Genomic DNA, 43,748 nt, shown 5'->3' on the forward strand with positions numbered 1-43,748 from the left:
GGTCGCCGCACCGAGCAGACCGCCGAGGAGGCCGATCACGGCCGACTCGACGATGAACTGCTGCGCGATCCTGCGTCGTGTGGCGCCGAGGGCACGGCGCAGGCCGATCTCGCCGACGCGCTCCATCACCGACAGCGTGGTGACGTTGGCGATGCCGACGCCGCCCGCGAGGAGCACCACCACCGAGAGGATCAGGAACACCAGGTCCACGTCGGCGCGGACGTCGCCGGCCAGCTCGGACCGGCCGCCTGGCGCGGAGACGGAGACGGAGTCGGGTGCGTCCGGGGCGAGGGTCAGCGGAGCCTGCGCCGCGACCTGCGGGCCGGCGCCGATGTCGATGCGCGCCTGGAGGTCTCCCGGCGTCGCGAGCGCGAAGTCGGCCCGCGCGGTGCCGGTGGGGAGGACGACCGCGTCGAGCAGCTCGGCGCGGGCGTGGACGTCGGCGAAGATCCCGAGGACCGAGTAGGCGACTCCTTCGATCAGGATCGACGGCCGGGAGTCGACGCGCTCGACACCGAGCCGCTCCGCCGCGCGGCTGCCGAGGACGACGACGCGGTCGGCGCGCGCGTCGTGTCCGGAGTCGAACATCCGCCCGGTGGTCACGTCGCCCTCGAGGGTGCCGAGGAGATCGGCGGAGGCGGCGAACACCCGCGGCGGGGCGGCGGCGGGCGCCGAGGGATCGTTGACCGGGACGGCGGTGACGCTCGCGCCCTCGCGGAGGGACACCTCGCCGACGAGAGCCGCCTGCTCGACACCGGCGAGCCGGAGCACCCGGTCGACGGCGTCCCAGGGCAGGCGCCCGGTGGCGACGCTGTCGCCGGAGGAGTCCTTCGCCTCGGCCGGCTGCACGACGACCTGGGTGGCGGCGAACGCGTCGAACCGGCGGGCGAGCTGATCGGCGGTCGTCTGGGCGAAGCCGATCGTGGCGACGAGGGCGCCGATGCCGAGCACCGTGCCGAGCAGGGTCATCACCAGCCGGGCCGGCCGCGTGCCGATGTCGGAGGTGGCCTCGGCGAGCAGGTCGGCGGCGGTGAAGCGGTCCGCGCGACGGACGGGCCGCAGCAGCGCGGACGCGGCGGCCGAGCGCGGTCGCCGGCGCCCGAGCCGCCGGCGCAGCGCCGCGAGTGCCGGGCTCATGCGGTCACCTCCTGCATCCGTCCGTCGGCGATGCGGAGGCACCGGCGCGCCCGCCGGGCGACGGCGAGGTCGTGGGTGATGACGACCAGGGTGAGTCCGGTGTCCGTCAGCTCCTCGAAGAGCCGCATGACGTCCGCCGTCGTCGAGCCGTCCAGATTGCCGGTGGGCTCATCGGCGAGGAGGAGGCTCGGGCGGGCGACCACGGCGCGCGCCACGGCGACGCGCTGGCGCTCGCCTCCCGAGAGCGTGGTCGGCAGGAAGCCGAGCCGGTGCCCGAGGCCGACCCGGAGCAGGGCGTCGCGGGCGCGCGCCTCGCGGTCGGCGCGCGGCGTCCCGCTGTAGAGCATCGGCAGCATCACGTTCTCGAGCACCGTGCGCCGCGGCAGCAGGTGGAAGGACTGGAACACGAAGCCGATGCGCTGCGCCCGCACGGCGGCCCGGGTGTCCTCGTCGAGCGCCCCGGTGAGCGCGCCGTCGAGCCGGTACTCGCCGACGCTCGGCCGGTCGAGCAGCCCGAGGATGTTCAGCATCGTCGACTTGCCCGAGCCGCTGGGGCCGACGATCGAGACGTAGTCCCCCTCGTCGATCCGGAGGCTGACGCCCTTGAGCGCCTGCACCTCGGGCGGACCCGGGAACGAGCGGGTGACGTCCCGCAGCTCGACCAGCGGAGCGGTCACCGGCCGACCACGACCAGGTCGCCCTCGTCGAGCGTCCCGTCCACCGGCGACACCTCGACCGCGCCCTTCGCGGCGAGACCGGTGGTCACGACGACGAGCCGGGTGGCGGCGCCCGGATCGCGCGGATCGCCGTCGACGACCTCGACCCGGCTCTCACCGCCGGAGCCGGCGGACAGCGCGGCGACCGGGACCGAGAGCACGGCGCCCTCCGTCGCTCCGACCGCGACCGTGACCTTGACGTTGGTGTCGCGCAGCTGCTCGATCTGCTCGGGCGAGAGCGGGTCGGGGGTGAGCGTCACCGTCCAGCGCCCCTTGCCGTCCTTCGCGGGATCGACGCCCGACACCGTGGCGCCGTGCGACGACCGGTCGGGAAGTTCGAACGAGGCCTTCTGCCCGACCGAGAGCAGCCGCGCGTCGCCCTCGGCCGCGGAGCCGGAGAGCTCGACCTGCGCGCCGGAGACCGTCATCGCCGCCCCGGACAGGACGCCGCCGCGCTTGGCGGTGACGGCGTCCACCCGCCGCGGGAGCGAGGTTAGGAACAGCACCTCGCCTGCGGGGAGCGCCGGGAGGACGGACTGGCGGGCCCGAGTGAGGTCCTCCTGGGCCTGCGTCACCTGGGACTGCGCCGACTCGACGGCGCCGCGCTGGGCACCGGTGTCGGTGCTCGCGCCCAGCTGGGCCCGCCGGAGCTCGGCGAGGCCGAGCGCGTCGTCGAGGTCCGCGATGCGGAGGCCGTCCGGCGGCTCGGCCGCGCGGGCGGCCTCCAGCTCGCGTCGTGCGCTCGCGACCGCGTTGTCCGCCTCGCGGACCTCGACGGGCGAGGAGCCCGCCCGAGCGGCGTCGAGCTCCTTCTGCGCGGCGACGAGTCCCTGCTCGGCCGAGCGCAGCGTCTCCTGGGCGGCGCGGACGACGTCCTCGCCGTCCTCCTGCGTCGCGGGCGGCGCGTAGCCGGCCTGGGCGTACAGCTCGGTGACCGCGTTCGCGGCCGTCTCGTCGAAGACGTCGTCGGCCGGGTCGCCGGCGTCGATGCCGAGGCCGCGCAGCGCCGTCTTGAACTGCACCACGTCCGGCCCGGACACCCCGAACCGCAGGGTCCGGTAGGCCGGCAGATCGCCGGGGAGGACGATGACGGGGCGGCCGGCGATCTCCAGGGCGATCGACAGCGGCGACAGCTCGGTGCCGGCCGCCGGGACCTGACCGGTCACCACTGCCGCGCCCTGGATCCCGGTCGTGTCGACGGTCACCTCGACGGCGTCCGCGTAGCGCACCTCGCCGCGGAGGGTCACGTCGTTGCTCAGCTCGCCGGACTCGACCGGCGCGGTGATCAGGCCGGGGGCGGGCGGCTCCGCGTTCGCGGCGGCCTCGGCGGGCGACACCACGAACCTCCCGACGAGCAGGCCCGCGACGAGGCTCAGCAGCGCGGCGGCGGCCACGATCCAGAGGACGCGGTTGCGCGAGGCGACGGCGGCGAGCGCGGCGAAGCGGCCGCGGCGTCGCGGAGCCTGGGAGCCGTCGTCGGGACCGTCGGCGGGCTCGGTGACCGCGAGGAGGTCGAGCGGATCGGTCGGCGTCGAATCGGAGGTCGGTCGACCGGTCGGCTCCGAGTCGGACGGCGTCGGATCGCCGGAGCCCGGGCGGCGGGGAACGCGCATCTACTCGCCCTGCTCGGCGTCGGCCTTCAGCGCGTCGAGCTCAGCGCGGTGGTCGTCGATGAACTGCTGCTCCAGCGCGTCCTGGACCTTCTTGTGCACCGCGGTGTAGTCGGTCTTCTCCCGGCAGTCCAGATCAGCGAGGGCGAGCTCGATCTCCTCGTCCTTCAGCGCGACGAGCTTCGGGTCGGTCGGCTCGACCACCTGGTCGCCGGCCGCGTCGTAGACCGCCGTCAGCTTGTCGCTGATCGAGTTCACGGCGTCGTAGGGAGTGGCGAAGCCCGGGTAGCCCGCGTCGCTCAGGCAGGAGGACCACGCCGCATCCAGATCCGCCAGCTCGGGGACCGACTGCAGATCGGCGTAGAAGTCGTTCAGCGCGTCCATCACGGGCTTGTGCGTCTCCGCCGACGCCGGGTCCTCCCCCTCGAGCTCGTGCTGGGCGGCACCGAAGCAGCCCGCCGTCGTCCAGTCGTACTCGTACGACCCGTCCTCGGAGGCCGCGGCGTCCTCCGGCTCCGCCGGGCCGTGGAGCGCCTCGGAGTAGGCCGCCTTCTCGGACTCCGAGAGGCTGTCGTAGTACTCGGAGTTGGCGTCGACGTACTCGTCCTCCGGCTCGGCCGAGTCGTAGCGACCGGGAGAGTCGACGACGCCGTAGCCGTACTGCGCGACCCATTCGCGATCGTCCGGCTTGTAGGCGTCGGCGTCGGACGACGAGAACGACGCCGACTGCACGCTCGGGGTGTAGTCGAAGCCGGACTCCTGCATGCACGTCGCGACGAGCTCCTCGCGCTTGCGGTCCTGCTCCCTGTACTTCTCCTCCTGCTCCTCCGGCGAGAGGTCCCCGCCGGAGAGCGCACCGAGGTAGTCGATCAGCGGAGAGGTCGGCTCGGCGGTCTTCGCGTCCTCGGCAGGGGCGGAGCAGCCGGAGAGCGCCAGCACGCCGGACAGCGCCAGAGCGGACAGTGCCAGTGCGGAGCGTGCGGTGGTCAGATGGGCGCGGCGTCGATGCTTCACGGAGGTCCCTCTCGTTCGGGGGCGCGCGGCGCGGGCGGGGGTCCCGCGCTCGCGCGCCGCCGACGACGATACCGACGGATCCTCACCACCGTGTGGTCGGGGCGGTCTCTGGCGTCGCACGTCGGTCGACCCGCCGCGGGACGCCCACATCGAGCGGTTCCGGCGGCGCGAGACGTCGGTCCGCGGACGCGGCTACGGCGTCAGCAGCACCCGCGCGGCTCCGCCCGGTTCGAGCACGAACGGCTCGCCGACCGCTTCCCCGGCCGCCTCCCAGCGCTCGATCCCCGTCGGATCGACCGCCACCGCGACGCCGCCCGGGTTGCCGAGCAGCACCACCCGGCCGTCCGCGGCGACGGCTCCGAGCGCGACGAGTCCCGGCGCGTCCACGTCCAGACGAGGTGTCCCGGTCAGGGCCGCCGCCCACTGCAGCACCGCGCCGGCGGCCGTGACGCCGGCCGCCGCGGCGACACCGCGCGGTCCCCACTGCTCGAAGTAGGCGAGGGAGGCGACGCCCGGGGCCGCGAGCGCGTCGAGGCTGCCGACGACCCAGGCCGCGAGCTCGGGCGCGTGCTGGCGCACGTCGTCCGCACCCGGGACGATCTGCGGACCGTAGCCGGACCGGTCGACGTCGACGGCGCCGGGGTCGAACGGCGAGGTCGACACCGCGTTCATCCGCGCACCGAGCGTGACCGGACCGATGTGCAGGCGGCGGCCCTGCGCGAGCGCCGTCGCGTCGCGCACCACCGTGCGCTGCACGGCGAGGGACTCGACGAGCTGGTGCCCCGAGCGGTCGTGCATGAAGGGGGTGATGCTGAAGGCGAGCGCCGCGTCCACGTGCGCGAGCGCGTCAGCGTTGCGGTTGAGCTCGGTGAAGTGCGAGCGGACGCCGCCGACGACCTCGGCGCCGCGCTCGGCCGCCGTCCGTCGCGCCGCCTCGAACAGCTCTGCCGTGCTGCGGTGGCCCCGGGCGGCGAAGACGCCGAGGCGGGCGAGCGGCGCGTCGCCGAGCTCGTCGAGGACCGCGCGGACGTCCTCCGGGCCTGACGCGACGATGCGCAGATCGACAGGGCGTCCGTCGGCGTCCTCGAGCGCGCGCCGCAACGCGCGACGCCAGCCCGCCCAGCGCACGTCACACTCGACCAGCAGATCGAGCGCCGGTCGCACGTCCGGTCGGAGGTCCGTCGGCGCGCTCCCGGCGGAGGTGCGGATCTCGGGGAGCGGGTGCCCGGCGCTCCCGGTCCGCAGGACGGAGGGGGACGCGGGCGATTCCCGCGTGGCGGTCGGCGGCGCGCCGCCGCAGTCGATCCGCAGGCTCTGCCGGACGATCTCCCCCGCGGCGACCGGCACCGGGAACGGCAGGCTCAGCGGCGTCGAGTAGGTCTTGAACGATGCGTCTGTCCAGTTGCGCTGATCCTCCGTCTCGAACACGTCGCCCTCCAGGGTCAGCTCGACCGGGACGCCGTCAGCGGTCCAGGCGAGACCGGCGAGGTCCTGCGCGGGCTGATGGGGCGCGATCCGCTCGGGGAAGGCGAGGCGGTCGGCGGTGCCGTCCGGGTGGCGCGCCTCGACGGCCGCTCCGGCGCTCTCCGTGCCGTGCAGCACGATCAGCCCCATCCGGTTGCGGAGGAAGGGCGTGCTCGCGCGTGCCTCGAGTGCGATCGTGAGCGAGTCGCCGGAGAAGTCGGCACGGAGGGTCCAGGTGACGCGTGCTTCTCCCTGAGCGCTCTCGCCCTCGACCACGAGGGTGCCGTTCTCGACCTCGAGGGCCGCGCGGACGGTCGCGAAGGTCCCCCAGTCCTCGTCGCGGACGACGAAGCGGACCCCGCGGAGGATCCGCACCGTGCCGAACCGGAGGTCGTCGAGCCGGCCGTCCGAGGACAGGAGCGACCACGGGCCGCAGCGGACCGTCCGCTCGTCGCGCTCGGCGGTCTGCAGGAGCCCGGCCGGGACCGTCGGCGCGGCCGGCCGGATCTCGATCGCGGGCACGATCAGAGGGTGGTCATGCCGCCGTCGACGCGGAAGAGCGCGCCGGTGGCGTAGCTCGACTCGTCGCTGGCGAGGTAGACCATGATGCCCTCGACGTCCGCCGCGGAGCCGGGTCGACCGAGCGGGATGCGCGAGGTGATCGCGGCGCGGGCCTCGGCGTCGCGCGAGATCGCGGTGACCAGCGGGGTCTCGGTGTAGCCGGGGACGACCGTGTTCACGCGGATCCCCTCTCCCGCGTAGGCGGCGGCGACGGTGCGGGCGAGGCCGTGCATGCCGGCCTTCGAGCTGCTGTAGGCGGTGAAGTCCTGGCCCTCGCCGTTGAGCCCGGTCGGGCTGCCGGTGAGGACGATCGAGCCGCCGCGGCCTCGCAGTGCACGGACGGCGTGCTTGACGGTGAGGAAGGTGCCGGTGAGGTTGATGTCGATCGTGCGGCGCCAGACGTCGAGGTCGAGGTCGGCGATCCTCGCGTCCTGGCCGAAGAGCTGGACGCCGGCGTTCGCGACGACCACGTCGACCGCGAAGCCGTCGGCCGCGAGACGGGCGAAGGCCTGCTCGACGCTGCTCTCGTCCGAGATGTCGAGCCGGACGGCGGCGGAGTCCGGGAAGGCGGCCGCTGCGTCCTCCGCCGCGACGAGGTCGCGGTCGGTGAAGGCGACCCGGGCGCCCTCGCGTGCGAAGCGCTCCGCCACGGCCCGGCCGATGCCGGAGCCGGCTCCGGTGACGAGGGCGGTCTTGCCAGTGAGGCGTCCGGTCATGCGTGCTCTCCTTCGAGTCGATCTGCTCCGATCATAGGAGGCGAACCGGTTGACCGCCTAGGCCGTGTCTGCTCGATTCCAGCGGTCGGCGCGACCCCTTGACCCGGCCCGGTCGAGCCGCGACGCTCGCTCTACACGTCCCGCACCACCCCACCCCTCCCGGAGGTCACCATGAAGGTCGGCTCGCTCGTTCTCCGTCTCGCCGTCGGCGGTCTGTTCGTCGGACACGGACTGCAGAAGCTCCGCGGCTCGTTCGACGGCCCGGGCCTCGACGGCACCGAGCAGATGATGAAGAGCCTGGAGCTGCACCCGGCGCGCCGGAACGCGGTCGCCGCCGCCGTCACCGAGACCGCGGGGGGCGCCGCGCTCGCCCTGGGCCTGGCGACGCCGGTCGCGGCGGCCGGGCTCATCGCGACGATGGTCACGGCCGTCCGCAAGGTGCACTGGTCGAACGGCCTCTGGAACAGCGGCGGGGGCTGGGAGTACAACGGCCTGCTCGCGGCCGCCGCGACCGCGATCGTCGCGGACGGACCGGGCGCTCTCTCCTTCGACGGCCTCGTCGGGAAGCGGAAGTGGGGGGCCGGCTGGGCGCTCTTCGCCCTGGTCGCCGGCGCCGCCGCCTCCACCGCCGTGATCGAGGCCGGACGCCGCGCCGCACCCGCCGAGGTCGAGGACTCCGGCAGCGACACCCTGGCCGCGCCGGACTCCCCCACCGCGTCGGGCGACACCGCCACCGCATGAGCGCACCCCTGCTGATCGAGTAGCCCGCGCAGCGGGCGTATCGAGACCCGGTAGCGTCGGCACGTGACCGCCTCCACTCCTCCCGCCGTCCGCCAGCTCCGCCTCGTCGTCCAGGTGGACGACCTCGACGCGGCGCTCCGCTTCTACCGGGACACCCTCGGTCTGTCCGAGCGCGCCGCCTTCGAGGGTGACGGCGACGCCCGCGTCGCGATCCTCGAGGCCGGCGTCGCCACCCTCGAGCTGGCGAACCCCGCGCAGGTCCGGATGATCGACGGCCTCGAGACGGACGGCGACACGAGCGACCCCCTCCGCGTCGCCTTCGAGGTCGACGACGCCGCCGCAGCGACCGCGGCCCTCGCCGACGCGGGCGCCGCGCTCGTCGCCTCCCCGCGGGAGACGCCGTGGCGCTCGCTCAACTCCCGCCTGCGCTCCCCCGACGGCCTGCAGCTGACGCTGTTCGAGGAGCTCGGAGCGGCGTTCGAGGACGACGCGGACGACGAGCTCCTCCTCTGGCAGCGCGCCGTCGATCGGCTCGACGGCCTCGAGGATCCGGACGGTGTCGTCGAGCGGATGCGAGTGCTCGCCGCGCGCTACCCGGGCACCGACGGCGTCGCGCACTTCGAGCTCGGCGGCGCCCTGGACAGTGCGGGCCACGAGGCGGAGGCGGCCGCGGAGTACGAGCGCGCCGTCGCCGCCGGTCTCGACGACGAGCGGCTCGCCCGGCTGAGCATCCAGTACGCCTCGACCCTGCGGAACCTCGGCCGGACCGAGGAGGCGATCGTCCTCCTCTCCTCCGCCCCGCAGCACCCGTCGATCGGTGCGGCGCGCGAGGTCTTCCTCGCACTCGCCCTTCACAGTGCCGGTCGCACCGACGAGGCGCTGCGGACCGCCCTCGAGGCGCTCGCCCCGACCCTGCCGCGCTACCGCCGATCGGTCGCCGCCTACGCCGCCGATCTCACCGACTCGGCGCCGCAGAGCTGAGACGGCCGGTCGCCGGACGGCGCGCCCACCGCCGCCGGCCGTCGGCCCTGCTCACTCCGCGAGCAGCGCGTCGATCTGCCCCATCGCCTGGTTCATCCCCTCCTCCATGCCCATCTGCACCATCTGCTCGAGCTGCTCGAGGGTCTCGAAGGAGGAGCGGACGGTCATCCGGGTGCGACCGTCCACCTCGGCGAGGGTGACGACCGCGTGGGTGACCCCCATCGAGTCGTCCGGGCTCCCCTCCTCATCGGCGAAGCCGTCGTCGAATTCGAACCGCGTCGGCTCCTCGACCTTCGTCACCACCCAGTAGCCGCGAGCCTTCTCCCCGTCCGGCCCCGTCATGAAGTACCGGCTTCGCGAGCCCTCCACCGCCTCGTGCGTCTCGAAGGTCGCCGGCCAGGTCGGCGGTCCCCACCAGCGCTCGAGCCGCCGCGGGTCCGCCCAGATCCGCCACACCCGCTCGACGGGCGCCTCGAACTCGGCGGTGATGGTCATGGTCAGGTTCTCGATGTCCTTGACGGACTCCACGACGGTCATCCTGCACGTCCCTTCCTTCGTTCCTCCGGTGGTCGCACCTCGTCCTCGGCGAGGACGTCGGCGATGCGGTCGACGCGATCGCGCCAGAGCAGCTCGTAGGCCTCGAGCAGTCGCGCCGCCCTCCTGAGCGAAGCGACCTCTCCGCTCACGAGCTGCTCCCTCCCGCTGCGGCGCTTGCGGACGAGCTCCGCCCGCTCCAGCACCGCGACGTGCTTCTGCACCGCGGCGAAGGACATCTCGTAGCGTGCCGCGAGCACCGTCACGGACTGCTCCGCTTCCAACACCCGAGCGACGATGTCGCGCCGCGTCCTGTCGGCGAGCGCCTGGAACAGCCGGTCGACATCGCTCTCTTCCTCGATTCGTACAACCATGTGGTTGCACGTTACTCGCGCTCGTCCAAGGCGGCAAGGGCCGCGCTCGGAGCCGCGTCACCACGTGCTCTCCGCGCCGGTCACACGTGTGCCGCCGCCCGGTCCAGCGACCGGGTCGCGGAGTCGAGCACCCAGTCGGGCACGGCGCGGATCTCGAGCACCGACCGGTGGAGCTTCGCCAGCGAGTAGTGCGGGTCGATCCGGAGCGCCTCCTCGAGGTGCCGGGTGGCGATCGAGGAGACGCCGAGCGCCCACCAGCACCAGGCGAGGACGGTCAGCACCGGCGGCCGCGCCTCGACGGGCGCGAGCGCTGCCGCACGAGCGAGCCGACCTGTCGCTCGCTCGGTCCGCTCGAGATCCGGGCCGGGCCCCGTCCCCATCATCAGCGACGCGGAGAGCAGGTCGTGCGCGTCCTCGAGTCCTGCGTCGGCGTCGCTCTCGATGAGCTCGTCCATCGAGCGGCCGGTGCGCGCCTGCTCCCCCTCGAGCCGCTTCTGTCGCCGCCGCTCCTCGAACGCCGTCTCGCAGCCGAGCGCGATCTGCAGGGTCGCCTGATCGCGCAACGCCGGGGACTGCAGCACCCGGATGAGCGTGGCCTCCTGACGCGGTGCCGGCGGGCCGTGCAGCCAGCGCTCGACCAGGCCGATCACGTCGTGCGCCCCCGAGGCAGGATGACGCACGATCGCCTCGACCGTCGCACGATCGGAGTCCGAGACCGTCGGCAGTGCGGCGAGCGCCGTCACGTCGAGCGGCTCGGGAGCCGCCGCGCGCGCGAGGACGCCGGTCGGGCTCTCCTCGATCTCGGCGAGCGGGCGCGGCTCGCGCGTCTCCTCGATCGAGGTGTAGCGCCCCCAGCCGTCGGCGGCGACGCAGGCCACGCCGACGATCCCGAGGTCGGTCCGTTCGAGCCGCCGGAGGACGGTGCGGCCGAGGTCGAGCAGCGGGATGCCGCGCGCGGTCTCGTAGCTCTGCCGCGTGTAGACGATGGCCAGCACCGCGGTCGCCCGCGAGATCGACGCCGTGAAGCGCTCGCACCGGCCCGCCAGCTGGTCGATCTCCGCTCGGCGCAGTCGGTGAGGGATCGGGAAGCGGAAACCGCCTCCCGCCCGGTTCCCGAGGAACGGGACGACGACGAGGGCGTCCTCCGGATGGAGGCCGATCATCGAGGGGACGGCGGCGAGCAGGTCGGGCAGCCCGCTCACGCGGAGGAGCTCCGGCTCCCGGGAGGGGCTGTGGCGGGCGGTGGCGAGGCGATCGGTACGAGTCATGCGGCTACGGTCGTCGTCGCCGCATCCGCCGTGGGAGCCGGTCGGCGGATCCGTGGAGAGCCGCCGCAACTCCTCTCCTGTGGAGGGACGGCCTCACCTCGACGCAGCGGCGTGCATCCGCTCGAGAGCCGCGCGCACCGCCGAGAGCGTGTCCGGATCCCCGTCCACCCGATGCTCCACCCCCACCGGGATCCAGACCAGTGCCGCGAGCAGACCGGCCACCGTGTCCGCCTCCACCGGCCAGCGCGTCCACCGAGCGTCGAGCGCGACCGATCCCGCCGACCATCGCCCGAAGACCCGCACCACCTCGTCGATCGGCATCGCCAGATCGACGACCAGCTCGTACCGCGCCGTCCGCCCGGACGACGCCACGAACGCCGCGGCGTCGTCCTCGGGGAGCCGCCGCGGCTCGAAGTGCACGCGGGTCTCGAGGAGCCGGCTCACCCGGTCGAGCCGGAACGTCCGCCAGTCCTCGCGCTGCCGGTCCCAGCCGACCAGCACCCAGGAGCGATGCGTGGACACCACCGCGTGCGGCTCGACGACGCGGTCGCTCTCGGCCCCGTCCGCCGCGACGTAGTGGAAGCGGAGCCGTTCGTGGTCGCGGCAGGCCAGCGCCATCCGGCCGAGGATCTCCGGCGGGATCGACGCGGCGCGCGGCCTGGCGGACCGGAGCACCCCACCGACCGCGCTGACGCGCTCCCGCAGAGCACTCGGCAGCACCTGCTCGAACTTCGCGAGGGCGCTCAGCGTCGTCCGCTCGCCGTCGGCGAGCCCCTCGTCGGCCGCGAGCCGGAGCCCGACCGCCACGGCCACGGCCTCGTCGTCGCTGAGGAGCAGCGGGGGGGGACGCGGCTGCCCGGCTCGAGCCGGTAGCCGCCGAGTGCGCCGCGGGTCGCCGCCACGGCGTAGCCCAGCTCGCGCAGCTGCTCGATGTCACGGCGCAGAGTCCGCTCCGTCACGCCGAGGCGCGCCGCGAGGACCGGCCCCGACCACTGCCGGTGGGTCTGCAGCAGGGCGAGCAGAGCGAGTGCGCGGGAGGTGGTCGCAGCCATGCCGACATCCTGCTCCTCCATCAGGACGTGAACTGACCTGATGCCGCTCTAACGTCGTCCCCGAGAGCCCGGCCGGGCACTCGAAGGACACGGAGCAGGAGAGACACCATGGACATGAAGCTCGAGCTCGTCGCGGTTCCGGTGACCGACGTCGATCGCGCCAAGCGGTTCTACGTCGAGCGGATCGGCTTCGTCGCCGACCACGACCACACGGTGCACGAGGGGCTGCGCTTCGTGCAGCTGACGCCGCCCGGGTCGGCCTGCTCCATCGTCCTCGGCGTCGGCATCACCGAGATGGTGCCCGGCTCGCAGAAGGGCCTGCAGATGGTCGTCGCGGACGCGGCGAAGGCCCGGGAGGAGCTGCTGGCCCGTGGCGCGGAGGTGTCCGAGGTCGACTCGCAGCCCTGGGGCGAGTTCGTGTACTTCGCCGATCCCGACGGCAACACCTGGGCTCTGCAGCAGATCGTGATCCCCGATCTGTCCTAGCGGGGGGCGCTCTTCTCGGCGGCCGGATCGGATTCTGAGACGATCCGCGCCCGCCCGACACTGTCAGAGTGAGAGGGAGAGGAGGTCCGTGGATGACGCCCACTCAGGAGAGCACGCCTCAGGCGCGAACGCCTCGGGAGGAGACGACCGCACCTCGCGGGGCGGGCACCGTTTCGGAGGAGACCGACGCCGAGCTCGTGCGCCGCGCGGCTGCGGGCAGCGAGCTCGCCTTCCGCTCCCTCTATCGCGCCTACGTCCGCCCCGTCTACTGGCTCGCGCACGGAATCCTCCGCGACCCCCGGGACGCCGAGGACGTCGCGCAGGAGACCTTCGTCCTCGCCTGGAGCCGACTCGGCGGGCTCGAGCTGGTGAGCGATTCCCTCCTCCCCTGGCTCGCGACGATCTGCCGCTTCCAAGCGGCCAACCGCCTGCGCTCCCGCCTCCGCGACCGGGAGCGGACCGTCGAGGCCGACGACGAGACGCCCTCTCCCCACGACCTCGAGCAGCAGATCGTCACCGCGGCGCTCGCCGAGGCGATCCTCCGAGAGACGGCCGGGCTCGCCGAGCTCGACCGTGCGATCTTCCGCCTCTGCGCCACCGAGGGGCGCGGCTACGAGGAGGCCGCGGTCACCCTGGGCGTTTCGCACGCCACCGTCCGCAACCGCCTGTCGCGCGTCCGTCGACGCCTCCGACTCGTGGTCGACGACTTCCGAGGAGCCGAGACGTCATGACCGAACCCACCGACGAGCGGGTGAATGCGCTCCAGGCCTCCGAGTTCCAGCCTGCCGAGATCCACGCGTCCGATCGCCCAGCGCCCGAGCTCGACACCCTCGACGAGGACCGCGTCTCGGCACTCGAGGCGCGGGTCTTCCGCTCCATCAGCGCCGCGCGCCGCGAGAGAGGAGCCCGTCGCCGACGCGTCGCCGCGATCGGGAGTGTCGCCGCGGGCCTCCTCGTGGTCGCCGTCGTCGTCGGCCCCCTGATCGGAGGCGGTGTCGGAGTGGGGTCCGCTTCGAGCGCGGCAGGGTCCTCGAGCGAGGCAGGCGGTCCCGACTCCGGGCAGTCGGGCGCGGAGTACGCGCCGCAGTTCACCGACGGCTCGGCACAGGGCTCGGCGGAGGCACCCGGCGACGCGTCCGCGGAGGGGACCGGCAGGGAGGTCGTCTCCACGGCGAACGCGACGCTCGAGGCCGGCTCCGTCGCCGACGCGATCGCCGCGCTCAGCGCGACCGCCGCCGCGCTCGGCGGCTACGTCGAGAGCTCCAGCATCAGCTCCAGCACCTCCGAACCGGCGGCCGGAACCGACCCCGCTCTCGACCCGTCGCAGTACGCGCCCCTGCCCGAGGGCGCTGGGAGCGTCTCGATCCGGGTCCCCGCTGACCGGCTCGCCGACGCTCGAGAGTCGCTGGCGGCCCTCGGCACGGTGACCGGCTCGTCGATCGACCGGCGCGACGTGACCACCCAGGCGATCGACCTCCGCGCGCGGGTCGACGCCGCCCAGGCCTCCGTCGACCGGCTGACCGAGCTGATCGCCCAGGCCGGCAGCCTCGCCGACCTCCTCGCCGCGGAGTCCGCTCTCGCCGATCGCCAGGCCTCGCTCGAGTCCTCCCAGCAGCAGCTCGCCGCCCTCGAGGGCCAGGTATCGCTGGCGACCCTCACGGTGACGGTCCTCCCGGAGTCGTCCCCCGTCACCGCAGAGCCCACCGGCTTCCTCGACGGCCTGCTCGCCGGCTGGAACGGTCTGGTCGTCGCCGCGAACGGCGCCCTCATCGGCCTCGGCTTCCTCCTCCCCTGGCTCGCCGTCGTCGCCGTGATCGCGCTCATCGTGGTGGCGGTCCGCCGTCGTCGCGGGCCACCCACCGGCGCGCCGACATCGGGTCGGCCGGGCCCCGATCGGAGCGAGGGCGCCGACGGAAGCACGGTCGAGAGTGCAGGCAGTGGAAGGAGCCGGGCCGCCGGAGGGTGACCGCGCCGCGAGCAGCGGTGACGTCAGCCGCGCAGCACCTTCGTCATCGCCTTGCCCTTCGCCAGCTCGTCGACCAGCTTGTCCAGCCAGCGGATCCGCTGCATCAGCGGATCCTCGACGCTCTCGACGCGAACGCCGCAGACGACTCCCGTGATCAGGGCCGCGCTCGGGTTCATCGGCGCCGCGGCGAAGAAGTCCTCGAAGGTCGTCCCGGCCTCGAGGTGGCGGTGCAGCTCCTCGTCCGAGAAGCCGGTCAGCCACACGATCACCTCGTCGACCTCGGCCCTCGTCCTCCCTTTCCGCTCGGCCTTCGCCACGTAGTGCGGGTACACGGAGGCGACGCTCGTCGTGAAGATCCGGTGCATGCGTCGAAGGGTAGCCCCGCACCCCCGACCACGGCGAGGCCGCGCCCTGCGGACCCCGCCGATCAGCCCCGAGCCCGCGCCGCGTAGACCGCGGGCGTGGCCGCATCGCCGAGCAGGGCACGCACGCCGAGCTGCTCGCCACCGGCGGGCCGTACGCGCTCCTGTGGGCGTCGTGGAGCGGCCTTCCGCGCCAGTGAAGCGGCAGGGAGCGGACAGGCGGAGCAGGCTCCGCCGCTCACCGACGGGATGTCGGTGCAGTGCACGAGAATGACGGCATGCCCGCCGTCGCTCAGGTTCATCACCTCCGCAAGCTCGCCGATGACGACGTCGCCCTGCGCCTTCTCTCGACCGACAACCTCCCCGTCATCGCGGGACTCCTCGGCACGCACCTCGGCGCCGACGAGCGACGGGTCGACGCGGAGGAGCTGTACGAGCGCCTCGACGGCGACCTCGAGCGGCTGCGCGATCAGGGCCTGCACCTCCCTCTGAGCGCGAAGGGCTACTGCGCCGACTGGCGTTCGGCCGGCTACCTCGTGCGTCGGCCGTCGACCGAGGCTCGCGGCGAGACGTTCGAGCTGTCCCCCGAGGCCATCGTCGCGATCCGCTTTCTGGAAGGGCGAGCCGCGCCGCGCTCGAGCGTGACGGAGTCACGGCTCACCGGTCTCGCGACGCAGGTCCGGCTCCTCGCGATCGAGACCGACCCCGACACGAACACCCGGGTCGCGCTGCTCGAGGAGGAGCTCGATCGCATCGAACGACGCATCAGCGACCTGCAGGCCGGAGACGCCCCCACGCTCGACCCCGATCGCGCGCTCGAGAGGGTGCGCGACCTCCTCGCCCAGGCCGCCGAGGTGCCCGACGACTTCGCCCGCGTCCGCGGCGAGTTCGAGGCACTCAATGCGTCACTGCGAGCCAAGATCGTCGAATCCGGCGCCTCCCAGGCGACCGTCGTCGACGAGGTGTTCCGCGGGATCGACCACATCAGCGACTCGGACGCGGGGCGCAGCTTCGCCGCGTTCTCGCAGCTCGTGCTCGATCCCGCGCTCGGCGCGGCGTTCGAGGCGGATGTCCGGCGGATCCTCGACCGCTCGTTCGCCAGCGCTCTCAGTTCGGCGGAGCGCCGGTCGCTGCGCTCCTTCCTGACGACGCTCAAGGGCCGCAGCGCGGAGATCCACGACGTGATCACCCTCTTCGCGCGGGCGCTCCGCCGCTACGTGCAGTCCCAGGACTACCAGCAGGATCGGGTGATGCGCTCGCTCCTCCGGACCGCGCAGCACGCAGGCATCACTGCCGCACCGCACACTCGGCCGTGGTCGTCCGTCGGTCTGTCTCTCGACCTCTCCGCGGTCTCGATGACGAGCGTCGGCTCGATCGACCTGCACGATCCGGCCGAGCTCGACGCCACCGCGGAGATCCACGAGAACCCCGCGGCGGTCGCCGACCTCACGCACCTCCGGGCTCTGGCCCGGGAGACCGAGATCGACTTCGACGAGCTCATCCGCAACACGAACGATCTGCTCGCCGCGCGAGGGTCCTGCACGGTGGCCGAGGTCCTGCACGTCCATCCCGCAACGCAGGGCGTCGGCAGCGTCGTCGGCCTGCTCGCCCTCGCAGCCGAGCAGGGAACCGTCGACGACGAGCTCGAGGTGCTCTCCTGGCGCGGCACAGACGAGATCCCACGGACCGCCGTCGTCGCGGCGCACCGCTTCATCGGGACCGTCTCGTGACCGGCGAGCAGCAGGCCGTGCCCTCCTCCGACGGAACGGACGACCTCGACGAGGCAGGTCTCTGGCAGGGTGACAGCGGGACCTTGCCCGACCGCACCCGGCGCGTGCAGCTCCGGCTCATCCGGGGCCCCTACCTCTCGGGAGCACGGGAGCCGCAGCTCTGGGCCGTGCTCCTGAGCGACGAGAGAGTGATCCGCTCGCGACTCGCCGATCTCTTCCTCGAGCTGGTCCTCGACCGCGACCGCGAGTTCGCGTTCGTGCGGAACGCGCCCTCCGACGACGCACCGAGCGCGGTGCGCTCAGAAGCCCTGACCTTCCTCGACAGCGCGATGCTGCTCGTGCTTCGGCAGACCCTGCTGAGCGAGGAGGGGCGAGGACGCGTGATCGTGGGCAGGACCGAGGTGCTCGAGCAGCTGACCGTCTACCGCACGAAGGATCGCGACGAGAAGGACTTCGCAAGCCGCCTCAACGCGTCCTGGCACAAGATGCAGAACAAACTGCGTGTCCTGCACCCCCTGAAGGACGACCGCGCTGAGATCTCTCCGGTGCTGCGGCTCATCGTCGATGCCGACCAGGTCCGCGCCATCACTGCCGAGTACGAACGGATCTCTCGGCAGGGTGCGGCCGCTCCCGAGGCCCTCCGCGACGAGAGCGACGACGACGACCTGAAGGACGAGGACGACGAATGACGATGCTCACCTTCGACGACGACGCCTCCGACGTGACGCCCGGGCTTGAGCCCACCCGGCAGTGGCGCCTGGCGGAGGTCGAGCTCTTCAACTGGGGCACCTTCTCCGGTCGGGTGAGAATCGGCATCGCGCGCTCCGGCCACCTCCTCACCGGCGCGTCGGGCTCGGGCAAGTCGTCCGTGCTCGACGGGATCGCCGCGGTCGTGACTCCCGACCGCTGGCTCAGGCTGAACGCCGCGGCACAGGACGGCGCCTCCAGGCAGAGCGATCGCTCCCTGATGAGCTACGTGCGGGGAGCCTGGACGAAGGAGGTCGACGAGAGCTCCGACCGGGCGACCACGACCTTCCTCCGGTCCCGCGCCACGTGGAGCGGGGTCCTGCTGCGCTACGAGAACCTGCACGACGAACCCGTCGTGCTCGCTCGTGTCTTCCATGCGCCGGGCACCCGCACCGAGACGACCGCGCTGAAGGACGCCCGGATCTTCACGCGCGGCGACCTCGACATCGTCGCCCTTGCGCCGCACGTCGCGAGCGGAATCGATGCGCGGCGGATGTCGGCAGAGCTGCCCGACGCGCTCATCACGACCGGAGGCAAGCACGGCAGGTTCCACGAGCGGGTGGTCCGGCACTTCGGCTTCCGCAGCGACACCACGCTGCAGCTGCTCCACAAGACGCAGTCCGCGAAGAATCTCGGGACGCTCGACGCCCTCTTCCGCGGTTTCATGCTCGAGTCCCCAGCGACCTTCGCGCGGGCCGACAATGCGGTGGAGCAGTTCGTCGAACTCGATCAGGCGCACGCGCACGTCGTCGATCTCCGGCGCCAGGCCGACGCCCTGCGGTCGCTCGACGCCTCGATCACGGCGTTCGATCTCGCCTCCGCCGAGTCGTCCTCGGTCGCCCAGCTGCACGACGCTGTCGAGCCGTACACCGATTCGGTCAAGCGGCGGCTGGCGCACGAGGCGCTCGGCCCCGCGCGCGCGACACTCGCCAGAGCCCTGTCGCGGTTGTCTGATACCTCGCGCCAGCAGGCGATCGCGCGGGGTGCCCTCGACACTGCCGTCGCGAGGGTGCGGGAGGAGGGCGGCGCTCGTGTCGAGCTGCTGCAGGAGCGGATCACCGCCGCCGAGCGGGCCGAGCGCGAGGTGACACGGGAGCGAGATCGCCTGTCGAGTGAGCTGAAGCGGATCGGCGTTCCGCTGCCTGCCGATGCGGCGCAGTTCGCCGACCTCCTTGCGACGGCCGCCGCCGAGCTGACGAAGCGCGTGGCTCCTGTGCCCCATTCCATCCGGGATGCGGCGAGCGAGACCCGGAAGCGGTTGGCAGCCGTCGAGGCTCAGATCGTCGCACTGCGCGAGCATCGCAGTAATCTCGACCCTCGGCTTCTCGCCGCGCGCCGTTTCCTCGCCCGCTCGCTCGGCGTTCCGGACGCTGCGGTTCCCTTCGCCGGCGAGCTCGTCGCCGTCCTGCCCGAGCACGCGGCCTGGCGCGGCGCGATCGAGCGGGTGCTCGCACCACTCGCCACGACGCTCCTCGTGCCCGACGACCTCCTCCCTGCAGCTCGTCGGGCGTCCGACGCCCGACATCTCGGTGTCCGTCTGGTGATGGAGGCCGTCCCGGAGGTGAGCGAGCCACCTCGCCGACCACGCGACCCCCGCTCACTCCTCCATCGCGTCACGGTGAGTGAGGGCCCGTTCACCCTGTTCCTCCGGCGGCGACTCGCATCCGACTTCGATTTCGCCTGCGTGGCCGACGCCGACGAGCTCGATGACGTCGACCGCGGAGTGACGATCGGCGGGCTCGTCAAGCGCACCTCGCGCCGATACGAGAAGGACGACCGCTCCGCCGTCGGCGATGCGACCCGGTGGCTTCTCGGCGGTGACACGGAGGCGCGGCTGGACGCGCTCCTCGCTCAGCAGCGGGAGGCCGAACGTGCCAGCGCGACGGCCGCCGCAGCCGACGGGAAGGCGGACGCCGCACGAGAATCAGCGCTCGGTCAGCGAGCGGTCCTCGAGAGGGTCGTGACGGTCTCGTGGGAGCGCATCGACCTCGCCGCGGCTGCGGAGCTCAGTGCGGCGCACCGCGCGGAGCTGAGAACTCTGACGTCGCGGTCGTCATCGCTGCGCGACGCGCAGGAGGCTCGGGAGCAGGCGGCCTCGCAGCTCGAGGACGCCACGCACCGGAACGAGCAGGCGCTCCGCGAGGAGGCGATCGCTCAGGGTGCGCTCGAGCGGATCGAGTCGCAGCTCGCTGCTCTGGAATCCGCACCCCCTTCGAGCCTGGACGACTCCACAGCCGAAGCCCTCGGCGCTCGGTTCCGGGCCGAGAGGCGCTCGCTGACCCTCGAGACCGTGGACGCGATCGCGCGCGCCGTGCAATCGGCACTCTCCCGGGAGAAGGACATCGCCGCGCGACGCAGTGGCGACGCCGCGGCCGCCTTCGCCGCGGGTGCCGCCGCGTTCCGCGCCGCCTGGCCCGCGGCGGGCGCCGATCTGACCGCCGAGATCGCAGACAGGTACGGCTACCGGGCTCTCCTCGAGGGCATCCTCAGCCGGGGGCTCCCGGAGAAGGAGAGCGACTTCCGGCGCCTGCTTCGAGAGCGGTCGCGGGACGTCGTGGCCCACCTCCTCGGCGATCTGCGGGATGCGCCGGGACTCGTCCGGGAGCGCATCCTGCCGGTCAACGCCTCTCTCGGACGGTCTCCGTTCGAAGGACGGGACCGATTCCTCGAGATCGACATCAGGACGACACGCTCCCCCGAGGTCGAGGACTTCCTCGCGAATCTGCGCCGCATCGTCGAGGGCAACTGGGCCGACGAGTCCGCGGCGGGCGCCGAGCAGCGCTTCGCCGTCCTGCGCACGGTGATGGGTCGGCTGGGCTCGCGGGACCGGGTCGATCAGGACTGGCGCGCTCGCGTTCTCGACACCCGCCTGCACGTCAGCTTCCTCGCCCGCGAGAAGGACGCCGCGGGGACCGTCCTCCGGGTGTACGACTCCGCCGAGGGGCTGTCGGGCGGTCAGCGGCAGAAGCTCGTCATCTTCTGCCTCGCGGCCGCGCTCCGCTATCAGCTCACCGAGGAGGAGGCGGAGTTGCCCCGGTTCGGGACGATCATTCTCGACGAGGCGTTCGACAAGGCCGACAGCCGTTACACGCGGAACGCGATGGACGTCTTCCGCTCGTTCGGGTTCCACATGGTCCTCGCCACGCCGCAGAAGCTCCTCCAGACACTCGAGCCCTATGTTGGCGCCATCACCGCGGTGTCCAACCCGGACCGCAACGCCTCGAGGATCGCCGACGTGGTGTTCTCTCCGCAGGAGGCCGGCGGAACGCCTGGAGAGGAACAGCATCGATGACGGCACCTGTCACCGTGGCCGACCTCCGCGACCGCGCCCAGCGGATCTTCCAGCGCGAATCGCGCTCATGGGCTGCGCGCGGCGACCATGAGCCGATGCTCGATCTCCCGCTCCATCCGCCCACCGAGCGCGATGCATTGACCGATCTGGATGCCGCGCGGACCTGGGTGGAGTCCTGGCGCCGCGCGGCGGAGTCCGGCGAGATCGAGGTCTCCTGGACGGTGCGGAGCTGGTCGAGGGTCGGATCACAGGAGATACCGGAGCGCGCCGTCGTCCGGGGGGCCACCTCGATCGCGCGTGCGGCGGGAGCGGAGCCCGAGTGGCTGCGCCTGCGGCACCGCATCGATGCGCTCCGATCCCTCACCGGTGGCGGAGACGCCGCGGTCGCGACACTGCAGACCCACGCGCGCACCATCACGGCACTGACCGAGGACGACTTCGACCGGCTCGTCGCCGTCCTCCTCTGGCTGCGGGACAATCCGGTCTCGAACCGGTTCGTCCGCGAACTCCCCATTCGCGGCATCGACTCGAAGTGGATCGAGCGACGCCTCGGTCTCGTGACGGCACTGCACCGCTCCACGACCGGCGCCATCGATCTCGGACTGAGGAAGCCGTCGACGCTCCTGCGGGTGCGCATCCTGGACTCCGCCCTCGCCCTGTCCGGACTCTCCGACGTGACGGCGCCGATCGACGATCTCGCCCGGTTGTCCTTCCACCCCTCGAGGGTCTTCGTCTTCGAGAACCTCGCCACGGTCCTGGCGATGCCGGACGTACCGGGCGCGGTCGTCCTGCACGGGGGAGGCGACCGGGCGGGACTGGTCTCGCATCTGCCCTGGGCCCGCGAGGTCACCTACTGGGGTGATCTCGACTCCCGTGGCTTCTCGATCCTGCACCGCCTGCGGGCGCTCGGTGTCGCCGCGACATCTGCGCTGATGGACACGGAGACCCTCCTCGCCCACCGCGACCTCTGGGGGACCGACCCGGCACCCGATCTGGGAGCCCTTCCTCTGCTCACCCGCTCCGAGGACGACGCTCTGAGTCTCCTCAGCACCGCGGGCAACATCCGACTCGAGCAGGAGCGGATCGCCTGGTCGTACGCGCTCGATCGCCTCGGGGCGCTCTGACCACGCGGGGCGCTGATCACGACAAACCCCCGTCACCGTCCTCGCTTCGCTCGCGTCGGCCTCGCCCGATCCCGATGAGAGATAGAACCCGCCAGTGCGCCCACTTCGCGTCACTTCTTCGCTGCGCCGCGGGGTGCTGCCGGACACTCTCAGCGGTCCCGCGCCGATCCCCCGACTCCCCGCAGGACGGCTCCGGAACCACCACTCACCGACGAGAGGTCGCAGAATGCCGTTCGACGAGCACACCGGAGATCAGCACGATCACGACTCCGCCCTGAGGCCGGGAGTCGCCCGACGGTCCACTCTCGCCGCCGCGTGGTCGACGCCCGTCATCGCCGCCTGCGCGGCGGCGCCCGGTGCCGCGGCATCCGTCTCCCCTTCCCCGGTCCTCCCCGAGACCTTCCTGGGGGTGCGCGTCATCGATGCCGGACTCGTGACCACCGACCTGGGTGCCCGTCGGCGCTTCGAGATCTCGGTGTTCGTGAACGGAGACGGGATCACAGGAACTCCGATCGTGCTGCGCCAGGAGGGCAGGGTGGACTTCAGGACGGATCACGACTTCACCCTCGGGTCGACGCAGGTCGTCCGCGTCGGTCCCCGCGGCGGCTACATCCTCATCCCCGCGGGCTCCTACGCGGGTTCGATCCCCTACAGCATCGGCGGTGTCATGAAGGTCGCAGCGCTCGTGAGTGGCGCGCCCTACCCCTTCGTCTACTCCGACCCTCCGCAGCGCGCACACGTGGAGGTGATGGTCACCGGCGGCCCCGCCCATCCCGGGACGCCCGCTCCGGGAACGATCAGCACTCGGGAGAAGGACGAGCTCACGACGGACTGACACCGGCCCCGCCGCGGGAGCGCGCGAAGGCCCCCGCCTCCCGCCATCGGCGCGAGGGCTGCCGCACGGGCCCGCCGCGCCGCTATCCTCCCGGAGTGCCGTCGCATCGCGACCCGCCGCACACCGCGTCACCTCACCAGAGAGAACCACCGTGAGCCTCCTCCGCACCAAGTCCGTCGAGCAGTCCATCGCCGACACCGACGAGCCCGAGACCCGCCTCAAGAAGTCGCTGAGCGCCCTCGACCTCACCGTCTTCGGCGTCGGCGTCGTGATCGGCGCCGGCATCTTCACGCTCACCGGCCGCGCCGCGCACGACATCGCCGGCCCCGCGATCGTGCTGAGCTTCGTCGTCGCCGCCTTCGCCTGCGCGCTCGCGGCCATGTGCTACGCGGAGTTCGCCTCCACCGTGCCGGTCTCCGGCTCCGCCTACACGTTCTCCTACGCCTCGCTCGGCGAGCTCTTCGCCTGGATCATCGGCTGGGATCTGATCCTCGAGCTGTTCCTCGGGGCGAGCGTGGTCGCCCAGGGCTGGAGCGCCTATCTCGGCTCGTTCCTCGGGCAGCTCGGCATCGTCCTGCCGGCGGCGATCTCCTACGGCGGCGTGGTCGACGTCCCCGCGATCCTGCTGGTGCTCGTGCTCGGCGCCCTGATGACCTTCGGCATCAAGGAGTCCCTGCGCGTCAACCTGGTGCTGGTCGCCGTGAAGCTCTTCATCGTGCTGTTCGTCATCATCGCCGGGCTGCAGTTCATCAACGCGAGCAACTACTCGCCGTTCATCCCGCCCGCGGAGGCGTCGCAGGCCGCGTCCGGTCTCGCCCAGCCGCTGCTGCAGTTCCTCTCCGGCATCGAGCCGGCGACCTTCGGAGTCGGCGGCATCATCGCCGGCGCCTCGCTGGTCTTCTTCGCCTACATCGGCTTCGACGTCGTCGCGACCACCGCCGAGGAGACCCGCAACCCGCAGCGCGACATGCCCATCGGCATCATCGCCTCGCTGATCATCTGCACCGTGCTCTACTGCGCCGTCGCCCTCGTCGTCACAGGCATGGTCCCCTACCGCGAGCTCGACCCCTCCGCCGCCCTCGCCAACGCCTTCGCGTATCACGGCCAGACCTGGATGGCGACGGTCATCTCCGCCGGCGCCGTCGCCGGCCTCACCACTGTCGTGCTGACCCTGCTCATCGGCGCGACCCGCATCATCTTCGCGATGTCGCGGGACGGCCTGCTCCCCCAGCGCCTGGCGAAGGTCCACCCGCGCCTGCGCACCCCCTGGGTCACCTCGGTCGTCGTCACGATCATCGTCGCCCTGCTGGCCGGCCTCACCCCGATCGGCGTCCTCGAGGAGATGGTGAACATCGGCACCCTCTCCGCCTTCGTCCTGGTCTCCGTCGGCGTCATCGTCCTCCGCCGCAAGCGCCCCGAGCTCAAGCGCGGCTTCCGCGTCCCACTCAACCCCTGGCTGCCCGGCCTCTCCGCCCTGATCTGCACCTACCTGATGCTCAACCTCTCCATCGAGACCTGGCTGCGCTTCCTGATCTGGCTGGCCATCGGCTTCGCGATCTACTTCGCCTACTCCCGCTCCCACGCGAAGCTCGGACAGCTCACGAAGTAGACCGGCGCGAGGCCGGCAGTCGGTCAGATCGTGTGCAACGCGCCACTTCGAGGATTCCTCTTGTCTGATGGTGGGCGCGAACCTACGCTCCTCGATGACGTCGAGGAGGGGGAGCGTGAAACGCACAGCAGAGTTCCGCAGGGTGATGACCATCGCCGGACAGGTGGCCCAGCAGCAGAGTGAGCCTGTGTCGGCGCTGCACGTCGCATTCGCCTACGCCGCGTGCCACGCGCCGGTTGACAGCACCGAACGCGTGATCCAGGCATTCGGCGACGAGCGCCGCTGGGATGCGAGCACCACCGCACGACCCGTCCTTCGACGGCTCATTCGTCATCGACGAGCGGTGCAGTACGACCCCGCAGTCCGTCGGGCAGTCGAGAGGGCCGCCGCGAGCGGATCTCCCGATCTCCGGAAGATGCTCGCAGCGCTTCTCAAAGAGGGCGGTCTCGATCCGCTGCGGGAGGCGATCGAGCGGGCCGGCGGCGATCTCTCCCGCTGGCTGACCACCGATGCCTGACAACGACACTCCTCGCCTGCTCCTCGACGTCCGAAGCCTCGGGAAGCGCATGGGCTCAGTCGATGTGCTCCGCGACGCCTCCTTCACGATCGACGCCGGCGAGGTGGTCGGACTCGTCGGACCCAACGGCGCCGGGAAGACCACCCTCATGCGCACCCTCGCCGGACTGTACGAGCCCACGCATGGCAGTGCCCTCGTCCTCGGTCACGCGATCGGCACGACGGAGGCTCGACGAGCCCTCAGCCTCATGCCGGAGGAACCGGACCTGTACCCGGGTCTGAGCGTTGTGGAGCACGTCCGGCTGATCGAGCGGCTGAGCGGCTCACCCCGGAACGAGTCGCTCGGACCGTCGCTCCTCGAGCGCTACGGACTGAGCGACAAGCACGACCTCCTCCCCCATCAGCTCTCGCAGGGGACGCGCCGTAAGCTCGCTCTCGTTCTTGCGCTGCTGAAGGGCGCCGAGCTCCTCTTGCTGGACGAGCCGTTCAACGGCCTCGATGCCGTCTCGGTGCGCGAGCTCCGGAACGAGGTCCGGCGGCTGGCCGAGGAAGGCTGCGGCGTGCTGCTCTCCATGCACGGGCTGACCGAGCTGGAGCGCATCGCCGATCGAGCGGTGATCCTGCACGCCGGGAGGATCGCGCACATCGCGCGTCTCGGGCGCGACGATCTCGAGGGGCAGCCGCCTCTGGAGGACGTCTATCTCCGTGTCGTGGGAGCTCTTCGCGATGACGACGACTGAACGAACGCGGCGTCTTCCCCTTGCAGGAGCGCTCGCTCTCTCCCGGGCTTACCTGCGGATCCGCATCCGCAGCACCACGGCCCTCGTGACGAATCCCCTCGCGATCGTCGTCCTCGTGATCGCTGCGTCGGGCGGCGTCTGGCTCCTGGTTCAGGGTGGTGCCGGCGGGTCTCCGACGGAGGCGCCCTCCACGCGGATCGCGGGATTCGTCCTCGGTCTCTCTCTGATCCTGGTGTCACTGACAGCGCAGCGGGGTTCGCCGCTGCGGTTGCAGCCCGCGGACGTGTCCTGGGTGCTGCAGAGCCCGAGTGGTCCGCGCATCGTCGTGGTGGTGCATGCGGTCGGGACCGCGGCGATCGCGTTCGTCACCACCTCCACGGCGTCGGCGACGGCGCTGCTTCTCCGCGGAGAGCCGGTCGCGTGGGGCGTGCTCTCGGGGTGCGCGATGACGGCCGTCCTCCTCCTGATCCGGGCGACGTCCTTGACCAGCCATCTCCTCGGAAGAATCGCCCGGCCGGACCGTCGCCGGATCGGGCTGACCTGCGTCCTCGCCGCGGGCGCGGTCTGGATCGCCCTCGGGGTGCAGTCGCTGCTCGTGGGCGAGGACTCCATCGGGTCGGCCGCGATGAGCGCCGCCGGTCTCCTCTTCGAGGTGATCCTCGCGCCCGAGGCGAGCGGACTCGCGCACGCCTCCGCCACCATCGGCGTTCTCCTGCTGTCGAGCATCGCCGTCGGCCTGCTCGTCCGGCGAGCCGGAATCTTCGTCGAACCCGCGGTCGAGGAGAGCATCCTCGCGAACCAGCTCACCCGGGTCCTCTCCGGCGAGTCGAACCGGACTCTTGCCGGCCGGGGCTACGCCGTCGGCCGTCCCTCATGGACGCGATGGCCCGACTCCGCGGTCGGCGCGGTCCTCGCGAGTCACCTGGCGCAGACTCGGCGCCGGCGCTGGCAGGAGCCCCGCACTGCGCTCGCCCTCCTCGCCGTGGCGGTGCTCTCCAGCCTGTTGCGGGGCAGCGTGCCGATGCCGTTGGGCGGACTTCTCCTCGTGCTGATCCTCGCGCTTCCGGGTCCGTCTCAGGCGACCGCGCAGGACCTCGACCACCAGCACCTCCCGCTCGCGGACGTCTCGATCGCCCGAGCCGGATTCGCCGGTGTCGGCCTTCACGCCCTCATCTCGTCGGCCGTGTCGCTGCCCGCCGTCGTTCTCTGGGCCTCGGTGTACTTGCACGGGATCGGCTGGGGTGTGCTCGCAGTCCTTCCTCTCGCACTCTGCTGCGCAACCGCTGCGCTCGCTGGCGTCGGATCACGCGCCTTCTCGGATCTGCTTCTCGGCCGGGTGGTCGCGGCGGTCGCGCTCACCATGCTGCCGGTGGCCGGCGCCGCCTCCAGCCTTGCGCTCCACGGCCAGGGGAACGATGCACTCCGTGTCCTGCTGACCCTCTCCGGCGCCCTGCTGATCTCCTGCCTGCTCTCCTCCGGTCTCGCCTGGGCCGTCCTCGAGTCCGCCAGGCCTGCCCGATCGTGGCGTGCACCCGAGGTCTAGGGTGCAGTCATGCCCCGCGCCATGGCCGACCTCGACTTCCGCCGCCAGCAGTGGGAGCAGCGCTACGCGCCCCACGTCGCCCCGATCAACCGCTGGATCGACGAGCTGCGGAACCCGTACGACCGCGGCTGGCTCCCCTACATCGCTCCCCTGCACGGCGGCACCGAGGCGCGGGTGCTCAGCATCCTGCGCGACCCCGGCCCCGGCACCCGGGACGGCGCGGGCAGCGGGTTCCTCTGCACGGAGAACGACGACGGCTCCGCCGAGCTGATGTCGCGCCTCATCACGGACGTCGGACTCACGCCGTTCGATCTCCTGCCCTGGAACGCCTACCCCTGGTACATCGGCAAGGTACCGACCGCGGAGCAGCTCGACGCGGGGATCCCGACGGTCCTGCACCTGCTCGACCTCGCACCGAGCATCGAGGTCGTCCTGCTGCAGGGCGCCGACGCCGACCACGGCTGGCGCCGCCTGCTCCGCCTGCACCCGGGCATCGAGCGCGAGCGCGGCCTGGCCGTCGTGCGCACGTTCCACCCGTCCCCGCAGGCCCTCTTCACGAAGGACCCGCTCGAGCGGGAGGCGCGAGTGGCTCGGCGGGAGGCGGCCTTCGCGGAGGTCGCGGCACTGCTGCACTGAGCAGCTCGTCTCGCTGAAGAGCTGCCGGAGAAACGACGAAGCCCTGATGAGGACCAGTCCGCGAACGGAGGTCTCATCAGGGCTTTCTGTCGGGCTGACAGGATTTGAACCTGCGACCCCTTGACCCCCAGTCAAGTGCGCTACCAAGCTGCGCCACAGCCCGTGGCAGTCCGGACCGAGGCCCGGGCAACTCGACTACCTTAGCGGATCGCGGGGCCGAGAGTGAAAACGACCGACGCTCGGCGCCCGTAGAATCGCTGAGGCAGTGCGCGCCGGGCGGACCGGAGCGAGCGCCCTACAGGAGGCAGCAGCAGTGGACGCGCGGCAGAAGCGATCGCAGGTGGCCCTGCACCGAGCCATCATCGATCTGGCGACTGCCAGAGACGTCTCCAGCCTCACGGTCTCCGAGATCACCGACCGTGCCGGCGTCAACCGCTCCACCTTCTACGCGCACGCGACCTCGGCCGCCGAGTTGCTCTGTGCGGCACTCGCCGACGAGCTCGACACGATCCGCGACGAGTATCTCGACACCCTCCGAGCCGGAGCGGCGACCGACTCGACCATCCGCCAGGGCACGGCGCGGATCCTCGGTCACCTCGAGTCGCGCCGCGACCTCTACTTGCGCGCGTTCGATGCTCCCGGGGGCGACTCGGGTGTCCGGGCGATGCTCGCGCTGCACTTCCGCGCGGCCGTCCTCGCGACGCTCGAGACCGGGACGCTCCAGCTGCCCGACGGCGACGACATCACCCCGTTCCTCGCGGACGGCACCGCCTCCTTCCTCGCCGCCGGTTCGACGGGTCTGATGGAGGCGTGGCTGCGGCTCCCCGAGCCGCGCACTCCCGAGACCTACCTCGCGGCGTACCGGCGGCTGCTGCCGTCCTGGTGGCCGTTCGCCACGCAGGACTGACGCGCGCGGGCATCGATCCGTCACGAGTGGTCGGGTCGGCGCGCGGACCACGACCGTTCGTGACCGATCGATCGCCGGATGTGCGGGCGGGGGTGGATCTCGATACGCCCGCTGCGCGGGCTACTCGATCAGCATGGTCCGGCACGCAGAAACGCGTCCGGCTCGCAGGATCCGAGGATCCCCGCGAGCCGGACGCAGAACGACGAGCCGAAGCCGCGCGCGTCAGAAGGCGTCAGCGCGCGCGCTTCTCCCGCACGCGCATGTTGACGTTCACCGGCGAGCCCTGGAAGCCGTAGATCTCGCGTAGGCGGCGCGCGATGTAGCGGCGGTAGCCCGGGTCGAGGAAGCCGGTGGTGAAGAGCACGAATGTCGGCGGGCGCGAGGACGCCTGGGTGCCGAACAGCACGCGGGGCTGCTTGCCGCCGCGCAGGGGGTGCGGGTGCGCCGCGGTGAGCTCGGCGAGGAACGCATTGAACTTACCGGTCGGGATGCGGGTGTCCCAGGACTCGAGGGCGAGCTCGAGCGCGGGCACCAGCTTCTCGAGGTGACGCCCGGTCTTCGCGGAGATGTTGACGCGCGGCGCCCACGCCACGTGCGCGAGGTCCTTCTCGATCTCGCGCTCGAGGTAGCGGCGGCGCTCGTCGTCGAGGAGGTCCCACTTGTTGAAGGCGAGCACGAGCGCGCGGCCCGACTCGAGCACCAGGTCGATGATGCGGACGTCCTGCTCCGAGATCGGCTCGGAGACGTCGATCACGACGACCGCGACCTCCGCCTTCTCGAGCGCGGTCGAGGTGCGCAGCGACGCGTAGAAGTCGGCGCCCTGCTGCAGGTGCACGCGGCGGCGGATGCCGGCGGTGTCGACGAAGCGCCAGATCTTGCCGGCGATCTCGACCTGCTCGTCGACCGGGTCGCGAGTGGTGCCGGCCAGCTCGTTGACGACGACCCGCTCCTCTCCCGCGGCCTTGTTCAGCAGGCTGGACTTGCCGACGTTCGGGCGGCCGAGGATCGCGACGCGGCGCGGGCCGCCGACCTCGCGCTTGGCGACGAGCGACTCGAGCGGCAGCTTCTCCAGCACCGTGTCGAGCAGGTCGGCGACGCCGCGGCCGTGCACGGCCGAGACCGGGTACGGCTCACCGAGGCCGAGCGACCACAGCGAGGCGGCGTTCGGCTCCTGGCGCACGTCGTCGACCTTGTTGGCCGCGAGGAAGACCGGCTTCTTGGTCTTGCGGAGCAGCTTCACGACGTGCTCGTCGGTCGCCGTCGCGCCGACGTTCGCGTCGACGACGAAGATGACGGCGTCGGCGAGGTCGATCGCGATCTCGGCCTGCATCGCGACGGAGGCGTCGATGCCGCGGGCATCGGGCTCCCAGCCGCCGGTGTCGACGACGGTGAACTGGCGGTCGAGCCAGTCGGCCTTGTACGAGACGCGGTCGCGGGTGACGCCGGGGGTGTCCTCGACGACGGCCTCGCGGCGGCCGAGGATGCGGTTGACCAGCGCCGACTTGCCGACGTTGGGACGGCCGACGATCGCCACGACCGGCAGCGCCGGGAGGTAGCGGATCTCGTCGGGGTCCTCGCTGGCGTACTCGAGGAGGTCGCGGTCCTCCTCGTCGAGGTCGTAGTCCTCGAGTCCGCTGCGCAGCGCCTGGGCGCGCGAGGAGGCGAGCTGCTCGTCGAGGTCGCCGAGGCGCTCGACGAGGTCGTCGTCTCCGAAGTTCAGCTCGTCGTCACCGACGTGCGTGTCCTGTGCCATGATCGGCCCTTGCTCTCGAAGTTCGGACCTCGGCGATGACCGCATCGACGGTCTGCTCGAAGTCGAGGTGAGTGGAGTCGAGAAGAGTGACTCCGTCTGCGGCGTTCATGAAGTCCACCACCTGGGAGTCGGCGCGGTCCCTGGACCGCAGTGCCTGACCCGTCGCTTCAGCGGATTGCGTGGTGACTTCGCGCGAACGCCTCGCCATCCTAGCCTCTTCGCTCGCCGTCAGGAGGATCCGCACCCCGGCGGTCGGCGCCACGACCGTTGTGATGTCGCGCCCCTCGACGATGATGCCCGCCTTCCGGGTCTCGCCGATGATGCGGCGGAACAGCAGCGTGATCCGCCGGCGCACCTCCGGGACCTTGGCCACGGCCGAGACCTGACCGGTCACCCGGGGCTCGCGGATCGCAGCGGTCACCTCGGTCCGGCCGACCCAGACCGAGTACGACTCGGGGTCGGTGCCGATGGAGTAGTCGAAGCCGTCGAGCGCGTCGACGATCGCGTTCTCGTCGGCGAAGTCGAGCCCGGTGTCGAGGCCGTGCCAGGCGAGCGCGCGGTACGCGGCGCCGGTGTCGAGGAACTCGAAGTCGAGCCGTCGGGCCGCCTCGCGCGAGACGCTCGACTTGCCGCTGCCGGCCGGTCCGTCGATCGCGACGACGACCGCATCGCCGAAGTCGGGCACGTCGTCGGCACGCGAGCCGCTCGCGCGCTCGGGCGCCGCTCCCCCGTCCTCCGGGATGCTCTGCTGGGCGCGGCGGGCGGGCGTCATCCGGTTCAGACCGCCCTCCTGCCTGTTCTGCTCCGTGCTCATCCGGCGATCCTCCAGCCGCGTGCGGTCAGTTCCTCGGTCAGCGGGCCGACGGCCTCCGGCACCACCGAGATCTCGGCGAGGCCCACGCGGCGCCCCTCCGCATGCTCGAGGCGCACGTCCTCCAGGTTGACCCCGGCCTCGCCGATCTCGACGAACAGCCGGGCGAGAGTGCCCGGAGTGTCGTCGACGAGGACGATCAGGGTGGAGAAGCGCTGGTCCTGGCCGTGCTTGCCAGGCAGGCGGGCGACGCCGGCGTTGCCCGCGGCGAGGTGCTCGGCGAGCAGGCGGCGGGCACCCGGGGCGTCGAGGTCGCGCAGGGCGTCGGCGACCGCGGCGACGTCGTCGCGGAAGGCGTCGAGCACAGCGACCACGTGCTCGCGGTTCGCGCCGAGGATCTGCACCCACAGCTCCGGAGCGGAGGCGGCGAGCCGCGAGACGTCGCGCACGCCCTGGCCGGCGAGCCGCAGGGCGTCGTTCGGCGCGTCGACGAGACGCTGCCCGAGCAGGGAGGAGATCACCTGCGGCGCGTGCGAGACGAGGCCGACCGAGCGGTCGTGCTCCTCCGGGCCCATCTCGATGATCGAGCCGCCGAGGTCGAGCGCGAGCGCCTCGACCCGGGCGAGCGCCTCGGGCGGCGTCTCGCCGTCGCGGCAGATCACCCAGGGGCGTCCGACGAAGAGGTCGCCGCGGGCCGCGACCGGGCCGCCGCGCTCCCGACCGGCCATCGGGTGCGAGCCGATGTAGCGGCTGAGGTCGAGGCCGCGGGCGCGCAGCTCGCGCAGCGGCTGCATCTTGACGCTGGCCACGTCGGTGACGACCGCCTCGGGGAACGCGGCCAGCTCGCGCTCGACGACGCCGGCGACGACGTCCGGCGGCACGCAGACCACGATCAGCACGGGCCGGTCGTCGGCGGAGGCGGCGCGGCCGGCCCCGTAGTCGATGGCGAGCGAGAGGCTGGCCGGAGACGCGTCGTCGAGGACGACGTCGACCCCGCGCGAGGCGAGGCCCAGGCCGATCGACGCGCCGAGCAGGCCGGAGCCGACCACCCGCACCGTCCCCGTCGTCCGCATCGCGGGCGGGGCGGGGTGCAGGAGCTCGTTCACCCCGACAGCCTACCGATCAGGCCGACGCCGCTTGTCCTGGCCGCTGCGCCGCACACCGGAGTCGGACCGCTCGGCGCTGTTCGCGGAGGGGCGTCGCCGGTCCTGCGGCGGCGTCGCGCGGTCGTCGGCGCGCAGCGCATCGGAGGGACGCTCGCGCGGCCGCTCGTCACGACGGCGCTCGTCCGAGCGACGGTCACCGCGGTCGTCCGCGCGACGCTCGGGACGCTCCTCGGAGCGACGCACCGGGCGGTCGTCCGAACGGCGCTCGGGCCGGTCCTCGGATCGACGCACGGGGCGATCGTCCGAACGACGCACGGGACGGTCCTCCGAACGGCGCACGGGCCGGTCCTCGGAGCGCCTGACGGGCCGGTCGTCCGATCGACGGACGGGCCGGTCGTCGGAGCGACGCTCAGGCCGTTCCTCCGACCGACGCACCGGACGGTCCTCCGACCGGCGCTCAGGCCGCTCCTCGGAACGCCTGACCGGCCGCTCCTCGGAGCGCCGCACCGAGCGCTCCTCGGTCCGCCGCTCCCCGCGCCCCTCGGTCCCCCGGTCGTCCGCCGTCTGCGCCCGCGGCCGCCGCGCGCCCGCGCTCGCCTGGCGCGTCGGCTCCGGCTTCTCCACCGGCGCCTCGCCGCCCTGGCGCGAGATGGTCAGCAGCGCACCCAGCTCGTCGCGGGTCAGGTCGCGCAGGTCGCCCGAGCGCAGCGAGCCCAGGTGCAGCGGGCCGAACTGCCGGCGCACCAGCTCGAGCACCGGATGCCCGACCGCGGCCATCATCCGCCGGACGACGCGGTTGCGCCCGGAGTGCAGCGTGATCTCGACGAGCGACGCGTTCGAGCGCCCCTCGGGCCGGCCGAGCAGCCGCGCCTTGTCGGCCGCGACAGTGCCGTCCTCCAACTCGACGCCGGCGGTCAGCGCCGCGATCGTCTGCGGCAGCACCTGGCCGTGCACCTTCGCGATGTAGGTCTTGGTCACCCCGAACGACGGGTGCGCGAGCACGTTCGCCAGCTCGCCGTCGTTGGTCAGCACCAGGAGCCCCGAGGTTTCGGAGTCGAGGCGGCCGACGTTGAACAGCCGCTCCTCGAAGTTCTGCGTGTAGGTCCGCAGGTCCGGTCGGCCGTTCTCGTCCGACAGCGAGCTGACGACGCCGACCGGCTTGTTCAGCATCACATAGCGGCGCGAGGTGTCCAGCTGCACGGCGACGCCGTCGACCTCGATCCGGTCGTTCTCCGGGTCGATGCGGCGGCCGAGCTCGCTCGCGACCTCGCCGTTCACGCGGATCCGCCGCGCGACGATCATCTCCTCGACGACGCGGCGGGAGGCGACCCCCGCGGCCGCGAGGACCTTCTGCAGTCGTTCGCCCTCGGGCAATTCAGGCGCGCTCATCGAATCCGTTCCGTCCGTCGCTCAGTAGGGGGGAGATCTTCGGCAGCTCGTCGAGCGAGGCGAGGCCGAGATGGACGAGCAATTGCTCGGTGGTGCCGTAGAGGACCGCGCCGGTCTCGGGGTCGCTGCCGACCTCCGCGATCAGGCCGCGGCCGAGGAGGGTGCGCGCGACGGAGTCGACGTTGACCGCGCGGATCTGCGCGACCTGGCCGCGCGAGATCGGCTGCTTGTAGGCGATCACCGCGAGCGTCTCGAGGGCGGCCTGCGACAGCTTGGTCGGGTTCTGGGTCAGCACGAAGTCCGAGACGACGGAGTCGTACTCGCGCCGGACGTAGACCCGCCAGCCCCCGCCGACCTCGCGCAGCTCGAAGCCGCGGCGGATGCCGCCGTCCGCGCCGTCGAAGTCGGCGGCGAGCCGCTCGACCGACTGCCGGACGACCGGGATCGGCCGGGAGAGCGCCGTGGCGAGCGCGGCGAGCGACTGCGGCTCGTCCGCGATCATCAGGATCGCCTCGACGGCGCGGTCGATCTCGAACGCGACGGTGCCGGGACCGGCGACGGTCGTGGAGTCGGTGCTCGTGGGCTCACTGGTCATAGTCGGCCCCCAGGTGCGCGAGGTTCGCGTCCGACCAGTTCTCCGCCACCCACTGCAGGGTCAGCTCGCCGAGCGGCTCCGGCTGCTCGAACGCGATCGCGGCGTGCCGGTAGAGCTCGAGCACCGCGATGAAGCGCGCCACGATCACGCCCTTCTCGTCCGCATCGGCGACGAGCTCGCGGAAGGTCGCCGTCGTCCGCTCGCGCAGCACGGCCACGATGTACGCGGCCTGCTCGCGGATGCTGATCAGCGGCGCGTGCAGGTGGTCGAGCCCCACGGTCGGGATCTCGCGCGGCGCGAGCGCGAAGGCGGCGAGCGCCGCGAAGTCCTCGGGCGAGAGCGTCCAGACCAGCTCCGGCTTCTTCGCGCGGAACTCCTCCTCGAGCGGCACCTGGCGCGCGTGCCGGCCGGTCTCGGCGTCGATCCGCTCGGCGAACCACGCCGACACCTGCTTGAAGGCGCGGTACTGCAGGAGCCGGGCGAAGAGCAGGTCGCGCGCCTCGAGCATCGCCGCGTCCTCCGCGTCGACCAGCTCGCCCTGCGGCAGGAGCCCGGCGATCTTGAGGTCGAGCAGGGTCGCCGCGACGACCAGGAACTCCGAGGCGCGGTCGAGCCCCTCGGCCGTGTCGATGCCGTGCAGATAGGAGAGGAACTCGTCCGTCACCGCGCTCAGCGCGATCTCGGTGATGTCGACCTGCTGCTTCGCGATCAGGCTCAGCAGGAGGTCGAAGGGCCCCTCGAAGTTCGACAGCGCGACGGTGAAGCCGCGGGAGACGGGGGCGGTGTCCGCCTCCTGGTCGAGCAGGAGCGCCTCAGGCGACCGCGCCACGCGAGATCAGCTCCCTGGCGAGCTTGCGGTACGCCTTCGCCGCGTTGTGCTCCGGCGCGAACGTGGTGATCGGCACCCCCGACACGCTCGCGTCGGGGAACTTCACCGTGCGCCCGATCACGGTCTCGAGCACGCTGTCGCCGAAGGCGTCGACCACCCGGTCGAGCACCTCGCGCGAGTGCAGCGTGCGCGAGTCGTACATGGTCGGCAGGATGCCGTCAAGCTCGATCACCGGGTTCAGCCGATCGCGGACCTTGTCGATCGTCTCGATCAGGAGCGCGACGCCGCGCAGGGCGAAGAACTCGCACTCGAGCGGGATGAGCACGCCGTGGCTCGCGGTGAGCGCGTTCACGGTGAGCAGGCCCAGCGACGGCTGGCAGTCGATCAGGATCACGTCGTAGTCCGCGCTGACCTTGCGCAGCACGCGGGCGAGGATCGTCTCGCGGGCGACCTCGTTGACGAGGTGCACCTCCGCGGCCGAGAGGTCGATGTTCGCGGGGATGATGTCGAGGCCGGGGACGCGGGTCGGACGGATCGCCTCGCTCGGGTCCTTGACGGTGCCGAGCAGCAGGTCGTAGATCGTGATCGCGTCGTAGGTGGCGACGCCGAGCCCGGCGGACAGCGCGCCCTGCGGGTCGAAGTCGATGGCCAGCACGCGGCGGCCGTACTCGGCGAGCGTCGCGCCCAGGTTGATGGTCGTCGTCGTCTTGCCGACGCCGCCCTTCTGGTTGCAGAGCGAGATGATGCGCGCGGGCCCGTGCCCGGTCAGCTCCACCGGGAGCGGGAAGTCGCGCAGGGGCCGGCCGGTCGGGCCGAGCGTCGGGGCTTCGAGACCGGTGAGCTCGGCCTTGTCGTCCGTCTTGCGTGTCACCTGCGTCGCCTCGCTTCCCGTGTCGGCGTGCGCTCCCGCGCGGCCTCCGTCGAGTGTACCGGCGACCCCGTCGTCGTCCCCGCCGCCGCCCCGGCGTCCGTCGATCTCGAGCGCGCCTGCTGGTCGAGCAGCCGCAGCGGCCCCCTCCATGCTGGTCGAGTAGCCGCGCAACGGCGTATCGAGACCCGCCCCCTTCGAACGCCGGATCTCGATACGCCCGCTCCGCGGGCTACTCGATCACCATGAACCGACCCGCCCCGTCAGCGCCGCGCCCGCGGGTGCGCCGTCGTGTACACGTCGCGCAGCGTGTCCGCCGTCACCAGCGTGTAGATCTGCGTCGTCGCCACCGAGGCGTGACCGAGCAGCTCCTGCACCACCCGCACGTCCGCCCCGCCCGCGAGCAGGTGCGTCGCGAAGGAGTGCCGGAACGTGTGCGGCGAGATCTCGCGGTCGAGCCCCGCCTTCTCCGCGACCGCGCGGATGACCAGCCACGCGCTCTGCCGCGACAGCCGGCTCCCGCGCACCCCGAGGAACAGCGCCGGCGTCGGCCGCCCGCGTCGCGACAGCTCGGGCCGCGCCCGCACCAGGTAGTCCTGCACCGCCTCGCGCGCGAAGCTCCCGAGCGGCACCATCCTCTGCTTCGAGCCCTTGCCGGTCAGCCGCACTACCTCCGAGTCGAAGACGTCGTCGACGCTCAGGTCCACCGCCTCCGAGATGCGCGCGCCGGTGGCGTAGAGCAGCTCCAGCAGCGCCCGGTCGCGCAGCTCGGACAGCTCCTCGCCTCGGGCCGCCTCGAGCAGCGACGCCATCTGCTCGACCGTGATCGCCTTGGGCAGCGTCATCGGCAGCTTGGGCGGCAGCACGTCGTGGGCGACGTCGTCGGCGACGTGCCCCTCCTCGAGCGCGAAGCGGTGCAGCCCGCGCACACTCGAGAGGATGCGCGCCCGCGAGCTCGCCGCGAGCGGCCGCTCGGCCCGAGCCGCGAGCCAGGAGGCGAAGTCCCCCACGTCCGAGCGGCGGAGCGTCGCGAGATCGGTGACCCCGCGCTCCTCGAGCCAGCCGAGGTACAGCCCCAGATCGCGCCGGTACGCGGCGATCGTGTGCGCTGAGAGTCCGCGCTCGACGCTCGCCTGCCGGAGGAAGGCGTCGGCGATCGCGGGCGGGGTCACCCCCGGCGGACCCGCGGGTGCCGCGTCCACGGCGAGGAGGCGTCGCCGAGCCCGGCCCAGCCGCGCGCGCGGAAGGCGTGCGCCGCGAGCACCGCGAGGCACAGCGACGGGTTCTGCACCCGGCGTGCGAGCACGGCGTCGACGGCCTCGTCGAGCGCGACCCAGCGCAGCTCCATGTCGGCCTCCTCCGCCTCGCGCTCGAAGGCGGCATCGGTGGCGGAGAGATCCCGCGCCAGGTAGATGCGGATCACCTCGTCGCTGCCGCCGGGCGAGGTCGCGAACTCCGAGAGCAGGTCCCAGCGGCCGGCCCGCAGGTCGGTCTCCTCCCCCAGCTCGCGCTGCGCGGCGACGAGGGCGTCCTCTCCCTCGATGTCGAGGAGGCCGGCCGGGATCTCCCACTCGCGGGTGCGCACGGGGTGGCGGTACTGCTTGATCAACGCGACGCGGTCCTCGTCGTCCAGCGCGAGCACCGCGACGGCGCCCGTGTGGTCGAGGAACTCGCGGCGCAGCTCGCCGTCGCCGTAGCGGAAGGTCTCGGCGCGGACGCCCCAGACCATGCCGTCGAAGACGCGCTCGCTGGTGAGGATCTCGGGCTCGACGAGCTCGTCCGAGAGCAGGACGTCAGAGGCCGGCGCGTCCGAGGGCAGCTCGGTCGCGTCAGTCATCGGAGCCGGCCTCCGACGCCGGGAACAGCCGCGACGCCTCCTGGCGCTCGAGCGCCGCGGTCACGAGCCCCTTGAACAGCGGGTGCGCGTTGTTCGGCCGCGAGCGCAGCTCGGGGTGCGCCTGCGTGCCGACGTAGAACGGGTGCTTCTCCCGCGGAAGCTCGACGTACTCGACGAGGCTGCCGTCCGGCGACGTCCCCGAGAACCAGAGGCCGGCCTCGGCGATGCGGTCGCGGTAGCCGTTGTTCACCTCGTAGCGGTGGCGGTGGCGCTCCGCCGCCTGCGGCGCTCCGTAGACCTCCGCGACGATCGAGCCCTCGGCGAGATCGGCCGTGTAGAGACCCAGGCGCATCGTGCCGCCCATGTCGCCGGCGGCGAGGATCTCGACCTGCTCGGCCATCGTCGCGATGACGGGGAACTCGGTCTCCGGGTCGAACTCGGAGGACGATGCGCCCTCGAGCCCGGCCTCGTTGCGCGCGTACTCGATCACCATGCACTGCAGCCCCAGGCACAGCCCCAGGGTGGGGATGCCGTTCTCCCGGGCGAAGCGCAGCGCGCCGAGCTTGCCCTCGATGCCGCGGATGCCGAAGCCGCCGGGGACGCAGATGCCGTCGAGCTCGGAGAGCGCCTTCGCGGCCGCCTCCGGGTCCTCGAGTCCGTCGGACGCGATCCAGCGCAGGACGACCTTGGTCTGCTGCGCGAAGCCGCCGGCCCGCAGCGCCTCGGTGACCGAGAGGTACGCGTCGGGCAGGTCGATGTACTTGCCGACCAGGCCGATGGTCACCTCGTGCTTGGGCTCGTGCACGGCCTCGAGCAGCTGCGACCAGCCGTCCCAGACGACCTCGCCGGCCGACAGGTCGAGCTGGTCGATGATGTAGGAGTCGAGCCCCTGCTCGTTGAGCATCGAGGGGATCTCGTAGATCGACGCGACGTCCTTCGCGTTGACGACGGCCTGCTCGTCGACGTCGCACATCAGCGCGATCTTGCGCTTGTTCGACTCCGACACCGGCCGGTCGCTGCGCAGCACGAGCGCGTCCGGCTGGATGCCGATCGAGCGCAGCGCGGCGACGGAGTGCTGGGTCGGCTTGGTCTTCTGCTCACCGGACGCCCCCATGAACGGCACGAGCGACACGTGGACGAAGAAGACGTTGCGGCGGCCGAGCTCGTGGCGCACCTGGCGGGCCGACTCGATGAAGGGCTGCGACTCGATGTCGCCGACAGTGCCGCCGATCTCGGTGATGATCACGTCGGGCTGCGGGTCGTCCTCGGCCTGCAGGCGCATGCGGCGCTTGATCTCGTCGGTGATGTGCGGGATGACCTGGACCGTGTCGCCGAGGTACTCGCCGGCCCGCTCGCGGGCGATCACCCGGGAGTAGATCTGACCGGTGGTGACGTTCGCCGCCTGGTTCAGGTTGATGTCGAGGAAACGCTCGTAGTGCCCGATGTCGAGGTCGGTCTCCGCGCCGTCGTCGGTCACGAAGACCTCGCCGTGCTGGAACGGGTTCATCGTCCCGGGATCGACATTGAGGTACGGGTCGAGCTTCTGCATCACGACGCGCAGTCCGCGCGCGGTGAGCAGGTTGCCGAGGCTGGCGGCCGTCAGGCCCTTGCCGAGCGAGGAGACGACCCCGCCCGTGACGAAGATGTGCTTCGTGACCTTCGCAGGGGCGGTGTCGCGCCCGGCCGCAGAAGTGTCGGAAGAAGAAGAGGAAAGGCCCGAGTTCGAATTGTCCACCACGGGGTTCCACCGTAACAGCAGAACCGGCCCCGGGCGCCGCCCCCGCCGATTTCGCACCGGTCGGGGGGCGACGCACCGCGTGCGGTCAGCGCCGGCGGCTCGACTCGAGCAGCTCGCGCGCGTGCGCCAGGGCGTTCTCGGAATCCGTCAGCCCGGAGAGCAGGCGTGCCATCTCGGACACCCGCTGCTCGGGATCCAGCTGGGTCACCGCGCTCGAGGTGACCGAGCCGTCCGAGCCCTTCTCGACCCGCAGGTGATTGGTCGCGAAGGCCGCGACCTGGGCCAGGTGCGTCACCACGATGACCTGGGACGTCTCGGCGAGGCGCGCGAGCCGACGACCGATCTCGATCGCCGCCGCACCGCCGACGCCTGCATCGACCTCGTCGAAGACGAACGTCGGCACCGGGTCCTTGGCCGCAACGACCACCTCGATCGCGAGCATCACCCGCGAGAGCTCTCCCCCGGAGGCGCCCTTCGCGAGCGCGCGCGGAGTGGCCCCGGTGTGCGGCTGCAGCAGCATCTCCACCGTGTCGCGTCCGTGCACCGTCGGCTCGCTCGCGCTGCCGACCTGCACGTGCAGACGCGCATCGGCCATGGCCAGCGCGGTCAGCTCGTCGCTCACCCGCGCGCCCAGCTCGACGGCGGCCGCGGTGCGCAGCTCGGTCAGCCGGTCGGCGAGCCGCTCGACCAGATCGGCATCGGCGGCGGTGTCGGCCTCGAGGGCTGCGATCCGCTCGTCGTCGCCGTCGAGCTCGAGCAGTCGCAGACCGGAGGAGTCGACGAGGTCGAGCACGTCGTCGAGGGTCGGCCCGTAGGTGCGCGCGAGCGCGGAGAGCTCCGCCCGGCGGTTCTCGATCAGCTCGAGGTCGTGCGCGCCGTCGAGGTCGAGCTCGGCGAGGTAGGAGGAGAGGCCGGCCGCGACGTCGCCGAGCAGCACCGACGCCTCACCGAGGGTCTGAGTCAGCGGCTCGAGCGCCGCGTCGTGCTCCGCGGCGCGCTCGAGCACCCGGCGGGCGATCTCGACGAGACCGAGGGCGTCGCGGCCGTCGAGCTCCTCCGAGGACACGGCCTCGCGGGCCTCCCCCGCGGCGATGCGCAGCTGCTCGATGCTGCCGAGCCGCTCGGACTGCGTCGAGAGCTCGACGTCCTCGCCGCGCTGCGGAGCGACCACCTCGATCTCGGCGAGCGCACTGCGGAGTCGCTCCGCCTCGCGTGCCCGCGACTCGCGCGCCGTGGTCAGCTCGTCGAGCTCCTCGCGGTTCGCCCGCCAGCGCTCGAAGGCGCTCGCGTAGTCGCGCAGGGCCTCCCCCAGCTCGGGCCCGCCGAAGCGGTCGAGCGCGTCGCGCTGCGCGGCCGCCGAGCGGAGCCGGATCTGGTCCGACTGCCCGTGCACCACGACGAGCTGATCGGCCAGCTCGCTGAGCACGCTGACCGGAGCACTGCGGCCGCCGACGACGGCGCGGCCGCGCCCCTCGGCCGAGACCGAGCGGGCGAGCAGCAGCTCGGGGCCGTCGAGGTCGCCGCCGGCGTCGTGGACGCGATCCGCGACCGCGCCCTCCTCGGGCACGAGCCAGCGGCCCGACACCCAGGCCTGCTTGCTGCCGGAGCGGACGGCGGACGCGTCGGAGCGCGCGCCGAGCACGAGGCCCAGCGCGGTCACGACCATGGTCTTGCCCGCACCGGTCTCACCGGTGACGGCGGTGAATCCCGGTCCGAGCGGGAGGGTCGCCTCGGCGATGACGCCGAGGTCGCGGATCTGCAGCTCCTCGAGCATGCGGCTACTCCGTCTCCGCCGACCCCCGCCATCCGCGGATGGGGAGACCGAACTTCTGCACCAGGCGATCGGTGAACGGGGCGTCGTGCAGGCGCGCGAAGCGCACCGGCACGGGCGAACGCCGGAAGACGACCCGGGCGCCGGGCGGCAGCTCGTAGGTGCGGCGGCCGTCGGCCCAGAGCACGCCGACGCCGTCGGTGCGCTCCTTCACCTCGACGGCGAGGCTGGAGTCCGGCCCCACGACGAGCGGGCGGGCGAACAGGGCGTGCGCACTGAGCGGCACGAGCAGCATCGCCTCGAGCGTGGGCCAGACGACGGGACCGCCGCCTGAGAAGGCGTAAGCGGTCGAGCCGGTGGGCGTCGAGACGACGATGCCGTCGCAGCCGAAGCTGGAGAGCGGGCGGCCGTCGACGCCGACCATCACCTCGAGCATCCGCTCGCGGCTGCCCTTCTCGACGGTCGCCTCGTTGAGCGCCCAGGTCTCGTAGACGACGGCGTCGTCGATCTTGACGCGCACCTGCAGCGTCATCCGCTCCTCGACGGCGTAGTCGCCGTCGAGTGCGCGCGCGACCGCGTCGTCGAGGTCGTCGCGCTCGCTCTCGGCGAGGAAGCCGACATGGCCGAGGTTCACTCCGAGCAGCGGCGCCGTGCCGGTCCGGACGATCTCGGCCGCGCGCAGGATCGTGCCGTCGCCGCCGAGAACGAAGACCAGCTCGATCTCCCCAAGGGTGACGTCGGCGCCGAGCACCGCCACGTCGCTCAGCTCAGGAGCGGTACGGACGATGTCGCCCTTGTCGTCGGCGCAGAGCACGGGCCGGGCTCCGGACCCGCGGAGGCGTCCGACCACGAGGATCGCCGCTTCGAGGGAGTCCGCCCGTCCGGTGTGGGCAATGACGAGGATGTTGCGCTCGCCAGGAGGGGACTGCATCGAGTGGGTGTCCTTCGGGTCGATCGACGGCGGCGGACACGATCGCGTCACCCGAGGGTGAGCGCGGTGACCGCGTCCCTCCATTCTGTCGGAATCGTTCCGCGGTCGCGGTGGAGGTGCACCAGATACTCCTGATTCCCAGCGCCACCCGGGAGCGGCGAGGCGATCAGACCGGCCACTCCGAGTCCCGCGTCCCAGGCGGACCAGAGCACGTCCGAGAGTGCCTCGCGCCGGAGCTCCGGATCGCGGACGATGCCCTCCTTGATGCCGAGTCGCCCCACCTCGAACTGCGGCTTGACCAGGACGACGAAGTCGGCGCTCGGCGCGACGGAGGCGGCGACGGCCGGCAGCACCATCGACAGGGAGATGAAGGAGACGTCGGCGACGACCAGGTCCGGTACGTCATCCGTTCGAGAGGCCGCTGCGAGCGAGCTCGCCGTCATCTCCCGGGCGTTGAAGCCCTCGACGACGCGCACTCGCTCCTCGGAGCGGATCCGAGGAGCCAGCTGCCCGTGACCGACGTCGAGCGCGATCACCGACGCGACTCCGCGTTCCAGGAGGACCTGGGAGAACCCGCCCGTGGAGGCGCCGACATCCAGGGCGTTCGCGCCGTCGACTCGCACGGTGGGGAAGGCGTCCAGGGCGGCGATCAGCTTGTGCGCCGCCCGGCTGACGTAGTGGTCCAGCGAGGCGACGGCGACCTCCTGCTCGGGCCGCACTCGGATCGACGGTTTGAGCGCCGGCGCACCGTCCACGGTGACCACGCCGTCGGCGATCATGCGCGCCGCATGCACTCGGGAGCGGGCGATGCCTCGCGTGGCGAGTGCGGTGTCGAGCCGCTGATCCTCGGAGTCGGTCATCGAGCGGAGTCACCACCCTCGAGCCGGACCCGGAGCTGCTCCTGCAGTTCCGCATAGGCGGCCGCCCGCGATGCCAGGGGCGACTGCTCGATGTCGTCGAGGCGATCGCCGAGCTCGACACTCTCGCTTCCGGACGTGCGGTCCTCGGACATCGTCACTCCTCACGGTGCCGCGTCGAGCGGCTAGCGGCTCTCGTGGAGAACCTCTGGTTAAACAGCGATGGCCACCCATTTCTGGGTGGCCATCGTGAATTGGTGTCCGGCGGTGTCCTACTCTCCCACAGGGTCCCCCCTGCAGTACCATCGGCGCTGAGAGTCTTAGCTTCCGGGTTCGGAATGTGACCGGGCGTTTCCCTCTCGCTATGGCCGCCGTAACCCTCTCAGACACACCCACCAGCCGAAGGCGTGGTGGTGGTCAAATCTGGGTCACACGTCATGCGTGTGTTCAGTTGTCCGCCCCGAAGGTGCGGTGTGCAGATCGTGTCTTTGCGAACACGACCCGCGGTATGGAGCCCGTATTCTGGGAACCACAAAGTGGACGCAAGCAATCTCTGACCACTCCTACCAGCCTTTACAACGGTATGAGTGTAGTGATTATCA

The 43,748-nt window shown here is 72.1% G+C and carries 41 protein-coding genes, 1 tRNA gene, 1 rRNA gene and 1 pseudogene (1 of these 44 only partly in view); 16 read left to right on the plus strand and 28 right to left on the minus strand.

The window, feature by feature from the left end:
• The 6 genes from EDF35_RS13565 to EDF35_RS13590 form a co-directional block, all read right to left on the minus strand.
• On the minus strand, positions 1–1,137 hold the 5' portion of the coding sequence (locus tag EDF35_RS13565) for an ABC transporter permease (RefSeq protein ID WP_133962664.1). 174 nt of this gene lie to the left of the window's left edge; the window shows 1,137 of its 1,311 coding nt (coding positions 1–1,137); its start codon is at positions 1,135–1,137; its stop codon lies off the left edge, out of view.
• Positions 1,134–1,814 carry an ABC transporter ATP-binding protein gene (locus EDF35_RS13570; RefSeq protein ID WP_123732934.1) on the minus strand — a complete coding sequence of 227 codons (681 nt, stop codon included), beginning with the start codon at positions 1,812–1,814 and terminating at the stop codon, positions 1,134–1,136. The genes EDF35_RS13565 and EDF35_RS13570 overlap by 4 nt, the downstream gene beginning before the upstream one ends.
• Positions 1,811–3,466, minus strand: coding sequence for a TolC family protein (locus EDF35_RS13575; protein ID WP_208323062.1), 1,656 nt, complete (start codon positions 3,464–3,466; stop codon positions 1,811–1,813). Before EDF35_RS13575 ends, EDF35_RS13570 begins: the two co-directional genes overlap by 4 nt.
• Positions 3,467–4,477 (minus strand): hypothetical protein, encoded by a 1,011-nt coding sequence (locus EDF35_RS13580; protein WP_133962665.1) that lies wholly within the window; start codon positions 4,475–4,477, stop codon positions 3,467–3,469.
• A gap of 192 nt (positions 4,478–4,669) precedes the next feature.
• Positions 4,670–6,463 carry a hypothetical protein gene (locus EDF35_RS13585; protein ID WP_133962666.1) on the minus strand — a complete coding sequence of 598 codons (1,794 nt, stop codon included), beginning with the start codon at positions 6,461–6,463 and terminating at the stop codon, positions 4,670–4,672.
• Positions 6,464–6,465: 2 nt separating this feature from the next.
• Positions 6,466–7,218 carry an SDR family NAD(P)-dependent oxidoreductase gene (locus EDF35_RS13590; protein WP_133962667.1) on the minus strand — a complete coding sequence of 251 codons (753 nt, stop codon included), beginning with the start codon at positions 7,216–7,218 and terminating at the stop codon, positions 6,466–6,468.
• Positions 7,219–7,389: 171 nt separating this feature from the next.
• Between EDF35_RS13590 and EDF35_RS13595 the strand changes: the two genes are divergently transcribed.
• A complete protein-coding gene (locus tag EDF35_RS13595) occupies positions 7,390–7,959 on the plus strand; it encodes a DoxX family protein (protein WP_123706581.1) in 570 nt (189 codons plus the stop codon).
• 63 nt (positions 7,960–8,022) lie between these two features.
• Complete coding sequence (locus EDF35_RS13600) at positions 8,023–8,940, plus strand: tetratricopeptide repeat protein (protein WP_123706582.1); 918 nt, start codon at positions 8,023–8,025, stop codon at positions 8,938–8,940.
• A gap of 51 nt (positions 8,941–8,991) precedes the next feature.
• Here the strand turns inward: EDF35_RS13600 and EDF35_RS13605 are convergent, their stop codons facing one another.
• The 5 genes from EDF35_RS13605 to EDF35_RS13625 form a co-directional block, all read right to left on the minus strand.
• Complete coding sequence (locus tag EDF35_RS13605) at positions 8,992–9,477, minus strand: SRPBCC domain-containing protein (RefSeq protein ID WP_123706583.1); 486 nt, start codon at positions 9,475–9,477, stop codon at positions 8,992–8,994.
• On the minus strand, positions 9,474–9,848 hold the full coding sequence (locus EDF35_RS13610) for a helix-turn-helix domain-containing protein (RefSeq protein ID WP_133962668.1): 375 nt from the start codon (positions 9,846–9,848) through the stop codon (positions 9,474–9,476). Before EDF35_RS13610 ends, EDF35_RS13605 begins: the two co-directional genes overlap by 4 nt.
• Positions 9,849–9,928: 80 nt before the next feature.
• Positions 9,929–11,116, minus strand: coding sequence for a DUF4192 family protein (locus EDF35_RS13615; RefSeq protein ID WP_133962669.1), 1,188 nt, complete (start codon positions 11,114–11,116; stop codon positions 9,929–9,931).
• A 93-nt stretch (positions 11,117–11,209) separates the two neighbouring features.
• A complete protein-coding gene (locus tag EDF35_RS13620) occupies positions 11,210–11,923 on the minus strand; it encodes a WYL domain-containing protein (protein ID WP_133962670.1) in 714 nt (237 codons plus the stop codon).
• A complete protein-coding gene (locus tag EDF35_RS13625; RefSeq protein ID WP_166674105.1) occupies positions 11,860–12,168 on the minus strand; it encodes a helix-turn-helix domain-containing protein in 309 nt (102 codons plus the stop codon). The genes EDF35_RS13620 and EDF35_RS13625 overlap by 64 nt, the downstream gene beginning before the upstream one ends.
• 108 nt (positions 12,169–12,276) lie before the next feature.
• Between EDF35_RS13625 and EDF35_RS13630 the strand changes: the two genes are divergently transcribed.
• The 3 genes from EDF35_RS13630 (at position 12,277) to EDF35_RS13640 (ending at position 14,620) form a co-directional block, all read left to right on the plus strand.
• Positions 12,277–12,654, plus strand: coding sequence for a VOC family protein (locus tag EDF35_RS13630; RefSeq protein WP_133962672.1), 378 nt, complete (start codon positions 12,277–12,279; stop codon positions 12,652–12,654).
• A 92-nt stretch (positions 12,655–12,746) separates the two neighbouring features.
• On the plus strand, positions 12,747–13,385 hold the full coding sequence (locus EDF35_RS13635) for an RNA polymerase sigma factor (protein ID WP_133962673.1): 639 nt from the start codon (positions 12,747–12,749) through the stop codon (positions 13,383–13,385).
• The gene (locus EDF35_RS13640; RefSeq protein WP_133962674.1) at positions 13,382–14,620 is read left to right on the plus strand and encodes a DUF4349 domain-containing protein; all 1,239 of its coding nucleotides are present in this window, start codon (positions 13,382–13,384) and stop codon (positions 14,618–14,620) included. Before EDF35_RS13635 ends, EDF35_RS13640 begins: the two co-directional genes overlap by 4 nt.
• A gap of 23 nt (positions 14,621–14,643) precedes the next feature.
• Here the strand turns inward: EDF35_RS13640 and EDF35_RS13645 are convergent, their stop codons facing one another.
• A complete protein-coding gene (locus tag EDF35_RS13645; RefSeq protein WP_123732924.1) occupies positions 14,644–14,985 on the minus strand; it encodes a DUF2200 domain-containing protein in 342 nt (113 codons plus the stop codon).
• A 275-nt stretch (positions 14,986–15,260) separates the two neighbouring features.
• Between EDF35_RS13645 and EDF35_RS13650 the strand changes: the two genes are divergently transcribed.
• From EDF35_RS13650 to EDF35_RS13695, 10 genes are all read left to right on the plus strand, one after another.
• Positions 15,261–16,712, plus strand: a complete 1,452-nt coding sequence (locus EDF35_RS13650; RefSeq protein ID WP_133962675.1) for a DUF3375 domain-containing protein — start codon at positions 15,261–15,263, stop codon at positions 16,710–16,712.
• 17 nt (positions 16,713–16,729) lie between these two features.
• Positions 16,730–17,401: a DUF4194 domain-containing protein gene (locus EDF35_RS13655; RefSeq protein ID WP_133962761.1), complete on the plus strand. Its 672-nt coding sequence runs from the start codon at positions 16,730–16,732 to the stop codon at positions 17,399–17,401.
• Positions 17,398–20,751, plus strand: coding sequence for an SbcC/MukB-like Walker B domain-containing protein (locus EDF35_RS13660; RefSeq protein ID WP_133962676.1), 3,354 nt, complete (start codon positions 17,398–17,400; stop codon positions 20,749–20,751). The genes EDF35_RS13655 and EDF35_RS13660 overlap by 4 nt, the downstream gene beginning before the upstream one ends.
• Positions 20,748–21,875: a Wadjet anti-phage system protein JetD domain-containing protein gene (locus tag EDF35_RS13665; RefSeq protein ID WP_133962677.1), complete on the plus strand. Its 1,128-nt coding sequence runs from the start codon at positions 20,748–20,750 to the stop codon at positions 21,873–21,875. The genes EDF35_RS13660 and EDF35_RS13665 overlap by 4 nt, the downstream gene beginning before the upstream one ends.
• 226 nt (positions 21,876–22,101) lie before the next feature.
• Positions 22,102–22,710: a hypothetical protein gene (locus tag EDF35_RS13670; RefSeq protein ID WP_133962678.1), complete on the plus strand. Its 609-nt coding sequence runs from the start codon at positions 22,102–22,104 to the stop codon at positions 22,708–22,710.
• A gap of 151 nt (positions 22,711–22,861) precedes the next feature.
• A complete protein-coding gene (locus EDF35_RS13675) occupies positions 22,862–24,319 on the plus strand; it encodes an amino acid permease (RefSeq protein ID WP_133962679.1) in 1,458 nt (485 codons plus the stop codon).
• 115 nt (positions 24,320–24,434) lie between these two features.
• Positions 24,435–24,836: a hypothetical protein gene (locus EDF35_RS13680; protein ID WP_133962680.1), complete on the plus strand. Its 402-nt coding sequence runs from the start codon at positions 24,435–24,437 to the stop codon at positions 24,834–24,836.
• 49 nt (positions 24,837–24,885) lie between these two features.
• Positions 24,886–25,575, plus strand: a complete 690-nt coding sequence (locus tag EDF35_RS13685; RefSeq protein ID WP_166674106.1) for an ATP-binding cassette domain-containing protein — start codon at positions 24,886–24,888, stop codon at positions 25,573–25,575.
• Positions 25,576–25,660: 85 nt separating this feature from the next.
• On the plus strand, positions 25,661–27,118 hold the full coding sequence (locus EDF35_RS13690; protein ID WP_133962682.1) for a hypothetical protein: 1,458 nt from the start codon (positions 25,661–25,663) through the stop codon (positions 27,116–27,118).
• A 9-nt stretch (positions 27,119–27,127) separates the two neighbouring features.
• Positions 27,128–27,754, plus strand: coding sequence for a uracil-DNA glycosylase (locus EDF35_RS13695; protein ID WP_133962683.1), 627 nt, complete (start codon positions 27,128–27,130; stop codon positions 27,752–27,754).
• Positions 27,755–27,843: 89 nt separating this feature from the next.
• Here the strand turns inward: EDF35_RS13695 and EDF35_RS13700 are convergent.
• Positions 27,844–27,917: transfer RNA gene (locus EDF35_RS13700), tRNA-Pro, on the minus strand.
• Positions 27,918–28,094: 177 nt separating this feature from the next.
• On the opposite strand from EDF35_RS13700, the gene EDF35_RS13705 reads away from it, so the two are divergent.
• Positions 28,095–28,661 carry a TetR family transcriptional regulator gene (locus EDF35_RS13705; protein ID WP_166674107.1) on the plus strand — a complete coding sequence of 189 codons (567 nt, stop codon included), beginning with the start codon at positions 28,095–28,097 and terminating at the stop codon, positions 28,659–28,661.
• 232 nt (positions 28,662–28,893) lie between these two features.
• On the opposite strand, the gene der is transcribed toward EDF35_RS13705, so the two are convergent.
• The 15 genes and pseudogenes from der to rrf form a co-directional block, all read right to left on the minus strand.
• The gene (gene der, locus EDF35_RS13710; RefSeq protein WP_123706602.1) at positions 28,894–30,414 is read right to left on the minus strand and encodes a ribosome biogenesis GTPase Der; all 1,521 of its coding nucleotides are present in this window, start codon (positions 30,412–30,414) and stop codon (positions 28,894–28,896) included.
• The gene (cmk, locus tag EDF35_RS13715; protein ID WP_243839962.1) at positions 30,389–31,228 is read right to left on the minus strand and encodes a (d)CMP kinase; all 840 of its coding nucleotides are present in this window, start codon (positions 31,226–31,228) and stop codon (positions 30,389–30,391) included. Before cmk ends, der begins: the two co-directional genes overlap by 26 nt.
• Positions 31,225–32,298, minus strand: coding sequence for a prephenate dehydrogenase (locus tag EDF35_RS13720; RefSeq protein WP_123736021.1), 1,074 nt, complete (start codon positions 32,296–32,298; stop codon positions 31,225–31,227). The genes cmk and EDF35_RS13720 overlap by 4 nt, the downstream gene beginning before the upstream one ends.
• Positions 32,299–32,970: 672 nt before the next feature.
• Positions 32,971–33,720: pseudogene (locus EDF35_RS21255) on the minus strand (pseudouridine synthase); the annotation flags it as partial.
• Entirely contained in the window at positions 33,707–34,315 is a 609-nt protein-coding gene (scpB, locus tag EDF35_RS13730) for an SMC-Scp complex subunit ScpB (RefSeq protein ID WP_133962686.1), read from the minus strand. The pseudogene EDF35_RS21255 and the gene scpB, both read right to left, overlap by 14 nt.
• Positions 34,305–35,144, minus strand: coding sequence for a ScpA family protein (locus tag EDF35_RS13735; protein ID WP_133962687.1), 840 nt, complete (start codon positions 35,142–35,144; stop codon positions 34,305–34,307). The genes scpB and EDF35_RS13735 overlap by 11 nt, the downstream gene beginning before the upstream one ends.
• Positions 35,128–36,015, minus strand: a complete 888-nt coding sequence (locus EDF35_RS13740; RefSeq protein WP_123446039.1) for a ParA family protein — start codon at positions 36,013–36,015, stop codon at positions 35,128–35,130. The genes EDF35_RS13735 and EDF35_RS13740 overlap by 17 nt, the downstream gene beginning before the upstream one ends.
• Before the next feature lie 260 nt (positions 36,016–36,275).
• Entirely contained in the window at positions 36,276–37,184 is a 909-nt protein-coding gene (gene xerD / locus EDF35_RS13745) for a site-specific tyrosine recombinase XerD (RefSeq protein ID WP_133962688.1), read from the minus strand.
• Positions 37,181–37,849, minus strand: a complete 669-nt coding sequence (locus tag EDF35_RS13750; protein WP_133962689.1) for an NUDIX hydrolase — start codon at positions 37,847–37,849, stop codon at positions 37,181–37,183. The genes xerD and EDF35_RS13750 overlap by 4 nt, the downstream gene beginning before the upstream one ends.
• The gene (locus tag EDF35_RS13755) at positions 37,842–39,587 is read right to left on the minus strand and encodes a CTP synthase (protein ID WP_123446037.1); all 1,746 of its coding nucleotides are present in this window, start codon (positions 39,585–39,587) and stop codon (positions 37,842–37,844) included. Before EDF35_RS13755 ends, EDF35_RS13750 begins: the two co-directional genes overlap by 8 nt.
• Before the next feature lie 85 nt (positions 39,588–39,672).
• Positions 39,673–41,361 carry a DNA repair protein RecN gene (recN, locus tag EDF35_RS13760; RefSeq protein ID WP_133962690.1) on the minus strand — a complete coding sequence of 563 codons (1,689 nt, stop codon included), beginning with the start codon at positions 41,359–41,361 and terminating at the stop codon, positions 39,673–39,675.
• A 4-nt stretch (positions 41,362–41,365) separates the two neighbouring features.
• Complete coding sequence (locus EDF35_RS13765) at positions 41,366–42,289, minus strand: NAD kinase (protein WP_133962691.1); 924 nt, start codon at positions 42,287–42,289, stop codon at positions 41,366–41,368.
• 47 nt (positions 42,290–42,336) lie between these two features.
• Positions 42,337–43,149 (minus strand): TlyA family RNA methyltransferase, encoded by an 813-nt coding sequence (locus tag EDF35_RS13770; RefSeq protein ID WP_133962692.1) that lies wholly within the window; start codon positions 43,147–43,149, stop codon positions 42,337–42,339.
• Complete coding sequence (locus EDF35_RS20850) at positions 43,146–43,301, minus strand: hypothetical protein (RefSeq protein ID WP_166674108.1); 156 nt, start codon at positions 43,299–43,301, stop codon at positions 43,146–43,148. The genes EDF35_RS13770 and EDF35_RS20850 overlap by 4 nt, the downstream gene beginning before the upstream one ends.
• Positions 43,302–43,405: 104 nt before the next feature.
• Positions 43,406–43,522, minus strand: a 5S ribosomal RNA gene (gene rrf / locus EDF35_RS13775).
• Positions 43,523–43,748 lie beyond the last annotated feature (226 nt).

It is taken from the genome of Rathayibacter sp. PhB151, from assembly GCF_004366415.1.
Lineage (GTDB): Bacteria > Actinomycetota > Actinomycetes > Actinomycetales > Microbacteriaceae > Rathayibacter > Rathayibacter festucae.

Bases quoted from the DNA above. Each gene is read 5' to 3' on its own strand.
- EDF35_RS13575 (WP_208323062.1), bottom strand. From the start codon at position 3,466: ATGCGCGTTCCCCGCCGCCCGGGCTCCGGCGATCCGACGCCGTCCGAC.
- EDF35_RS13590 (WP_133962667.1), bottom strand. From the start codon at position 7,218: ATGACCGGACGCCTCACTGGCAAGACCGCCCTCGTCACCGGAGCCGGC.
- EDF35_RS13595 (WP_123706581.1), top strand. From the start codon at position 7,390: ATGAAGGTCGGCTCGCTCGTTCTCCGTCTCGCCGTCGGCGGTCTGTTC.
- EDF35_RS13605 (WP_123706583.1), bottom strand. From the start codon at position 9,477: ATGACCGTCGTGGAGTCCGTCAAGGACATCGAGAACCTGACCATGACC.
- EDF35_RS13610 (WP_133962668.1), bottom strand. From the start codon at position 9,848: ATGGTTGTACGAATCGAGGAAGAGAGCGATGTCGACCGGCTGTTCCAG.
- EDF35_RS13615 (WP_133962669.1), bottom strand. From the start codon at position 11,116: ATGACTCGTACCGATCGCCTCGCCACCGCCCGCCACAGCCCCTCCCGG.
- EDF35_RS13625 (WP_166674105.1), bottom strand. From the start codon at position 12,168: ATGGCTGCGACCACCTCCCGCGCACTCGCTCTGCTCGCCCTGCTGCAG.
- EDF35_RS13630 (WP_133962672.1), top strand. From the start codon at position 12,277: ATGGACATGAAGCTCGAGCTCGTCGCGGTTCCGGTGACCGACGTCGAT.
- EDF35_RS13635 (WP_133962673.1), top strand. From the start codon at position 12,747: ATGACGCCCACTCAGGAGAGCACGCCTCAGGCGCGAACGCCTCGGGAG.
- EDF35_RS13640 (WP_133962674.1), top strand. From the start codon at position 13,382: ATGACCGAACCCACCGACGAGCGGGTGAATGCGCTCCAGGCCTCCGAG.
- EDF35_RS13645 (WP_123732924.1), bottom strand. From the start codon at position 14,985: ATGCACCGGATCTTCACGACGAGCGTCGCCTCCGTGTACCCGCACTAC.
- EDF35_RS13650 (WP_133962675.1), top strand. From the start codon at position 15,261: ATGCCCGCCGTCGCTCAGGTTCATCACCTCCGCAAGCTCGCCGATGAC.
- EDF35_RS13660 (WP_133962676.1), top strand. From the start codon at position 17,398: ATGACGATGCTCACCTTCGACGACGACGCCTCCGACGTGACGCCCGGG.
- EDF35_RS13665 (WP_133962677.1), top strand. From the start codon at position 20,748: ATGACGGCACCTGTCACCGTGGCCGACCTCCGCGACCGCGCCCAGCGG.
- EDF35_RS13670 (WP_133962678.1), top strand. From the start codon at position 22,102: ATGCCGTTCGACGAGCACACCGGAGATCAGCACGATCACGACTCCGCC.
- EDF35_RS13685 (WP_166674106.1), top strand. From the start codon at position 24,886: ATGGGCTCAGTCGATGTGCTCCGCGACGCCTCCTTCACGATCGACGCC.
- EDF35_RS13695 (WP_133962683.1), top strand. From the start codon at position 27,128: ATGCCCCGCGCCATGGCCGACCTCGACTTCCGCCGCCAGCAGTGGGAG.
- der (WP_123706602.1), bottom strand. From the start codon at position 30,414: ATGGCACAGGACACGCACGTCGGTGACGACGAGCTGAACTTCGGAGAC.
- cmk (WP_243839962.1), bottom strand. From the start codon at position 31,228: ATGAGCACGGAGCAGAACAGGCAGGAGGGCGGTCTGAACCGGATGACG.
- EDF35_RS13720 (WP_123736021.1), bottom strand. From the start codon at position 32,298: ATGCGGACGACGGGGACGGTGCGGGTGGTCGGCTCCGGCCTGCTCGGC.
- scpB (WP_133962686.1), bottom strand. From the start codon at position 34,315: ATGACCAGTGAGCCCACGAGCACCGACTCCACGACCGTCGCCGGTCCC.
- EDF35_RS13750 (WP_133962689.1), bottom strand. From the start codon at position 37,849: ATGACTGACGCGACCGAGCTGCCCTCGGACGCGCCGGCCTCTGACGTC.
- recN (WP_133962690.1), bottom strand. From the start codon at position 41,361: ATGCTCGAGGAGCTGCAGATCCGCGACCTCGGCGTCATCGCCGAGGCG.
- EDF35_RS13765 (WP_133962691.1), bottom strand. From the start codon at position 42,289: ATGCAGTCCCCTCCTGGCGAGCGCAACATCCTCGTCATTGCCCACACC.
- EDF35_RS13770 (WP_133962692.1), bottom strand. From the start codon at position 43,149: ATGACCGACTCCGAGGATCAGCGGCTCGACACCGCACTCGCCACGCGA.
- EDF35_RS20850 (WP_166674108.1), bottom strand. From the start codon at position 43,301: ATGTCCGAGGACCGCACGTCCGGAAGCGAGAGTGTCGAGCTCGGCGAT.